The following is a 48,227-nucleotide window of genomic DNA, read 5'->3' on the forward strand; positions in this document are numbered from 1 at the left end:
TAGTTTGGCTCTCTTTTTGTTTTATAAAAATACATCTTTGGGAGGACTGATAAATGGAAGTTAATGTATTAGTAGCTATTAGTGTGGCTGGAACTTTAAGCGCTATTATATTTAGTTACATTGGCTATCGGAACGGATTAAAAAAAGAAAGTACAGATACAGGCAAGAATTCCGGAACACTTATATCCGATGTAGGTTATATAAAAGCTGGAGTTGATGATTTAAAGCGAAAGCAAGAAACATCAGAAGAACGACATTTTGCACTAGCTGAACGTGTAAAAGGTGTTGAAGAGTCTGCAAAATCAGCACATAAAAGAATAGACGGATTGGAGGCAAAAGAACATGTCGTGTAGCGTTAAATTCAAGTATCCTGATGAATGTTTTGTTTATCCCAAATTGATTGCTGCAGTTAATACCCTGTGTGTTGCCAAAAGCAAAAATTGTTTATGTACATCTGGTTACAGAAGCCTAATAAAACAGAAATTGATTAACGCTCAATCATTGGTACAGAGAAAAAGTCAAGGGGGATATCAAAAGCCGGATGGTTCAGTTTGGACAAGGAATGGCAAGTGTTGGGCAGGAGCATACGGGAAAAGTAATCACTGTTTTTGTATAGCAATGGACATATCGGATCCGTAGTTTAATAATTTGACAAATACGAAATTGATAAAATTCGGACTTATTAAGCCAATATCATACGAGCCGTGGCATGTACAATTAATCGAACATCAAGGTATAAGTCAAGCACAAAAAGAAGCAATCAGAGATAGTGTACTTAAAGGGGGAGATGGAGAAATGAATGTAAAAGGATTTCAAGCTATGGCGGGGTTGAAAGCGGACGGATTCATAGGCCCACAGACACAGGCAAAAGCAAAAGAAATATTGCAGTGCTGTCAGGAGATATTGTGGAATAATTTCAAAACAGCTAAAGAGGTTATCAAGGCAACCCAGACTAAACCTGATGACTGGCTACCAATGCTTGAAACAAAGAAGTTTTTTCCGGCATTTGTTATGAACATAGTAAACAAGTTGGGAGGTAGAGCGTAGTGAAAGACTTTTATATAAGCAACTGGTTTGTTATTTTAATTTGTCTTTGTTTTGCCTGTTACATAGGCTATTTAATCGTAAAACAGCGCTGGTCGAAGCTCCGGGAACTGGCATATAAATTATTTCGTCAGGCTGAAAAAGCTGTTACAGGAACGAAGAAAGGACAGGAAAGATTCGATATCGTCCTTAACCAACTTTACAATTTTGTACCTGCTTGGCTAAGATTATTTATACCTCGTACATATTTGGAGCAAAAGCTACAAGAGTGGTTTAACCTGATAAAAGACAGTTTGGACGATGGAGAGTTAAATAATTCGGTAAAGCCTCCAGATAAGAAGTAGATTACAGCCCTCAAGGATTTATCGCTGAGGGCTGTATATTAATTATATGAATCCATTCTGTACATTTTTCTGTAGAAATTTTAATACCGTTTTATATTAATTTGAAACATTTCCGCTAAAATATCCATAATATATAGCATGTATTACATATGTACCATCTGCATTATAAGTGGTTTCAGAACTTGATTTTGTAAAAGATCCATTTGATGTAAGTACCCCTTTGTACCCATCACTATCACTATATTCATAGTTGGAGTGAGAAGTTTGAACAGGTGATTCATATTTACCACCAAAATATCCATAAGAAGATTTTATAGTTTTATCTTTATTATATGTAACATATTGTTCTGATACAACTTTATAATTACTTATATACTTTGTAGCAGCAAAGCAATTTAGAGTTACTGACAATAACATTAATACGGTGATTGAAAATGCGGCTATTTTTTTCTTTGACACTATTTTGTTCATATAGTTTACCTCCAATTTTTTAATAGGTTAATTTATACAGAGTCGATAACATATAATACCATAAATATAACATATTGGAAATTATTGTGCAATATATATGATGCTAAAGAATTATTCACAAATCTTAAGGGTATCAATATTATTCCTTTTCCAAACCATGTTTAGATTATACTTGTAATATTCCAAAAGTCACACTTAGGGATCAATATATACTTCTTATGTTCGCAATTACCTGATATTATGATTTTTATTCCTATTTGTTAAATTATGTTATAAAATAAAAGGATTGGAAGTGATTATTTCATTCGGGGCAACACACTTTATTATTTACAATACAGTAAATAATAGTGAAATAAACCAGTATATCAAAAATATAATAATTAAAAGGGGGGATACTCAATGAAAAAAAAGATTTTAAAAAAAGGTTTAATAATGCTGATTGTTTGTATTTTATCAATCGGTAGTGCATTTTCAGCATATGCAGCCTGTGCACATACCTTCAATGGTTCATACGAAACCACTAAGGAACCGACTTGTACTGCGACTGGTACAAAGGTAGGTAAGTGTACGAAATGTGGAGTTGTTGTTACAACTGTTACAATTCCTGCTTTAGGTCATTCTTATGGTGAATGGATAAAATACACTACTGGTGGTGTTACTTATTCCATCCATGTTTGTACTAGGTGTGGTCATAGCGAGTACAAATAATTATTTTAGTAATATCTTTTAAATAAAAAATTTAATCTAAAGGAATTGCCCAAAGTAATTTTTTTATATTGTTATTTGTAGGCAGTTCTTTTTTAATACCTTTATAAAGGATGGTGAGCCTGAATGGCTAAATTAACAGCAAAACCAGAAATGTTTGCACAAGAATACCTGACAGAACAATGCCACTCTGACTCGTTGCCCGTCCTAAAATTTCATTGTTTATATATTATTTATTAATATTGTGCTGTTAATATAAGTTATAACCATTTTTTCATCTTAAATTAATTCTTAATAGCTTGTTTTAATGATTAATATTTTTAATGGTATATCCTGATTCGATGAAAGTATTTGTAATTCTGTGAAGAGGAGAATTTTCGTCATATTTAAAGGATGGATATACGTTGGGGTTTTTTGTAAGCACGATAAACTCAAATTCGATACTTGGATGAAAAAATAAGCTCGCCAGGGTGTCATTATTCAGATTCTTGATTTTGTTTATCATATTATTGGTATCCCCCTTGCCTTGCACATAACCTAGAGGAGTTGGTATATACTTGACTACCCGGTTGCCATTGTTAACCTTGGTTATATTTTTTTCAAAATAAAACATTTGATACTCGTAGATATTATCAAAATACTGTTCCATTATTTTTTTCTGAGAGGGTAGCGCAGCATAATGGGGACTTTCAAAGAATGATATTGGTATATCAAGTTTTTTGGCACAATCAATGGCAGATTCCAGTCTTTTTATAATACTTTCTTTACTTGTATTGCGGTTGCCGTTGAATTCAATTCCGTTTATACTTACTTCGTCTCCACACTGATGAGTATATCCATGAAGACCAATTAGTCCGTTTTGATCAACTAAATAGTCTAGGGTATAAATAAAATTGGCATTATGAATACTATATTTTACTGCTGGATCATTATCTATATTTTTTTGAGGATCGATATATCTTGGAACCCACCCTAAATGTATGGGGATATTTCGTGAGTAGCAATAATCAAATATTATCCTTAATTTCTCTAGACTTTCCGCAGTCGCATATCTCTGTTCCGGTGCTATGTCTTCAAATCTGATTAAAGCAGGTTTCCCATTATCTGGCTGTTTGGAAGCGGATGTATTATCCCTGTTCCAGAAAAGGCCAATACTATTATTTTTCTCGTCCCAAACTACCTTAAGATTCAGCATTTTTTTCAGATCGAATAATGACACGTAAATTGAATTGTCTGCCACTAATGCTTTTTTCTTTAAGGAAACTTTTTTATTGTTTTTGACAAAATAATTGTCCTTGGTATAAAGATCAATTTTGTTTTTATTTACATTTATATTGGCTTTTCCACTTTTAAAGGTAAGTTCTCCGTCAATATTATTTATGATTTCTGTTAAAGGTAGGTAGTACCTGTTATATTCTTCATATATAGGCAAAGATAAATCAAGTCTATTCCCCTCAAAATTGACAGTTATATTTTTTTTCTCCAGAGAAATATCTTCGGGTTTACGGTATTTAGATTCCTCTGCAATATCCATTCTGAGAGCCTTATCGCCATCATCATGCATCATAGAACAGCCTGAGCAGAGTAAAGCTGTTCCCGTAAGCTGTAAAGTGAATACTAAAGCTAGAATGAATAAAAGTAGTCTGCTGCGCATATAAATATGTCTCCTTTTTCGATTAGGCCATTATTGTTTTACATTAGTTTATGAAAAAATAGCAGAAATAATCATTTTATAAAAGGATAATAAATTTACAAACGAAACATTCTCCACTTTTGCAGTTTAAAGTACAATCTTTTCTCAATTTCAATGGACTTGCGAAGTATCAGAATGACGCAGCCTACTTATGTTAGTTCGTATAATCCCGATATTATGATTTGTATAATCCCGATATTATGATTTTCATTCCTTTTTAAAAGATTTTGGTATAAAATAAAAGGATTGGAAAGTGATTATTTCATTCGGGAGGAAAGAAAAATGAGCGAACTAATTAAATTCGAAGTTAAAAGATTGCCAAGTATAAAACTAGTGGGAAAAGAAATCCGTTATAATATGGAAGCACATATGAAAGGTGAAAATCAGATTCCCGCTTTTGGGGATAAATGTTTTACTGACGAAATTTTCTCACTACTTGAAGAACAAACCAATTTTATATATGACAGTGCATACGTAGGTGTAATGATTGACTGGGATAAAGGGGATGGAGACTTTTCATATATCGTTGGTATGTTAATGAAAGATGGAGTATCTGTTCCGGAAGGCTACTGCTATAAAGATATAGAAGAAACAGATGTTGCAATTGGATGGATAAAAGGGAAAAACACAGCTGATGTTTGCTCTTCCGCTCATTCTCTTACTGAGCAAGCCATTAAGGAAAATGGTTATAAGTGTGACAAAATGAAATGGTGCATGGAGTTATATAATTGTCCTCGATTTACTACACCTGATGAAAATGGGGATATAACCCTTGATTATTATATTCCCATTAATGATAAATAATTAGTAAAAACTTATAAAAATGCATATTCAGCAATGAGTATGCATTTTTGTTACTATTAGTTATTCTTGTCATTTATGATAGAAGTAATATCGATATTGCTTCTATCGTAGAACAGGCACAAGTTTCAGTTCCCAATATGTTTTAAATCCTTCATCCGTTATATCCCGGAAGCTACCAGTGCATTTTGGTCTATCAGGTCTGGTATATAAATAGATTTAGCTCTCGCAATCAGTGAACGCCATTCATATATCAATTCACCATGCAGACGGAATTCTTCATTGTTTTCTTCAATGCAGTATTCCAGATTATCTAGTAAATGTTGACCTATCATGGTATAGTTATCGTTAAAGCCTATTAAAATTTCGTTTATGATTTGTCTTAGCCGATCTTTTCTTTCTTTTTTTGAAGCTAAACTCTGAGAAGATATATAAGTACCTAATTCTTGGATGTATGAGTCAGTTATTATGTTTGTGTGATTGTTATCGTCTGAACTCTTAGGTATATCTAAATAAAGATTAAAGTAGTCGGCAAACTTCAGCATACCTTTCCAGTAATTTATTTTACTTTGTAAGTTAAACCTTTCGGAGTGATATTCATGGAAAACCTCTCTGGAATGATGGAGAAAAGGAATACCTATGGAAGCAGCCGTATCAAACGGAAAATAATCAGCAGAAAGCGTATTTTTCCCCGGAAGAGCGGGTATATATTCATGAAGCTTGTAAACAGCTATATTACCGCAATCAGGATAATACTCACTGTTTACAGAAGTAACAAGATTTATTTCGTCGTCAAGTTTTAACGGCTTGTCAAATTGATAAGCTTTTGTACATATATCCTTAACAGCATCCTTTGAAAATCCTAATAATTCATAAAGCTTATATATATGTTCATACGATTTTTTGGCAAAATCTTTTAAATCAAGGTTCCATTCGCCGAAATAATTACCTCCTATGACCCATATCTCTTTATTATCAATCCTTGGATCAGGTTTTGTCAGACCCAATTGTTCTTTAACGTAAGAAACAGGTTTGTTCAGGTATTTTAACTCAAACTCAATGGGATACATAGTACTGGCATGTTTGATTTCATCCGAAATCAAGCATGTGTCAGAATCTCTCCTATGAAACATGTCCGCATTAAACGAACTGGCAAAAAGAAAAAGTTTATTCATTGCAATCCCATAATTTTTTTCCCTTGATACAAATAAATTTTTTAGTTGGCGAGATTTATTTTCAAAAAGAGTTTGAAAATATTTGTTTTGGTGCTCCATGGTCATGTGAATTATTTTAACTTTAGGATACTTATGTTTTAATTCTGATATAACATTATGGTTATGTTTTACAAATGCCTCATCTGTTGTTTCTGCAATAACGATGGGAATATCAAGGCTATAGGTTTTTTGAGCAAATGCTACTTCCTTTATATAACTCCTTAGAGATTTTTCAATACTCCTGTTCGTAGGAATAAAATAAACTGAATTCATTCGTCAACTCTCCTTTGGCAGTAATTAACCGGTGTAGGACTCTTACTCATGTTTAATGCTTCTTGTATATCCCAAACAGGTGTAAGTCCGAAAATTTTCAATATTTTGCTTATTCGTTCTGTAAAACTTCCGGTAATTACATAGTATTTAATACCTGATTCTTCAACTGCTGCTCAGTAGAGTTTTGGATATTTTTTATGTGGAAATAGAGATATTTGTGGCAGCGGTTTTCTTCAGACCACAAAGTCAGCCACTTATAACTGGGTTTTAAAGTATGATACATAAAATTGTCAAACGGAATAAATGTGTACATCAAAGCAAGAGGCAAATGCTGTCCTACTGGCCCATTGATTTGTTTCGTTCTTTGGAATAATCAACCAAAAAATAATAGATATTGTCCAAATTATAAGTATAAAAAACATGTAAATACCTGTTTTTTACATAATATTAAATTAATTACAATTACAAGATTATCATATTAATATTTGAGCGTCAAGAGTTTTACTCGATTCAACTGGCATTGCAGATGGCGGGTTTCAGCATTAAGCTGCTTTGCGTTTATACACTCTCATTGCAAAAATATATGCCACAATAAGGATACCAAGACACCATGCAAGTGCAATCCAAATGTCATTGCCGACAGGCTGCTGAGCAAGCAGAGAACGTATCGCATCCACGATGGAGGTTACCGGCTGGTTTTCTGCAAAAGCACGGACAGGCCCCGGCATAGAATTGGTTGGTACAAAGGCCGAGCTTATAAAAGGAAGGAAGATAAGAGGGTAGGAAAAGGCACCTGCACCGTCCACGGATTTTGCTGATAGTCCGGCAATAGCCGCAATCCATGTCAAGGCCAGAGTAAACAGCGACAGAATACCGGCCACGGCAAGCCAAGACAATACTCCTGCAGACGAGCGGAAACCCATAATGAGAGCTACAATAATGATTACAATAACTGAAATTGCATTCGATACCAATGAGGTCAGTACATGTCCCCACAGTGCGGATGATTTCGCAATCGGCATGGAGTGGAATCTTTCAAAAATACCGCTTTTCATATCCATAAACAGGCGGTAAGCTGTGTAGGAGATGCCGCTTGCAATGGCAATCAGCAGGATACCGGGCAGTAGGTAATTTACATAATTGTTTGTCCCGGTTTCTATTGCACCGCCCAACACATAAACGAATAGCAGCATCATTGCAATTGGAGTGATTGTTACTGTAATAATGGTATCCATGCTGCGGAAAATATGGCGCATGGAACGTCCGAGCATTACGCTAATATCACTGAATGAATGTTTTTTAATAGTTTCCATTTTACTTTGCCCCCCTTTTACCAATAATTGCGAGGAATATCTCCTCCAATGACAGTTGTTTTTCCACATACTCCACCTTTGCGGGTGGGAATAGCTTTTTCAGCTCTTCAAGTGTACCGTTTGCGATAATTTTCCCTTCATGCAGAATGGCAATTCTGTCTGCGAGTTGTTCGGCTTCATCTAAGTACTGTGTAGTTAAGAATACTGTAGTACCACCATTAGCAAGTTCTTTAACAATTTTCCAGACCTCAATGCGGGCCTCAGGGTCAAGCCCAGTGGTTGGCTCGTCGAGGAAGATAATTTGCGGTTTTCCTATAAGGCTCATAGCAATATCCAACTTCCTGCGCATACCTCCCGAATAAGTAGACACCCTGCGGTCGGCGGCTTCAGTCAAACCAAAGCGCTTCAGTAAATCATCAGCTATTAGGCGCGGATTTGTCAGGTGCCGTAGCTTTGCAATCATAATAAGGTTTTCACGGCCGGTTAATATCTCGTCAACGGCGGCAAATTGCCCGGTCAGGCTGATGGACTGCCGTACATTATCGGGCTTTATTGCAACGTCAAAGCCGTTGACGGCGGCTGTCCCGCCATCCTGTTTCAGAAGTGTTGAAAGGATTTTGACAATTGTCGTTTTGCCGGCACCGTTGGAGCCCAGCAGGGCGAAAATACTGCCTTTTTCCACCTGAAAATCCACGTTCTTGAGAACATGAAGTTTTTTGTAGGACTTCTGCAGTCCTTTTACTTGAATTGCGGTTTCCATTCCGATGTCCCCCTTTTACTTTGTTTTATCCGTATCCTTTTTTATGGCCTTGTAAACTTCCTGATTAACAGATTCCTGATAAATGTCAGCATAAGTTTTTGAATCTTTGATTAGGTCGTCGCAGAAAGCCGCTACATTGCTGCCCGTCACCTCGAGTACGCCTTTCCCCAGGGCCGCGCCCTCTTCAAAAAGATCGACAATCCCCGATAGCAAGCCTGTTCCTTCGGTTAGCTCAACAGGGCCGACCTTAAAGAGATATTTTTGAATCTCTTTATAAACAATCTGATAATCTCGCGGGAGCGCTTTGACACGAGCCACGTGGGCTCGCCATTCTTTTTTACCTTCGATGATATCTTGTATTCTCATTTTTAACCTCCTATTTACCTAATTTTTTAGCGATATTGTTGTTGAGTTGTTCGCGCCACTTGTCGCGAAAAGTCTTTGCCCCTTCTTCACCGGCCAGTGCCGAGCAAAATCCTTTGATATCGTCACCCAAAACCTCTTGGACGCTCTGACCGTCCGCCGCTGTTTCTTCAAGTAAGCCAAGCACTCCGTCAAGAATTGGCATGAGATTACGTCCGGTAAAGTCTGAGTGCGGCCAAAGATTGGCCTTGATTTTTTCCCATGCCTCTTGATAATCAGGCGGTAGCTTTTTGGCTCGTGATTCAAAGATTTTCAATTCTTTAGTCATGTCACTTCCCGTAATCATTTCCCAAAAATTCATTATATTCTCTCCTTTAATTCATTAATTTTAGACGAAACAAACTCCCATTTTTCCCAAAAGCGGTTCAGTTCTTCTCGTCCTGAATCGTTGAGTAAATAGAACTTTCGCGGTGGCCCCATGTCGGAGGGCTTTTTTTCTATGTTTACGAGTTTATTCTTCTCAAGCCGTATCAAAATGGTGTAGACCGTTCCTTCTACGACATCTGAGAAGCCGAGAGCATTAAGCCGCCGCGTGATTTCGTAGCCGTAGGTTTCCCCTCGACTTATAATTTCAAGGACACAGCCCTCCAGTACTCCTTTGAGCATTTCCGTTAGGTTATCCAGCACAATCACCTCCTAATACTATTCTGTATGACTGATATTCAGTATTACTTAGTACTGGTACATAGTATCACGTAGTAGTGTGGCTGTCAAGACAAAAAAATAAACCTTTAAAAAGTAAAGGCTGTGGATGACCCTAAGAAAAACTGGAAGTTAAAATGTCGTTAACTTCGGCCTTGAAGTGATTTAAGTTTTTTGTTAATATCGTCGGCATTTTTCTGGTCGAGTTTCCAGCTTATAAAATTGACTGCGATATTAACAATAAAAACTGCAACTGCAAAGATGAGCGCATCAGAAGGAACTCTGAGTATCTCTACCTGAAAACCCACTACTATCAGTACTGCTTCAAGGACAATGACATGAAGTACCTTTCGTATGACAGTCTGACGGAAGGATAATTCCTTTTGAGAATAGGTTAAAAACGAGGGTATAATGCTGATAAATCCAAAAAGAAGCGGCGAAAAATAACTCTCATAACCAAACTTAGCAGTAGGGTCAAGGGTGAGTCCCAGAACAGCGGTTGCTGCCGTTATACAAGTGGTAATAATGAAGTATTCCAACAGGCATCTTTTCAAAAAAGTCTTAAAGTGGCTCATATGCGTTCACCTAATAATCGTTTTTTTAATTCAGGAACATATTGACGAGAAATAATAACCTCTTCACCATTGAACATGGTTGCAGAAAACCGACCATTCAAAACAGGGCGTACATTATCGATTTTCATAAGGTTTATGACAAAAGATTTAGAGCATCTAAAAAACTGTTTGTCCTCATATTGCATTGCAAATTCGTACAGCTTGCATTTTATCTCATAAACCTTTTTTAATGTGTAGGCATAGGTCTTATTATCAACCGCTTCCACAAACAAAATATCCTGCAGTGGGATTCGGTTTACTCGCTCATCTATATACCCTGCAAGTGTGGCCTCGGTGGATTCGATGAAGCGGACAATGCTTTTCACATCATCGTTTACTTCATAGCACTGGATAATTGCCTGCTCTGCACAATCAAAACTTATCTTTTCAACTGAAACTCTCAATATAATACCCTCTAATTAGCTTAATAAGGAGATCGTCAGCTAATAAACGAATAATCTCCTACTAATTATAGCATAATTATTGGCAGTGCCATTAGGTTCTGTCTAATATTCCGTTTGTAAATGGAGCTCTTGTTCATCCTTGAGAGTATGGTTGAAAAAGTCAAGTACAATTTTATTCATAGTCTCAATACAATACCGGCTGTCTACCTCGCCGGTACCCAGCATATGGGCCAGTGCAGGAGAAAAGAGAGGAAGGTCGGTAAAATTCAGATGACCTGAGTCACGAATGACTACATCATAAGCCTCTTTTGCATTAGCGCTGGCGGAAAGGTTATTATATGCTGCTCCTATTTGTTTTGCATCCTTATAGTGGTTATCATTGTATAAGTTCAACAAAGGGATAGGATAGGTCTCAGTATTCAGAACAGCATGTTCGTTTTTAAAATCAATTTCTTCTCCTATCATTGTTCCGTCGATTACTGCTACCGCATCCACATCAGAACGTTGACGCCCTAATTGTGCTGCTGCCGCACCGCCCAGGGAATGCCCCAAAAGCCCTATTTTTTCTGGATTGATGATGGTATATACGGATTCGGGTATCTCCGCATTTTTATTGTCCAGAATTTTATCCAGTACGAAATTTATGTCGGTGGTACGTAGGTTCAACCATTCATGTGTCTCGTCATAGCTGGTCTTCTCGTCGTACTTGTCATTGGTAATATTAGTAACGTCACTCAGAAATTCTGTATTAACTAATGTGGTAGTGCCGTCAGTATGCTTTGCAAAGAAAGAATGGTAGCTGTGGTCGACGCTACATACCACAAATCCGTTGCTGGCAAGGTTTTTAAAAGTGGAAAGATTGCTGCCTCGATATCCGAATGACCCGTGAGAGAATATGGTAAGTGGAAATGTGTTCGAACCTTCCGCAACAGTCGGATACCAAAACTGAACCGTAAGTTTTCTATTTTCACCTGTATTTGAAAATGGATCAATGCGAGATGTATCCACAAAGGTAACGCTTGTGGTATTCACAGCATAGTTACCTGTAGATTCGATTGGACTAAACTGTGGAAACAGAATTCCCGGCAGGATGCAGATTGTAAGCAAGATACATCCGCTTAGACAGGAGAGTACAGCTGGAAAGGCCTTATGTTCCTTCTCTGTCTTGGGCTTTTTTATAAAATATATAACACTGAAGGTTGAGAGAATGGCAAGAAGGATAAATAATCCTATCCAGCGGAAGCCCCACCAATAAAAGCCTGTAGCTAATAACAAGGCGAAAATGGCGAATGCTGCAATTCGTATAGTGTTTTTTACTTTCAACTGGCGGTTTTTAGTTACAAGTCTGTAAACAAGAAATCCTATTTGTGCACCAAGGGCGATAAGCAATGTAATTATTCCAAGCATATGTATTACTCCTTTGATTTAATTTGATATGTGTAGTATAAGAAATACTTTTTAACTGTTCAATGGATTTACAGGTAAGTTGCATTTAACCGATGTAAGTTGCATTTGAAATCAACAATCAGCAATAAACAGAGTGGTATATTTTTTTTTCAATCCGGGTGTTACAAGCCCCCAAAAATTTACTTATATTTGAGTAAACTTTTTGGGAGTGATCTAATGCAGACTAAGATACTATTAAAAAAACCTGACCAATCGTCGCACAGAAATCCTCTGAACAGCAGTAAAAAGAATAATATGCCGACTGCAAATAAAAAAAATGTAAGAACAACAGATTACAAGAAATTAGTTCAGATAATGGCCAATAATCCAAATGCCATATCCAGAGATGAATTTATATTTTTACAATCAATAATAGGATACAGGCAGGCAATAGCCATGAGAGAGGAGGCAATACTACGTAAAAAGCAAGGAAAGTTGGATGGGAGTAGTTTAAGTTCCGAAGTTATAACTAATTCAAATAGCAAGAAGCAGGCATCTTCAAATATGGGAATGCCCAATAACTTGCGGGCAGGGCTTGAAAATTTATCCGGGGTTGACCTCTCAGAACTAAAAGTTCATAAAAACTCTGATAAACCACAGCAGATTGGAGCTTTGGCGTATACAAAGGGAAGTGATATACATATTGCTCCGGGACAGGAAAAACATCTTCCTCATGAAGGCTGGCACGCTGTACAGCAAATGAAGGGGAAAGTACGCTCTACTATTCAAATGAAATCGGATTTGCTTGTGAGTCATGATAATGGGCTTGAAAAAGAAGCTGATATTATGGGAAGTAAGGCTAAAAAAGAGGGCTCTAAAAGTAATACATTTCAGTACCCTAAATCTCCAAAACCACAGTCAGGTCATAATGCTAAAGTTATTCAGGGGTTTGGATTCAACCTCGGTAAACTGGCAGGGAACATAGTTAAAAAAGTAGCTAAAGCAGGTTCATCCGGTATAAAAACAGTAGGCAAAGCAGTTAAACATGCAGCAAAAGTAGGAACAAACGGAATAAAAGCGGTTGGAAATATAGTCAAGCACGCAGCAAAGGTAGGGACAAACGGTATAAAAGAAGTAGGAAATATTGTCAAGCACGCAGCAAAGACAGGGGCAAACGGTATAAAAGCAGTTGGAAATATGGTAAAACATGCAGCAAAAGCAGGATCAAACGGAATAAAAGCAGTTGGAAATATAGTAAAACATGCAGCAAAGCAAGGAATAAAGGGTCTAAAATCTGTAGGCAGTTTAGTAAAAAAAGGTGCAAAGCTAGGGGCAAAGGGGTTAAAAACTGCATTAAATGTTGTTAAGCAAGGGGTTAAATTAGGTGCTAAGGCAGGAACAAAAGTTATAAAGAAAGCAAAGAGTGTTGCAAAACAAGCAACGGGAGCATTTTCAAATCTTAAAAAAAGATTTGGCAAATTAGTAGATTTCGCTAAAAAAGAAGTTTATCAAACAGTTAAAAAGAATCCTTTGGCTTTTGTAAATGGTGTACTAGAAACTGGGAAATCTGGAATACAATTTGGCCTAAGCCTATATGAAAATTTTAGTAAAAATGATAATATGAAATGGAACGATAAAATAATGGATGCTGCTAAAGATACTTCTCTATATAAGAGTTTTGTCAAGAAAACTCAAAGTGGAGCTTGGCAGGAGTTATTTGAGGTAGGTGGCTTTGACAGAGATAAAAATGGAGTTTATCATGCACAGCAGGATGCACTGCAGCAATACGGCGGTTACAATGACCTTTATGATATTGTTTTCTATTTAGCCACTGACATGGGTAGAAAGAAGTTTCCGTTTAAAGTTGGAGAAAAAGGAAATGAAAAAGAATATATTGTTTGGTTATGGAAAGGTGACTATCTGAATCTTGGGGCAGGAGCTGAAACAGGAATATACACCGGCGGGGAACCTCATTGGTTCTCGGATGTGGATAATGCAATGCCAATGACATTATCTTTAAGAGATAAAGACGGAAACAGTATTTTCGAGTGGGATCCACAGAAGAAAAATTGGTGGTGTACGGGATTCAATCCAAAATATCAAAATGTAAAAGCTGCAGATCTTATTTCGGTAGGGACTATAGACTTTTCGCAACATTTGGATATGTGGGAATCTTTTTATAATCAATATAAATTTAATCGTAAAGTATGGAGTTTTGATACTAGCAAACATATTGCTACATATAAATGGGAAGGCAAATAATTTTATAAGTTGTTAGTATAATTATTTAATAATAACAAGGGGAGAATGGGGCATGAAGATTAAAAAATTACTATTATTGACTACCATAGTCGGACTTTCTTTAGGGCTGTCATCGTGCGGTTCCTTCAGCTCGAGGCTTACAAGAAATGATGAAAAAACCGCCGATGCACGTTTTAAAAATATTATTAAAGCAATAGAAAAGAAAGATAAGGAGGGGCTAAAAAAAATGTTCTCTCCTAGTGCACTAAAAGAGGCAAAAGACATTGACGATGGTATTGAATACATAATGAAATTTTATAAAGGTAATTTAAAAACAGAGGATGGTACTGTAGTAACTTCCGACTTCAAAGAAGATGGCGAAACGGGAAGTGAATTACAATGTTACTACAAGGTTAAAACGGATGAAGAATCATACACAGTTTTTTTTATTGATCAAATAATTGATAGTAAAAACTCTGACAATATTGGACTTTATATGTTGCAAATTATTAAGCAAGCTGATGAAGAAAAAGAATTTGATTGGGGAGATAAAACAAGGTGCGCGGGAATTTATAGACCAATAAAATAGCAAGATATAATTAAAGGACAGTATTATGAAAAAGTTAATATTACTTATAATAGTCGGACTTTCTTTAGGGCTGTCATCGTGCGGTTCTTTTAGCTCAAGGCTTATAAGAAATGATGAAAAAACCGCCGATACACGTTTTAAAAATATTATTGAAGCAATAGAAAAGAAAGATAAGGAAGGGCTAAAAAAATGTTCTCTCCTAGTGCACTGAAAGAGGCAAAAGATATTGATGATGGAATTGAATACATAATGAAGTTCTATTAAGGTAAAATAAAATCAAGGGATGATGGCACCGTAATAACATCAGATTCAAAAAATGAAGGTGTAAAGAAGAGTGAAATAAGATGTGGATACACAGTTACAACTGATGAAGATACTTATATAGTGTTTTTTATAGACCAGATCGTAGATAGAAAAAGCACTGATAATATTGGACTTTATATGTTACAAATAATAAAAGAGTCAGATAAGAAAAAAGAATTTGATGGTGGAGGAGAAAAGACAAGGTGTGCGGGAATTTACAGACCACAAAATACTACTATGAAAGAAGAAAATAAATGAGTGATATTAGTATAAAAAACGCCCAACGCTTTTTAGGATTTGCTGATACATATGATACTGCAAGACCACAGATGCCTTTGTATCCAATTAGTGTAATTGAGAACTATTTAGGGAAAATGCCTTACCTGGTGATAGACTTAGGTTGTGGAACCGGTTTATCTACATTAGTATGGCAAAACAATTGCAATAAAATAATTGGAATAGAACCAAGCGATGACATGATTAATGTTGCAAAAACAAAACAAACGTCGGGAGTAGAATTTGTAAAAGCATACTCCCACGAAACCGGCCTGTCTGACAGCATTGCTGATGTTGTTATTTGTTCGCAATCATTTCATTGGATGGAACCAAAACAAACACTTAGGGAAGTAAACAGAATATTAGCTCCTAACGGCATTTTTGCAACAGTTGACTGTGATTGGCCACCTATAAGTCATTGGGAGGTTGAGCAATCATATAAAAAATTATTTAACAAAGTCAGTATTATTGAAAATGAAAATAAGGAACTTCAGGATAATCATTTTAAATGGGATAAAAATAAGCACTTATTAAATATCGTGAGCTGTGGTTATTTTAGATATACCCGGGAGATAGTTTAAAAATACTGAAAATTGTACGGCAATGAGACTTGTTAATATTGCTTTAAGTCAAGGTGGTTTACAGAGTATTTTAAGGAAAGTACCTGAGGCTATTACTCCTGAGATAGATAGTTATAAAGAAAAAGTCTTTCAAATATTTGGTGACAAAGAGTTCAATATTGATTTTTGCTATAGAATGCGTATTGGTATAAAATAACTCTTAGCATTATTCTTTCCACTTAATTAGTGGAACTATCAGCAAGTATGAAACCATATATATAGTAAAACCAAAAGTAATAGCTAAGGCGACATCAATTTTGTTTCTATAATCCATATAACTTGATGCTGCTATAACAAAGGCTACAAAGCAGCACATTTCAATAATAATAGACCAATAAGGGACTGAAACAGTTTTTTTACATGATTTACAGATTGCCGTCTTTCTTGGGACAAATAGTTTATTAGGTTTCAGAGATAGTTTTGTACGGAATGAAAATGTTCTTTGATTACAATGAGGGCATTTAAACATATATTTCTCCTATTGGTAATAACGAGCAATTATAATATACTTCTAAATATTAAGCAATTTGTAAAATAAATAATTTGAATTTTAAATAAGAGGGTATTTATATGGGTGTTTTGTCTGGAAGTGTACATACGGGGTTATTCGTTGAAGATATCGAAAAGATGGTGTCGTTTTATAGAGATATACTGGGCTTTGAAACAGATTGGGATGGAGGACCATTTGCAAGCTTCAAAGTAAAAGATGGCGGGTTGTTTATGTTCGATAGGAAACAATTTGCCGCTTCTATGAATCAACCTTATTACCCACCAAAAGGATTTAATCAGACAATGGAAATTGGCATAGGCGTTCCTACTAAAGATGATGTGGATAGAGAATATAAACGACTAACGGCACTTGGTGTTAAATCCTTGACAGGTGAGCCGGTTACCCAACCGTGGGGACAAAGAAATTTTTGGATAGCTGACCCTGAAGGTAATTATATTGAAATTGGTTGTTAATTTAGCTACCTGCTATATTAAGTAGAAGCTTCTTGACATTTTCAGTATAATTTGATAAATTCGAACCATAAATAATATTTTTTTATATTCCGAAATTAGATTAACATCTTTTGCAATTGTCATGTCTAAATTTCATCAATAAAAATTTAAATTTTATAGAAATTATCGGATAACCAAATAAATGGAGGCGATAATAATGAAGTACTTTAAAAAGGTATGCATTACTCTGGCTGCTTTGCTTATCAGTACCAGTTTTGCTGCCAGCATAGGGACGCAATCTGTAAAAGCAGCTTCTTCAACAACTATTCCCTGCAGACAGCTTGAACGGCTGGATCGTGGAATTGTAGCTATTAATCAGGGAAATGGGAAGATTTATGTGGGTTGGCGTCTTCTTGGAACAGAACCCGGTAATATTGCATTCAATCTTTACCGAAAAACCTCCGGAGGCACTGAAGTTAAACTCAATAGCTCACCCATTACATCCAGTACAAATTATGTTGACAACGGGGTTGACACAACAAAGGATAACACTTACATAGTAAAAACTGTTTTAGACGGAATTGAGAGTAGTGAAAGTGAACAGTACACTTTGGCTGCAAGTACTCCTGTCAGACAGTATATTCCTCTAAAATTAAAAACCCTTCCCACCGGATATTATACAATGCATATAAATGTGGGTGACCTTGATGGGGACGGAAAATATGATTATATAGTAAAGCGTATGAATGATGACAGGTCTCCTGTGCAGGTAGAGGCATATAAATCAGACGGGACATTTCTATGGCGCATTGACCTCGGGCCAAATATCGAAACATACAACACAGCTATGACTTCGCCTCTTGTTGTATCGGACTTAAATAGTGACGGAAAGGCGGAAGTTCTTATAAAAACCGGTGAAAGCACCAGGTTTGGTGACGGTACTTTAATCGGGGACACAAATAATGACGGAATAACTAACTATTGTAATACGTCTTTAACAAGCTACCAGGTTCTATCAGGCCCGGAATTTATTTCTGTAGTAGATGGAATGACAGGTAAAGAGCTGAGCAGAGCAGATTTTATTGCAAGAGGAAAAGTTACGGACTGGGGAGATGACTATGGCAACCGGGCAAGCTTTATTTTTATGACAGTCGCATATCTGGACGGTATTCACCCAAGCGTGGTAATGTCAAGAGGCCCCGGAAATGTTATGAAAGTCGAAGCATGGGATTTCAAGGACGGAAAGCTTAGTCAGCGTTGGAAATGGGATGCTAGGAATCAGGTATTGCCTTCTGGCAAGAATTTCCCTGATTTTCATGCAATCCGTGCGGTTGATGTAGATAAGGACGGAAAAGATGAAATATCCTGGGGCGGCTCAATGCTAGATGATAATGGAACTTTGCTCTATGCCACAGAATTGACACATGGAGATCGGTTTATAATAGGGGATATTGATCCTGACCGTAATGGTCTTGAATGTTACGCAATACAGCAGAACAATCCGAGTCTTCTGGGTGCAGCCTTATATGATGCAGGTAATGGTACCTTGATTAAAAAAATGTATATGAGTGCAGTCGGTGATGTAGGAAGAGGGGATTGCGCTGATATTGATCCTAATTACAAGGGGATGGAAAGTTGGTCTACACTTGAGAATTTATACAACTGCAAGGGAGAGGTTATCGGTTCTGAAAAATCTTTTCCATACTTAAGTATATGGTGGGATGGGGATTTACTCAGAGAATTTTTTATAGGTACTGACTCAAATGGTTTCAATGCGGCAATCAATAAGTGGAATTACACTACAAAAACCAGCAACCGGTTATACTCTATTTATCAGGAGGGAGTCAAGTCTACATATGCAGGAAGACCGCCTTTTTATGGTGACATTATGGGCGACTGGCGTGAAGAAGTTATTCTTGAAACCACTGATAATTCGGAGCTTTGTATTTACACTACAACTATTCCCACGAACTACAGAATATATACCCTGATGCATAACCCGGCATACAGGAATTCTGTAGATGTTAAGGGATATCTGTCTTCTGTTTACCCTGATTTTTATCTGGGCGAAGGCATGGCAACGCCACCGGCTCCCAACATTTCAACAGGGGACGGAGAATTAATAAAAGCACTGAGAGTAAATGATTCCAACAATGCAGCTGACTGGTACATACAATCAAATTTGCAGGTTGGTGATACAGTTTATGGAGACAGAACATATAAATATACAAAAATTCCTCAGAGTTTTGCAGGTTCGGAATGGATAAGGACTGCATGTGACTCTAAAAGCTATTTATCTGAGGAAGCGTATTTTACGGCAAAAAAGGATATATCGGTTTATGTTGGCTTGGATTCCAGAATGACCAGTATCCCTTCATGGCTAAACGACTGGACAAAAACAGGTGAATCCTTAAACGATGATAACACAATTATCTTCAACTTGTATAAAAAGGATTTTCCTTCTGGTTCTGTTGTGAGGCTTGGAACTAATGGGGGATCTGCTACGTTTGTAAATTATACGGTTATTGTTAAACCAAATACGGCACCTGCTTTTCTTTATGGTGATGTAAATGGAGACGGTATTGTGGATGTTCTGGATTATAGTACAATGCGAAGTTATCTTCTACAGATAACAAATTCAATGCCATCTGCATATTGGCAGATGGCTGGGGATTTAAATTCTGATGGTGCTATTGACAGTATGGATTATTTGTATCTGAAAATGTATTTATTGGGGACAATTAAATCACTTACTGTTTCGCCATAAGTTAGAATAAAATACATAAGAGTATATCAGAAAGAAGGGATTGGGAGCGAAAGACTGCCAACCCCTTCTTTTGTGCTTTTTACTAGATGCAGTAAAAGCATTACTTTGGAAAGTATAAAAATTTATGATAAATTAGTACCAAAAATAATATTTTTTTACAAATAATTTAAGAGTATAAATATATTATTAAGAAAAAGGAGGTAATATTATGTTTAAATCCAAATCTTTAAAATTAATTCTTCTGGCTGCGGTTGTCATCTTTACAACTGTATTTTCCAGTCTTGGTTCAGGAGTATTGGCTGCATCTCTGACAAATGATTTTAATCAGCTAAATCAATCACAAATTGTTTCGGAAATGGGCGCCGGATGGAACCTGGGAAATCAGATGGAGGCCAATATTGACGGTATGCCATGGGAAGATGCATGGGGTAATCCTAAAATCACACAGGCCCTTATTACGAAAATAAAATCATTGGGCTTTAAAACAATTCGTATTCCGATATCATATTTGAAAAAAATAGGTGCTGCGCCGGATTATACAATTGACGCTACTTGGCTGGCAAGAATTAAAGAAGTTGTAGATTATGCTTTCAATGAGGGTATGTATGTAATTATAAACATGCATGGAGACGGCTATAACACAATTACCGGTTCATGGCTGCTTGTAAATTCCAATGATCAGGCAACTATTAAGGCTAAATATCAAAAAGTATGGCAGCAAATTGCAAATACATTTGTAAATTACGATGAGCATTTAATTTTTGAATCTATGAACGAAGAATTTGACGGCAATTATAGCAATCCAAACCCTACATACTATGCAAATCTGAATGCCTATAACCAGATATTTGTGGACACCGTACGACAAACCGGCGGAAATAACAGTGCAAGGTGGTTGCTGATTCCCGGCTGGAATACCAATATTGATTATACAACAGGTAACTATGGATTTGTCATACCTACAGATACTTACAGGTCTGCCACAATTCCGGCTTCTGAAAAGAGGATAATGATTTCCGTTCACTATTATTCACCATGGGATTTCTGTGGAGATAACTCAGGAACAATAACACAGTGGGGAGCAACAGCTACCGACAGTTACAGAAAATCAACATGGGGTCAGGAAGACTATATGGATTCCCAGCTTAAGGCCATGTACGATAAATTCGTAACACAAGGATACCCATTTGTTGTGGGAGAATGGGGAGCAGTAGATAAAACAAGTGCAGATTCTACTAATAATAAATATCGTCAGATTTTTGCAAAAACAATCTGCTCGTACTGCAAGAAATATGGTGGTGTTCCTGTTGTCTGGGACAATAACTACAATCAAGCCTATGGATTTGGTTTGCTTGACAGGAAAACCATGACTGTAACACAACAGGGATTTATTGATGCAATAATTAGCGGAATAGGCGCAGATACTACAAATCCAGGTGTTTTGGGAGATGTTAATGGGGATAAGGTGGTAGATGCTCTGGATGTTGCATTGTTTAAGCAATATCTCTTGGGAAAGGTAACTGTGACCCCGGAGGCTTTGAAGGTAATGGATTTCAATAATGATAACAGCGTGGATGCCATTGACTTTGCTATGTTAAAAAAATTGATATTAGGACCAATTTATTGAAAGGAAAAATGACAATAGGAAAACTTTTTGAACCATACTCCAAATCGATAAGGAAAAGCAAGAGAGGCCTTGTCCCGCAAGGGATATCGCCTCTTTTGTTGATTTGTGGCGACCTTAAAAAATATATTGACAATTGACAAGTATATGATAGACTTAAACGTAAGCAGTAAGTAGTAAGTAGTAAGTAATAAGTTGTTTGTAGATTTAAAGCGAGGAGAAAACACAATGAAAAATCTATCCTTTACGCAAGAGTTTTTTCTATGTGCTCTGAAACCACAGGGCAGTACAACATTAACGAATTCAACCGAAAGTTCGACCTGTCTTCTGGCTGGTGGTCTTCTGGAATTACTGATGGATTGTTATATTTCTATCGACGATAAAAAGAAAATGTTTGTAAATAAGGAATTGTCATCTGATAAAATGTATTTGACACCTGTATACGAATTAATCAAGAACAACAAACCTATGAAAATAGAAACAATCGCTGAGAAATATGCTTTTGATTTTGAGCGGCCAGATGAACTGTTCAAATCAGTTGGCCGCTCCATTGTTGAGGATGGGTATGTTATTGAAGAAAGTAATCAAGGACTATTCAAAAACAAAGTCCGCTTTTTACCAAATGAAAGTGAAGTAACCAAAGTTGTGGAGAAACTGCGGGCCGAATTTTTAGAAGATGGAAATGTTTCTGATGAAGCGATTGTATTAGGAGCGTTGTTAAATAAAAGCGGGTTAATAAAAAAGTACTTTTCAAAATACGAGCTGCAAAAGCTAAATGACCGTTTAAAGGAAATCAAACAGAGCGAAGCTGGAACTTTAATAAAGAACATGGTGGATTATATTGATACATGGATTGCAATAATGATTGCAATAATAAGTACATCTGTAGTTTGAAGTGGGGTGAGCTGATTGTCAAGGCAAAGACCCATGGAAATGATAGAAAATGCTGAATATGTTACAATTGGGGAATTAGTTCGTTTAACGGGTGTTCGATACAGTACTCTGAAATTTTACACAGAGGAAGGTATGCTTAAGTTTGAACAGGCAGAGGAGAACCTGACAAGACGATATAGAAGATCTGAAACTTTGGAGAGAATTCATGTGATAAAAAAACTAAAGGAGGACGGATTATCAATTCCTCAAATAAAAAAAGAAATAGAATCAATTTAATCTTACTGTTAGGGAGCGGCTTCGGTCGCTCTTTTCTTTATCCAGAATTAAGATTGTATTATAACGAAGTAGACTTGTAGTACAAGATTGAGGGTGAAGAACGGCAGAGCAGGAATCATTATACTGTACCGTGAAATCATCGTCGTCGGCTTAACCTAATACCCATGGGTCATAAAATGTCCCTATGGAAATGCGCCTAAACTTAACCTCTTGTTACTTGTTAATTCTTTATGAATCAAAATAACTTTGATAGAACACAATAATGTAAAAATAATTGCACAAATAATATAACTCCTAAAGGAAGGATTATTGTGGACAAATATAAAGAATTTAAAAAAGTAGGAACACACAGCGGCAAATTTCATGCTGATGAAGTAATGGCAACGGCTATTCTGAAACAAGTATTTGAAATTGAGCTGACCAGAACCAGAGACACGGAGATACTTGATAAACAGGATTTCATATACGATATCGGTAATGGCGAGTTTGACCATCATCAACTGGAAAAAGAGTACCGGGACAATGGTACTCCATATGCTGCTTCCGGACTGATCTGGAGGAAGTTCGGAAGGCAAGCAATATTATCAAATCATCCAGAAGTATCAGAAAATGAAGTTGAAACTATTTTCAGATATGTAGATGCGGTACTGATAGAGGGAATTGATGCAGCGGATAACGGTATCAGAACAACTGAGAACATCATTCCTACTATGTGCATATCCTCTATTATTGGTGGTTATAACCCTACATGGGATTCACCGGAATCAGTGGATGCGGCTTTTAATGATGCAGTAGGATTTGCGGAAGATATTCTGGAGAACTTAATAGATCAAAAGGTTTCAACACTTAAAGCGAGAACATTTGTAATAGAAGCATACAATAATCGTAAACGGCCGGAACTGTTAATATTAGATAACTCTTATCCCTGGGAACGTACATTAAAAGAAATTGATATAAATAAAGAAGTTCTGTTTGTAATTTATCCGAAAGAAGAAGGCTTCTATATACAAACAGTTCGTGAGTACGGTGAGGTGCGCAGAGATAGAAAGAGTCTTCCGGAGGAATGGGCCGGAAAAAGGGAAGAGGAACTGGGTAGCATTATTGGTATAAAAGATGCGGTCTTTTGCCATACAGCAAGATTTATAGCAAAAGCCGGTTCTTTTGATAGTATATTGAAAATGGCGGATATTGCTATTTCAAAGCCTGAGCCAAAGATAGAAAACAGGGTTGCAGTCAGAAATGTCTTTGATATTTTACGGTTAATTTTACGAAATAAATTAGTTATTAAAATAAGAAGAAATAGATGAAGAGAGTGAAAGCCAGCGTCTTTCGGCGCTGGCGGGATTATTAAGAAAAGCTGCTTCAAGATTTGTTTATCTTTACTGCTTCAAAAACAGTTTCTTCTGAGCAAGTTGGACATTTAAGTCTTAGCTCATAGATAATGGCAGTTTTAATATTACCGGCAGTTTTTATATAATCAGAATCACAAATGCTTTTACATTTTTTGCAGCGTAAATTATATTTTTTTGTTAATGAAGTGTTCCATTTAAATATCAATAGGATGGATATTATGCCGACTAAAAGTATAATTAATCCAGATATTACTATAAAAGTCATAACGAACTCCTTTTGTTAAACTCACTTCATTAATTATTATACAATAGTTACCAAAAATTAAATAGATTGGACAGAAATAAATTATAGTATATTATTTTTTATATAACCTGAGGCTAGTTTTACCTATTGATAGTTAGTGATTTAGTTTATTTTAAGTTTGTAATATTGATGGAATATAAGTAATTTGAAATCTGAATAGTGCTGCAGTAAATTAATATCATCCACTACCCTACATTCAGTAAAGAGGTGTGGTTTTTTTTATTGCGCATAATTAGTTGATTGCGAGGTTAAGCACAATTGGCAACAGATTTACTTTTTCTTTCGAAATATAATTTTAAAAACTACATATCCTGGTGTTCCAAGAAAAAAGCAAACCATTCCAGTATTAGATTTGGCAGTTTGATAGTAGTATCCTTTATTTGTGAAGTTTATGATTATTAATATAACGTACTATAACTATAACCATTTTTTATCTTGCTAAAAATTTTCCCATGTCTTACTATGTTAAAAGTAAGTAATTTATATAAGGAGATGCGATTATGTTCAATGAACTTAAAAAATACACAACAAAACCCAAATTATATGCTCCAAGCACAAATAAATTTTGGGATGATGAACATATCTCCAAAGGTATGTTGGAAGCTCACCTAAATCCAAATTGGGATGCGGCAACTCGCAAATCTGAATTTCTCGATAAATCAGTAAACTGGATTTCAAAAATTGCACCATCGCCTCAATATAAGTTTTTACTTGATTTAGGTTGTGGACCTGGATTATATGCAGAGAGGTTTAATAGTGCTGGATATTCTGTTACTGGGGTAGATTTTTCTAAACGTTCCATTGCATATGCAAAGGAACAAGCGTTACTTAATAAAAGCAATATCCAGTACCATTATAAAAACTACTTAACAATTGATTATATAGAAAAGTTCGATGTAATAATATTGATATATTGTGATTATCCAGCATTATCAAATACAGACAGGCTCATTTTATTGAGAAAAGTATATCAAGCATTAAAGCCGAACGGAAAATTTATTTTTGATGTATTTACACCTCTTATGAGAAAACATGAAAGTCGTTCATGGTATTACTGTGAAGATGGTGGATTTTTGTGCGAGAAGCCACATATTTGCTTAGAATCCGTTTATCAATATAATGATGAAGATAATACAGAATTAAGGCAGTCTATTGTGATTACCGAAGAAAATGTAAATTGCTATAATATATGGGACCATTTTTTTACTAAGGAAGTACTGCTAACAGAAATTCAGACTGCAGGTTTCAATGCATATGAATTTTATGGCGATATTGCTGGGAAGGAATTTTCAGATACAGGAGAACTATTTGTGGTGTTTTTACAAAATAGAAGCTTCGGATAGTATTAATCAAAATACGAAGTTAAGTTGGTTCACTATTTTTACATACCAAGAAATCATTCTATTACCGTATATTCAGTAATTGAAAATGCGGTTTTTTACTTCCTATTTTAGGGCGCAGTTTTAGTCTATCACGAACTAAATTTGAACATTGATAATTGAATAGTGCGGTAAAGGAGTGAAACTTGACACAGAATTCTTACAGACGTAGTATTATTTGTAATGAATTGTTTTTAAATCAGTATTGTTATTAAATTCGAATCAAACAATAGTAAAAGTAAAAAAGTAGGAGGCATTTACATGCAAAATGTAAGAATAATCAAAATACCGCAATTAAAAGTGGTAAGCTCTGGAGCAATAACTAATACGGAGGAATTTGAGGCGTTTGATAGGTGGTGGTCAGCAATAGATGTGAGTCGTTATATTACACCTCGTGACTTTATGTGGTATAACGAGAAAGAAAAATATATGGAATGGGTTTTTGCTGTTCCTGATAATTATAAAAATTTCGGTAATTATAAGTTAGTAGATTTTCCAGGCGGTCTTTATGCTGTTGCAACGTCCATAGACACTGATGAGGATTGTAATATTGCAAAAGAACAAATTCGTAAATGGGTAATTGAAAGTGGTTGTTTTGAATTATCAACAGAAGAAAATGATACAACTATACGTTATGCAATGGCTCATGTGTTAACACCAAAAATCTTTAAAGAAAAGATGGGATATCATTTATCTGATAATTTTGTGCCAATCGTAACAATATAATTTGCAACCTTTATATATCAAGAATCATTCTATTACCGCACATTCAGTTTTTTAATGATGTGCGGTTTTTTACTACCCATTTTAGGGCGCAGTTTGAATATATTGCAAACCAAGAAAGTTGAACATTGACAACTGAATAATGCGGTATTTGTATCAATTTAAATACATTGACTCCAATTAATTTCAAATATAGTATAAATGTAATGAGTTTTTGCATATAAGGCAGAATTGTTGAAAATGGTGAAATAAGTTCTGTTATATTAAATGGAGGGAACGTTATGTATGATTTAGAAAGAACAAAGAAAACAATTATAATCATGTTTTGTCTTTCGGCAGTTTCATTAATATTAACTTTTATAGGGTTTGCGGGTGGTGGAGAAGAATTAATAAGGTATGGCTTTATGAATAACCCAGGGCATACTATTCTGATGTTTGTTAGTGCTGGAGTGTTCATCATATCCATATTAACAGGATTTGGATTTAAAGCCTTATTCAAAGATATTACCGAGGAATTAAAATATATAGATAGTAAAAAACAAAATTAGCTCTGTCTACTGCTTATGGTTCACTATATTTATATTCCATGATTTAACTTACGATAATGAACTAGAAATCTTAACAAACAACTGAATATACCATAAATCAGTACCGCATTATTCAGCAAATGAAAGTGCGGTGTTTTTTATTAAAATTTAGTTCGTAATATAGCGGGAATATGAACAAAGAAATATGATCTTTGGAAACTGAATAGTGCGGTACTTTAAAAATTTATTGACTCGTTATCATTCCAAATATAGTATGGATGTAATGGTTTCATATAAAGCAAAGTTGGTTGTTAATGTGAAGCGAATATTATTTATACTGAGGGTGGAATAAAAGATGGATGCTTATGAGCTTATGATAAAAATAAATCACTATTTAATAAAAGGTGGAAGGTTAACTGACTCACAAAAAGATAGTATGGTATTTTTGGCTTTGCCTGTCTGAACTACAATTTGAGATCGCTGAGCCTGAGATAAAAAAACATCTAGGTGAAATTATGTCCTGGCTGACAACCAAGAGTGCGGTCATGAACAGCGAACATGATAAAACGATTCACCCTGTGATTTTCTGTATGCTTCGTAACCTAATGGGCAGATATCCAGAATACGCATACATAAAAGAACGCCAACCTTACATAAGTGTCAAAGACGGAAGACTACATTTTGATATATCCCAAGCAAAATAAGCATAGTATTTAAGTTTGAAAAATCAGTACTGCATATTCAGTAAATGAAAATGCAGTTTTTTACTGCCCATTTTAGGGCGCAGTTTTAGTCTATTACGACGTAAATTTGAACTTTGAAAAATGAATAGTGCGGTGATGAGTGAAACTTGACATAGCAATTTTTCGGATGTAGTATTATTTGTAATCAATTGCTCTGAATCGGGATTGTTAAATATTATGATATATGACTTATCCGCAAAGGTTAGTTAATTAAAATTTAACGTCTAAGGAGATGTTATCTCTACTGGTAAAGCATTAATAAGACTAGAATAGCAGGGGTAAATAGTATGATAAAAGGTGAACTAATTGGAAGTGGTGCTACCGCAGATGTTTTTGATTGGACAGAGGGCACAATTATAAAAATATTTAACGATTATGAACCAGATATAGCTATAGAACAAGAAATCAATAATACAAAAGCCTTGCAAAACTGTTCTTTTAAATACCCAAAGTTTATTCAAAGACTTGAATATGAGGGGAAACGTGCTATTATATATGAAAAAATTGTTGGTACTTCTATTTTAAAACAGATGGAGGCAAACCCGATTTCTTATAAAAAGTATGCTGAAAAGCTAGCCCATCTGCATTTTGAGATTCACAAAAATCATGCAAATGGAGTTAAAGAACAAAAACGATACTTTAAGGAACGTATTTCATATGCAGATGATTTAACCGATGATAAAAAAGAGAGGTTATATAAACTAATTGACAATATGCCAGACGGTGATTGCCTATGTCATAGCGATTTTCATCCAGACAACATTCTTAGCAATGAAAATGGTGACTACATTATTGATTGGGCAGATTGCTGTAATGGAAATGCATGTGCAGACGTGGCAAGAACTCTATTGACATTAAAAATTGCGGAACTTCCTGAGAATGTTTCCTTTATCACAAAAATTATAATTACGTTTATTAGAAATAGGTTTAGTAATATATACACTAAAGAATATTTAAAGTTATCAGGAAAAACTATAAAACAAATTGCTGAATGGGAAGTTGCAGTAGCTGCATATCGCCTATGTGCTGCTAAGAAGACTGAAAAAAGTACTATTTTAAAAACTATAAATAGGTATTTAGAAGAAGTTAGAACATAATAAAATTCATAGAGAAGTTGACTAAATTATTTGATTTTCATCTTATTTTCTATGATCCTATTGTAGTCACAGTTTAGAGATAAAACTTAAAGTAAATATCATATAAATTACTACCGCACTATTTCAGAATTGAAAGTGCGGTTTTTTGCGTCTAAGTTCCGACGCAAAATGAAAAAATTGCGAGCATTCCCTAGGTTTATGCTACAGTAAACACAGCATTTCAGATAGGGCCAGTAATTTTTAAGATAGTGAGGTAAATATGTACAAGATACGCTATGCCGAAGTAAATGATGCTAAAGTACTGGGGAAAATTCATTCCGAATCGTGGAAAACAGCATACAAAGGTATAGTCCCTGATTCAGTATTGGATAACATAACTGCAGATAAAAGGGAGAGATATTTTGAAAAGGCGTTATCAGAAAACTTAGAAGAAGATACTCTTATATTTGTAAACGGTAAAGAAGTTGGATTAATGACTATTGGAAAATGTTGAGACAATGATAGAGATAATACTTTCGGGGAAATATGGGGTATATATTTGTTGCCGGAGTATTGGAATATGGGAATAGGCTCCTATTATATTAATTGGGGAATTAATGAACTGAAAAATAGAAATTATAGAAAGATTACATTATGGGTACTTGAAGATAATCTGAATTCAAGAAAATTATATGAAAGAATGGGATTTAGACATGATGGCACAGTAAAAGAAATTGATTTTGGTAAAAAATTAAATGAACTCCGTTATGAAAAGGTTATTACATAATATGAATAAAATATTTCTCACGGTGAGGATGTATGTCTATTACGAACTTAATTAATGGTCTTTGATAATTAAATAATGAGTGGTAATTAGTTGATATTTGTGGGATAAATATTTATTGTATTAAATGTATATATATGGAAGACGTGTCTAGTGAAAGGAATAATAAATGATTATATTACATTGTATGAAAGAAAATAGTTGGAAAAAAGTAAAAGAAAAACAGTCATTTGGATTAGATAGTATAGAGGCGGAAGGTTTTATTCACTGTTCATCTATAGGATACTTTTGGAGAGTAGCTCCAAATTTTAAACACATTGAAGAAGATTTAGTCTTACTCTGTATAGAAACAGATAAACTCCAATCAAAAATCAGATGGGAAGATGGAGATAACTGCGGACGATACTATCCTCATATTTACGGGCAAATAAACATTGATTCAGTAGTACATGTTCTTCCATTTTTAAAAGATATAAATGGGGATTTTATCAAAAACGAGGAGCTTCAAAAGTATAAGGATGAGTAAAGTTGTTCTTATGTAGAAAGAAATAGAGTATTGCATTCCAGAGGGTACCAAGATGAGACTATTTCATGTAAGTGAAAAAACTAACATAAAGTTTTTCGAACCGCGAACTCCAACAAGAAATGATATAGATAAAAGCGAATATTAATTTGGGCAGTAGATGAGTTATGTCTTCCAAATTTCTTAACTCCTCGAAATACCCTAGAGTTACATATCATACTAGTCAAAACACAAAAGAAGATGAAATTAGGAAATATTTCACATCCCCGGCAGCAACTTATGCGGTAGTTATAGAAAATAAGTGGCTTGAAATTGTGAGAACGACTTCTCTGTATCTATATGAGTTTGATACAAAAGAGTTTAAATTACAGGATAGCATCGCCGGGTACTATGTAGCAAAAAACAACTCAGAAGCCTATAACAATTTTCAAAACAGAAAATTTGTTTAATGAATTATTTGTATGTAGAGCTAAGAATAGTGGACAATCTTTGGAAAATTAGTGAAGAGATAAAACAAACTACATTAAATTGGTCTTTATGCAAGATGGGTTTTGCACAACCTAGATAGCGAATATGAATAAAAGATTGAAAATGGAGTGTACTTTATGAAGGTGAAAAATATAGTATTAGTGAGCGCATGTGTTGTTATTTTGTTTTCTGTCTTTTATTATTTCTCATTTAGGGAAAAAGCAATTAATATAGAACTGAATTTGAGTAATGTATTGTTTTTACATAAAAAACAAAGGAGCGATAACATGGGAATTCTTTTCGGTACCTATATCGATTCCTATGGGGTGTTGAAATGAAAAAAAACGATATTGATTTTAAGTCAATTTTATCAAAGGGTAATGTTGTTACAGATGTAGAAAGTGAAATGCTGTACATAACAACAACGAGAAGGTTATCTACAGATTTTGAAAAAGAAAACATGGCTTTAGATTCTTATGTTTACATTCCCGGAACTTTTAAATTGCCTCTACGCATTGACATATCTGCCAAAATTGATTCTCAGGGATTATACTTGCTTTTAGGTAATGGACATATAAATTTTGGAACACCTTGGTCAGATAATAGGCGGATTGACGATTTGGTTGAACCAAACTGTAAACCAAGATTTTTTCATAACATATTCCTATGAATGAATTTGTTGATATATATGTAATTTATGGTCTAACCCAAATGCAAATATTGGTAAATGGTGAAGAACGATTTTATTCAGAAAAAGAAAAATATATGAAGTCAAAACTATTGAAAGAGTTGAATAGTACAGGCTTTACGTTAAGAATATCCTGTACTAAACGTACAAATTTATTAGTTAAATCTTTAATTATTACGGAATATGATGAAGTCCCAGCAATAATACACTCGAATGCTGATTTGCCGAAACCCTTGACAAGTAATGAGGCTGTGGTGGTAGGACAGAAACCGAAGTTTGAAAGTTGCATATCTCTACTACCAAACGAAATACGTAATGAAATAATAAAAATGGATAGCTTTTTGCGCTCATTGAGTCCATTGAAATTCAAAAGGCAAATAGAAAAGTATGGTAATAAGATTACATACCTGGCCTCAGACTATGGATTTTCATATGCTTTGTACCCAAGCAACGATGTAATGCATCATTCGCTAAGTTGGTATATAATAACAAACAGTAAACCTGAGTTCTGGCACAGAAAAGCTGACATGATGGAAGAGACCTTAAAAAGACTTGATGAAACATCAACTGAGCTTGCGGAGCGAATGTTTTCAAACTTAACTGAATGTATAGCTTGCCGTCCATGCTCAGTTAAAACAATATACGAATTCAATGGTAAAAAGAAATTAGTCTGTCATGGAAAAATGGAATTTAAAATGTGTGTTTCAGATTTTAAGGATGTACGAACTTTTATTGATACTGTAAATGCAATTTGCCGATCTGCTTATAAAGACTGTGTTTATTGAATGTAAGCGAGTAGAATTTTGGGATAATGTATTATTTGTAGATAACGTTTCTAAACTGTGGTGTGTTAAGGGCCCAAAAGATATTACTCCACGAATTTATAGATTTTCTGAATTAGTTTCCTATGAGTATTACAGAACAAGTGAAGATGTAATTTCTGGGAATACCTTAAACGTTTTATTAGGCGGCAAAGCATCTGGTGAAATAGGGGCAATTGCAGCAGGTGCAGGTAGTAGAAAAATACAGAATTATACAAAAACTTTAAAACTAGTAATTTTTCTAAAGGAATTAAACAATTCACGAATAGTTATAAATTTAACGTCTAATAAGAATACCAAGAAACTATTACAATAAATATATTGACCAAGTGGTTGATAATATGAGTGACACTCTAAACTATATTAGACGTAACTCTTCAAAGATAGAAGATATTTTTGATATTTTAAATTAAAGGATATTTTTATTGCTAGACATTGTTTATTGAGGAAATTTAAAAGAAAAATTGTGTTAATGATTTTTTACAACCATGCAAACTTAAAATGTAAGTTTGAAAATAGGTAATTGGGCTCAATGAAAAAACTAACAGCCAGCATCATTCGGCGCTGACTGTTAGTTTGCTCTATTATGGTTCCTTACACTTTGTTGTCTTATCGAATTCAGGATTAAAGGCGTAATAATTTTTGGCATTTAAATTATCCTGTACTGTCCTTAATGTTTCACCGAACCTCTGGAAGTGAACTATTTCTCTTGCACGGAGGAATTTAATAGGTTCTTTAACATCGGGATCATCTGCCAACCTAAGTATATTATCATATGTCGTTCTTGCTTTTTGTTCTGCTGCAAGGTCTTCCGTTAAGTCTGTAATGGGATCGCCTTTTGATTGAAAGTATGTTGCTGTAAAAGGCATACCCGAGGCGGCAATAGGGTATATTGCTGTTGTATGATCAACAAAATAGGTATCAAAACCGCTCTTTTTAATTTCTTCAATACTTAGACCTCTAGTTAGCTGATAAACAATTGCCGATATAATTTCCATATGGGCCAGTTCTTCTGTGCCTATATATGTACCGAAAAGACGATTTGAATTAATGACTTAAAACCCTTGATATCAGGGGTTTTTATTATGTGTGCATTATATCATTAATATGAGTGGAGGTAATAGCTGTCAATATGTCACATGGGAAAAAGAAAGTGGAGGGTTGGGTGTCCACTCAGGGAATTACTTTAGTGATAACTATATTGGTGCAAAGGAGAACTTTGCTGTCAGAACCGGAATTCTGAGAAAAAGCAAGCTGTTGAGTGAGACTGAAATGATGGAGAGGACTATGTTGAGCGTTTACATGACTGTCCTGGCAGTGATGGGTCACATCATTGGACAAATTTAGGATTTTTGGAACATATTCTTGGTACATTAAAAAATGCTGATACTATGATTAAAAGATATCCATTTCTAAATAAAACAGGAATGATATTTGGAACGATTTTTCACGATATTGGAGAGGTGCTGGATTACAGATTTGATTCAAAAGCAAATGATTATATAACAACGAATCACAGAAGATTAATAGGACACTGTGGTGGGGCTATAGAAATACTTAAACCATACTTTTCAAAATATAACATATCTATGGATTTACAGGAGTACCTATTCCAAATCATTGGTTCCCATATGGGTAACGAAATGGCTTCTATATCGGAAATGTGTACGCCAGAAACAATATGTCTTAATTTTGCAGACCACATGGATGCACTTGCTGATTCCATGCAGAGAGCGAAAGATAAATATTTACAAGGTAAGACTAACAAAATCACGGTGGCAAATTCTTGTTTGTATTTCTATGAATAAGTTATTTAAAGTCTCATATGCATTTAAATTATTTCTATGACCAACGTGCAATGTAGTTCAAATTGAAGTCTACGGCTTTGGTCGGGTTTGCACTATGATATGCAAAAACTAATTTGATACAGCTTGAGTTCGATGGTTGGTAAAGCATTAAATAAGTCTATTGCGTCCTAAAACGTTGTACTTTGATAACTGAATAGTGCGGTAAGGTTGAAACTTGACATAGAATCATTCCAGATATAGTATTATTTGTAAATGCAACTTTTGAACGGTTTTGTTTTATATTGAATATATTAAAAAATGGGAGAAGTAAACATGAAGGAAAAGAAAATTGCTGGAATTAAAGCAACTGAATATATTCAAGATAATATGATATTGGGATTAGGAACTGGTTCTACAGCCTATTATATGATTGAGAAAGTTGGAGAACTTGTTAGTCAAGGATTAAATATTAAAGCTGTCGCTACCTCACAGAGTACTACAATTCTTGCTAATGAGTTTAAAATACCTTTATTATCTTTAGACAAGGTTAAAAGAATAGACTTAGTCATAGATGGTGTTGACGAAATTGATGGTCAGTTTAATGCAATTAAAGGTGGTGGAGGTGCTTTATTTAGAGAAAAAATTGTCGCAAGTATAGCTGACAATGTTATCTGGATAATGGATTCAAGTAAGATAGTTGATTCCATAGGAACTTTTCCGCTTCCTGTAGAAATACTTCCGTATGGATGTAGTCATATATTAAAAAAACTAAAATCTCTTTCTTTAAAACCTGTTTTGAGAATGAAAGAGGATGTTCCTTTCATTACAGATAACCATAATTATATTGTGGATCTACATCTTGGTAAAGACTTTGATATTAAGTATGTTCTTGAAAATTTAAAAGATATAATAGGGGTATTGGAAACAGGACTATTTTTAAATACTTGTAATAGGGTAATAATTGGAACTGGTGACAATGTAAAGGTGGTAGAAAACCCTAATAAAAGTTAGTTGATATATAACTAATAAAGAAGTTAATTACCATTTTTCTTTTGGAATGTTTATATATCAAGGATCATTATATTACCGCATATTCAGTTAGTCGGATGTGCTTTTTTATTGAACAAAGTTACATCGCAAAATGAATAAAAAGCGTCCGAATACATCTCTTTGAAAAATGAATAATGTGTGGTATAGATTGATATTCGATTTGATTCCAGATATAGTATTAGCATTAAGGCAATATGTGGACGGAAAGGGAGGGAGTTGAATTTATGCCAAAAGGAGTAATGATATTTCCGGTTATTATTATAGGATTGATTTTTACTATTGGATTATTAAATGTTATATGTCCTAAATTATTGTGGAAGACTTTTGAAAGCTGGAAGGCTACAAAAGAGCCAAGTAATGCTTATTTTATTTCACGAAGAATTGCAGGTATCATTATAATATTGATATTAGTAGCAATGTTTTTATTTCCGTATATAATGAGTAAACAATGAGATAGTATTACATATTTGTTAAATAAGCTAACTTTATTAATTACTACCGCAGTTTGAAATGAATTGAATCACGGTAATTTTTATGTCCAGATTTCCGTTGCAAAATCAATAAAATATTCCTTTATATTGAAGATATTAGTCTGTTGCGAACTAATTATGTTCGTTGACAATTGAATATTGCGGTGTCTGGGCAATTTTTATCTATTCATAATATATTGATTAGATGAATAATATTAGAATAGAGCTTTTTATAACATGGAGGAATTTGTGGGATACTATATTAATGTTGAGGCAAATGTAAAAATTTATGTAGAGGATCTTAATCCAACGGGAAAAAAAACTATTCTGTTTCTACACGGTTGGCCTGGAAGTAATAGGTTATTTGAATATCAGTTTAATCAACTTCCAAAAATGGGATATAGGTGTATTGGGATAGATACAAGAGGATTCGGTAATTCTGATAAACCATGGGGTGGGTACGATTATGATAGATTGGCTGACGATGTTCGATGTGTGGTAGAGGCTATCAGATTAAATAATATCACACTTGGAGGACATTCAACAGGCGGAGCTATAGCAATACGTTATATGACTAAACATAATGGTTTTGGGGTATCAAAACTTGCTCTTTTTGATGCAGCTGCTCCAAGTCTTATAAAGCTTCCGAATTTTCCTTATGGACTAGATAAAGAAGTAGTTCTACAAATTATTCATGGAACATATAATGATCGCCCTAAAATGCTTCGAGATTTCGGGGATACATTTTTCTATCAACATATAAGTGATGCATTATCAGATTGGTTCTTCCAATTAGGATTACAGGCAGCAGGATGGTCAACAGCTGCTATTGCAAATACTTGGATAAATGAGGTGTTATTTTCTGATTTAGCGAAAATATATGTCCCAACTTTAATTATTCATGGTATTTATGACCAAGTTGTTCCTTTTTCACTGGGTGAAATACAAAAACAAAATATTAAAAACTCAAAGCTAATTCCATTTAAACATAGTGGTCATGCTACTTTCTATGAGGAACGAGACCATTTTAACGAAGAACTGATAAAATTTATTGAGACATAAAGTTTTTAAAATAAATATCTTAATAGTATTTTGAAAACCAATAAGTCAAAAACTGCATTATTCAGAGAGTAATGCAGTTTTTTATCAAGCCTTTTTATTTCTAGCTCCTGATTAAATCGCATTGTAATTTCATCAAACATCATAATATTTACAATATATTTTCGACTATTACAAATCCATGTCTACGATAGGTACCCTTGGTAGAGTAACCATCTATTTTTAACTTACTGGAGACAACTATTTGATAATTTTATAACTATACCATCCAAATATTCAATTATTGTCATCTCAATAACCTTATCAGTGCTGACTTCTGCAGCTTTAAGCGCATTGTCAAGATAAATTCCAAGTATTTCACAAAGTTCAGATACCTTTAATCCTGGATATTCTTGCTTCCTATTCTACTGGCAAGATCTTCAAGTCCTTCATAAGTAACAAAATCACCTGTTCTTGCGTGTAAAATAGTTCTTCTTTATAACCGTTCTATGAAGTTTATATCATTAATAGGAATGAAATAGGTTTCTGAATGAATTGATAAGCGCGCACTTCAAAGGCTCGTTCAATAAAATCCAAACAACCAGTTACAAATATAATTCAAATGCACACTGACTTTTTCTAATTTGTTCAGCTATGTACATACCATTGACGTTATTCTTCAGATTAATATCAATAATACATACATTAGTTGTATTACTTTTAATTTCTTCTAAAAACTTGGTATGGATTGTTATTGCAATAATTAATTCACCATTTTCGTGTTTTCACAATAGACCATGCACTGGAATGCAGTTTCCATATGCCAGTGGTGGATGTGCTGCGAAAATGAATTAACCATTTTTTTACTTTTGAATAGAATGTATTGGGGGTTGATAGTATGACAATTAAAAATAACAGGATTGAACTTACTTCAGAAGAAAGTAGCATATTTACGCGCCAGTTTAAAATAGGAGTAATAAAGCAGCTGTATAAAGAGAAGCTGCTGACAGGTGAACAATATGATCAGGTGATTAAAGCAATTAATAGCTATTAATTTATACAAACGGCCTGCTTGAAATTATAAGTAGGCTCTTATTTTATATATAATCAGAGGTAAATGTATGAAAGTAAAAGTTGGTGCTTATTGTAGAGTTTCAACGGAAAAGGATGATCAGGTAAATTCACTGCAGAGCCAAAAAAAATATTTTGAAGAATATATAAGGAATAATCCTGACTGGGAATTTGTTGACATTTATGCTGATGAGGGAATTAGTGGGACTCAGGCCGAGAATAGAATGGAATTTCAAAGGATGATCTCTGATGCTAAAAACAAAAGGCTGGATTTGATATTGACTAAAGAGATTTCAAGATTTGCGAGAAACACAAAGATCAGTATTGATTATACGCGTATGCTTAAAGAGCTTGGAGTAGGTGTCATCTTTATTAATGATAATATTAATACTCTTGACGGAGATGGTGAATTGAGGCTTACAATTATGTCGGCCATTGCCCAGGATGAAAGTAGAAAAACATCCGAACGGGTAAAGTGGGGACAAAAAAGAAGGATGGAGCAGGGTGTTGTTTTTGGACGTGAGCTATTTGGATACAACTTGTATAAAGGCGCTTTAACTGTTAATGAGGAAGAAGCTGAAATAGTAAGATTAATTTTTCACAAGTATACCATCGAAGGAAAAGGTACTCATGTAATTGCAAGAGAGCTATATGAAGACAATATACAAACAAAAAGTTATAAAAACAGGTGGTCAAATACCGTAATTTTGAGACTTCTAAAAAATGAAAAATATGTTGGAGATCTGGCCCAAAAAAAGACCATAACTCCAAATTACTTAAATCATAAAAAGAAATACAACAGGGGAGAAGAAGAGATCGTATATATAAAAAACCATCATACACCTATCATATCAAGGGAATTATGGGATGAAACACAAGAACAGCTCAGTCAACGATCAGCATCAAAGGAGCAAAAAAGCAAATACAGCAATAAATATTGGTGCTCGGGAAAGCTGCTTTGTGGCGAATGTGGAAGTAAATTTGTGGGGAGAAGTAAAAAATTAAAAAACGGGGAAGTTTACAAGGCTTGGAGATGTAGTCACGCTAGAAGCTATGGTAGTATCAAGATTGATGTAAATGGAAATCAGGTTGGCTGCAACAATAAGAGTATTAATCACATAGTGCTGGGTAAAATAGTAAAAAGTGTTTTGTACTCAATAAATTCAAATAAGGAAAAAATAATATCCGAGCTGGTATCGGAAATCAGGAAATTGAACAAGTTGACTGATATAAAAAGTACAGATTCATTTACGAGAAAAATAGAAGACCTGAACCGTAAAAAGCAGGAAGTAATTAATCTGATGCTTGAGGGAAGTATATCTAAGGATGATATGGTTTTAATGAATAAAAGGTATGACTTTGAGATGAATAAAGTTAAAACGGATATTAAGCATATTGAAGATATCAATCTTATAAATAGCGGGAATGCAGATAAGCTGCAGATATACATAGACAGGATAAATTCTCTGGTTAACCAGATAGAAGGGAAAGATTCAGAGGAAGTATTTAAGCTGACAGTAAAAAAGGTTACCCTATTTAAAAATAATCTATTGGAATTATATTTAACATGTATGCCGGAGCCAATAAAACTAAAGTATAGAAGCAAAGGTAAAAATGGTAACTATAGTGTTGAATACAGCTTTATGGACAATTGATTTATGATGTACCCTAACCATAACCATCATAATTTCCTTAACATCAAAAAAATCTTCCGTACATATGTACAGAAGATCTTTTTTGATAGGTGATTTAATCCAATATTTCTATTTATGTAAACTAGTGTATATTTTATAAAGCATTAACGCAGTCTCAGCTTTTGGAACAGACGCTTTTAGATTCAGTTTCTTTGCATCACCTGAATAAAATCCGTTCTTTACGATAGTGGCTACACTTTCAACAGTATTCCTTGAAACCTTTGAAGCATCAGTAAACTGTTTCAGATCGTCAGCATTACCTTTAACCAAATTTTTATTTACTAATTTCAGAGCTTTAAAGGTAAATACCAACATATCCTCTCTGCTTATTGCCTTATTAGGATTGAATTTATTATGTCCGATACCGTTAGTAATACCAAGTGCTTTGGCAATACCCAGTGAATTAAAGTAGCTGTCTTTCTTATGAACATCACTGAAATTTGAACGATATTTTGCACTCAAATCTAAAGTCTTAACAAGCCACATCAAAAACTCGCCTCTTGAAATGCTCTTATTCAAGTTGATTTTTTTAACATCAGAGCTCTTGATGATACCTTTTGATACCAACATCTGAATGGCATTATTAAGTTCACTTTTGCTGTCATTTTCGAACCTGACATTATCCAGGTACATCGTACCGGCAAAGTCACTGTTACCGTCCGCAACAACGAGGGTGATATCACGGAGGACAGTATCAGCAGTAAGTACTTTTCCATCATTTATTTTATCCAAATCATATTTTACCTGGAAGTGGTACAACCCATCTTTGTTTTTTTTCATTTTGCTCAGGCTTGTTAAAGGTATATCGAAATTAACCGATGCCTGTGCCCAATAACCAAGGCTTGGTGGAGCAAAAGCCAGATTTACTGAGAGAGAGCCTTTGCTCGCCTGTGTCGGCTTAAGATACAAATCAAAAGCAAGATACTTGTTATTCCCACGGGTTGTGTTTATACCACCAAGCATGATACGTGGTGCTGAAGCCCATCCGTCTACGGGCTTGACTTCAGGGTATTTAACTTCCCAGGAAATAGCTTTTGATCCGTTCGCAGCTTTTATTGTCAAGGCACTCTGAACTCCTGAGGTAGCATCCCAGGCCCATCCCTGACGGGTTGAATCTTCAAAGTTTGAAGGAAGTGTTGCCTTTCCTACAGGAGCATGCTCAACAGGTGCTTCTACGACAGCACGGTTTCCCGATACAGTTATATTGTCAAGTGAAATAACATTTGTATCAGCACCAACAAACAGAATTATGTTAGTCATTGTACTATTTTTGCTGTCTTTTGCTATAGAATCAAAATTCGGTGAATCAGCAGGTGTTATTGTCAATACGGCTTTATATGTACCATCTGCCTGTTTTACAAAGTCAGCAGGCTTCACCGCAATGGCACGTGTAGGATTCGCCCAACCATGGGTTGAACTCTGTGGTATGGCTGCTATTGATACCGTGGCAGGAGCAGCTGCAATAACATCCATTGTAAGTTTTTCTGCACCGAGAATGTTCGGTTTATTGCTTGAACCATCAGCTGAAAGACGAACGTTTGCCCAGTAGTTTCCTTCGGAAAGATCCTTGCTGGTATTTAAGCCGGTGATTTTAAGAGCATTTTTTTCATTTGCAAGAGTGATACTGTCAGCTTTAACCGGACTGTCACCGTTTATGCCGAAACCTTGAGTCGTTCCATCATTGAAATCCCATACATTTGTAGTAAACTCTTCTTTTTCAGCACGATCAATAGGTTCATATTTTATACCTTTTATTCTGGCACGGGCATATTCGCCGGATACACTCAGCTCTTTTGGTGACCAAACCTGATCATCTCCGGGGTCCAGGCTTGTGGCATCTGATTTGCCGGATATGAAAGGTATAAACGATCCTGATGTTTCATTCTTATTTGTCAGAGACCAGTTACACCAGCTGATATTGTTTGCATTGAGGAATTCAAGCCATTCATCTGCTTCTTTCAAGTAAGGTCCGTTGTTTCCGCTTGCTTCGCTGGATCCCCATTCTGAGCAAAAAACTGCTACACCATGCTCAAGAGCGTACCTTGCATTACTCATTATATTTCCTCTGTCTGTACTGTCTGGCGAGGTTTTATGTGTACCGCTATAGAAATGAATGGTATAAATCGTATTGTTATCATTAATGGGGTTGTCTGCGGCCAAATCAGGACGCTGGCTCCAGTTTGGACTTCCAACGATCACAAGATTCTTATTACCGCTGTCACGGAGCATTTTTATTATGGGTTCTGCGTAACTCTTTACTTTTGCCCAACCTGCCGCATCGTTTGTAACACCGGGATCGTTGGGGCTGGGCTCATTAGCCAGTTCATATATTATATGCGGATCATTGGGATATTTTGCGGATATTTCCTTGAAGAAATCCATTGCACCCTTATATATGTCTGCATTTGGGTCACCCGGAGTAAGTACATGCCAATCCACCATAGCGTACATATCATTGGCAATGGCTAGATCAATTCCGTCAATTACTCTTTTCTTAATAATTTCAGGGTCTTTTGAATATCCGCCTTCAGCAACGTACATTGCCAGACGGATTACATTGCTTCCCCAGTCCTTGGAGAGTGCTGCAAAGGCATTAGTGTTAATTATTTCAGGATACCACTGAAGGCCGTGGGTACACATACCACGAAGCTGTATAGGGTTCCCGTCTTTGTTACATAATGTTTTAACTCCGTTTTTATCAAGAATTTGAAGGGCACCGGCAGTTGAAGGCTTTTCAGCCTGGCTTGTAATCAGATGAGAGCCCTCTGGTTCTGCTGCAAAAGTGATTGTTGGAATGAAAGACATTAATATTGCAACAACAATAACAAAAGCAAGAATTCTTTTATTGATGTTTCTAAACATGATAATCCTCCTTTTAGTATAAGGTTAAATAATTGGAAATCAGATGTGAACGATACCGCACACACCGGTCAAACAGAAATGAGCTTTGGTTTGCCTCCTCTCCATATGATATAGCAGTGTATAACCTTTGATTCATTTATAAATTCCGGTTATTCCTTGCATGATTTATATTTCACTGTGTGTGTCCTGGTACTCCGCACACAGAAATATGTGAAACAGGCTTAATTACTCTCCGCAGGAGTGGATTACAAATTAATATGGCATATATGAAATGACTTTACATTTTTAAGAAATATATTTATTTATTCTATTTTTTTCCGTTTCATTATATCATCGTGATACCAAGGCAATCAAGATAAATTGAATAGAATTTATCGGGGGTTGATAATATGGAAATTAATAATAGGAAAAAGTGAATTGACAAGAGAATAGATCAATGGTAAATCAAATGAATAGTATGGAGGAAGTTTATAAACTAACTGTCTATAATCATCAAAATGTACCCTACAGGTACAGATACACCTATATCTGTAAGGGTGCCTTTTGGTACATTGTATAAATGTATATTGGTATATTATGATTAAAGATAAACCTTAAAATAACCGAATTTCTGGTTATTTTTTTATTTTATATTTATTTTATAAAGGAGGAATTCCGGATGGATAAAGGTGATAATATTGCGATTTGGCAAGCCATATCCACAAAGCTGATTTACAGATTAAGAATGATGGGCTATGGTGTTACCTCAGTTAATACAAGCGGAAAGGAGGGTAATTGGGATACTGAAAAAATATGTGTAACCAAAGATGGCAGAGATTTGTGTGATATCAATTGTATTGAAGGTACGATTACATACCACCATGCTTCTGATCAGGAGGAAATCGATTCAATCCGTGATCTTATGAATAACATTCAGGAACAGGAAAGGATTTTTGCCAGAGCTGATCCAATGCAAGTTGAAGGGTTAGAGCATTATAAGGTTTTAGCTGAATACAATAACGTTATTCTTGCTGCATGTGAATCAGAAAGTATAAATACTTCCATGCACAGGGTTAATAGCTATCAATATGTCACATGGGAAAAAGATAATGGAGGATTGGGCGTTCACTCAGGAAATTATTTTAGTGATAACTATACAGGTGCAAAGGAGAATTTTGGCGTCAGGTCAGGAATTCTGAGAAAAAGCAAGCTGTTAAGTGAGACTGAAATGATGGCTATATATAGCGGAATCGTAAAGCTTGAAGATAATGAAATTAACGCTGATGGCAGCTACAAAATATATAAGCAAATTAAAGAAAAAATAGAAAACATAATTCCTGATATTGAAGCAAGGATTTACAGGAATGATCCCAGGTTTATTGAACCAGAGGTTATCGAGGAAGACTCGGAGATATATGACCAAGAGATTCAGTAAGAAAAAAGTCATTTCTTATCAGACTTCATAAATTTATATAATTAATACGGAAAGGATTTTAGGAAAATGCCTAGTTTCAAAACAATGTTTAATGAAACTATGAAGCAGATTACGAGGAATGACAGCGAGTGGAAAAAGTTTCTAGGTTTCTCAGGACAGTTATTCAAGTATGGTTTTTACGATACTGTCCTTATTTATAATCAAAGACCCGATGCAACTATTGTTGCAGACATGGATACATGGAATAAAAGAGTAGGAAGATGGATAAATCGTGGCAGCAGAGCGATTAAGGTTTTTGACTCTGATAATAAAGGTGTACGGTATTTATTTGATATTTCAGATACACACGGTAACTATACAAATAGAATCAACAGCTACACCATAAAATCAGATGCTGCTCAAAACTACGTTATGGAATATTTAGGTGTAGAAAAAGAAAGGGAGTTTGAGGGCTTTGTAGAAAGTCTTTGTACTGAGTTTTTAGAAAAACACGAGTACCCGGGAGAATACTTCAATTGCTTTGTGCAAGATAGCGTTGTTTATTCTGTATTCAGCAGGCTTAAATTTGATAACGAAGGAAAATTTCATTTTGAGGATATTTTGAAACAGCTTGACGTTGGACAAGCAACTGAGTACTCTTCGATAATATGTGAAATTAGCAAACAGGTTTTAAGACTTTTGGAAAAACCGGCACGAATATATGAAAATAAGGAGATAAGTAAAAATGCGAACCAAATACATAGAGGGAATTGGATTGGTGGAATGTCCGGGGACACCGGAGGAAATACAGGAAGCCATGAACAAAGACACGGAAACAATAAAGAAACAGGAACCGATCTCCAAAGCGGAGTACCGGGAGGGAGCAGATGGGATATTATACCCTATAATAGCACCGGACGAGAATCAGGAACTGGACAAGATACCGGAAGGAATATTCGCAGCGGAGGCAGTGAAATACTTGGTGCAAAATCATCCGAAGAGAGTGCAGGAACTGAAAATACAGGGTACCTGGTTCAGCACAATTTATCAGATAGACAATCAGGCATTGGAAATGATGGACAAGATTCAACAAGAGTTGAAGAAGGTGCATCCGGCACCTCAAACGGAGAACTTTACCGAGTTGGCCAGTTACAACAACTGGATCAGGGAAACGGCTCAGGAGATAGTGATGAAGGAAGTAGTCAGAGTTCCGAGATAAAAGAAAATAACAGCGGTAAAGATAAAGAGTCATCAGAAAATGGTGGCTCTAATTTTTTGCCCCAAAAACAGCAATCGCTTCTAGAATTGTTTGAGAATGAGGAACCTGAGAAGTTTAAGACCAACAAAGGATATAGGATAAATTACATTTTCAATTCTTCTGATGAAATAGGGATGGGTGGTCAAAAGACAAAATATAAAGCCAATGTTGAAGCAATTAAGCTACTAAAGCATATCGAAAAGGCAAACCGCCTTGCAACAAGTCAGGAACAGAGCATACTTACCCGATATACCGGGTGGGGAGGGTTATCCCAGGCATTCAATCTAGAAGCCAAAGGATGGGAAAATGAGTACAAGGAATTGAAAGAACTCCTTACAGGGGAAGAATATAGCAGTGCCAGAGCATCAACGCCCAATGCCCACTATACAGAACCCCAAGTAATCAAAGCTATATACAAAGCTCTTAAAAGGTTTGGTTTTAAAGGAGGAAACATCCTTGAGCCGTCTATGGGTACCGGCTTATTTTATTCCTTAATTCCTGAAGACATTTCTGATAAATCAAAGTTATACGGTGTAGAACTAGACGGCATATCCGGAAGAATATCAAAGCAGCTATACCAAAAGGCTGATATAAGGATTCAAGGGTTTGAAGATACAGACTATTCAGATAATTTCTTTGATATTGCAGTAGGTAATGTGCCTTTTGGAGACTATAAGCTGCATGATAAAAGATATCACAAGCTTAACCTTAACATACATGATTATTTCTTTGCAAAGACCTTGGACAAGGTTCGTCCCGGTGGAATTATTGCATATATAACCAGCAAGGGAACAATGGATAAGGCAAACGGTTCTTTCAGGAGATACCTGGCGGAACGTGCCGAACTAATAGGAGCAATAAGGCTTCCAAACAATGCCTTCAGGCAGATAGCAAATACAGATGTAACAACAGACATTATTTTTCTTCAGAAACGTGAACATGCAATTATTTTGGATCAAGAACCGGTTTGGACGGGACTTGGACAGACTGATGACGGAGTACCTGTAAATCAGTATTATTTGGATAATCCTGATATGCTTCTTGGGAAAATGATATTTGACAACAGGATGTTTGGAAGCGACGGAAAATATACAAGCCTTGTTGCAGAGGACAATTTTAATTTAGTTGAAGCTCTTGACAGAGCAGTCGAAAAACTACATGCCAGGATAGAAATTATTGATACCGGAAAAAAAAATCAGGAAGAAGAATATCTTCCTGCAGAGCCGGACGTCAAAAATTATACATATGTATTAAAGGATGAAAACATCTACTATAGAGAAAATTCCAAAATGGTTAAAGTAATACTTCCTGAAAAAACTTTTCAACGTGTCAGGGGTATGTGTGAGGTAAGAGAAATATTAAGAAAGGTTATAGAAATTCAGACAGAAGGTTGTACTCAGGAAGAGCTTAAACCGTATCAGGAGAGATTATTAAAATCATATAATACATTTACCGGGAAGTACGGAATATTAAGCAGCACGGCAAATCTAAGGGCCTTTCAAAAGGATTCGGATTTGCCTTTATTATCTTCCCTCGAAGTTACTGATGAAAAGGGTAATGTAAAGTCGCTGGCAGATATATTCTACAAACAGACAATCAGACCATACGAGATAATTACTCAAGTTAGCACTGCGACTGATTCTCTTGCAGCATCTCTTTCCGAAAAAGGAAAAGTTGATCTGGATTATATGTCGTCTATATATAAAGCTGATATAGACAAGATTATTAGTGAACTTCAAGGGCTTATATTCCTTAATCCTGAGAAAAAAAGATATGAAACAGCAGACGAATACCTGTGAGGGGATGTACGCTATAAGTTAAAAACCGCTTTATATTATGCCAAGGATAATCCGGATTATCAGATAAATGTTAAAGCACTTGAGTGCGTTCAGCCTGTAGATTTGGATGCGTCTGAAATAGATGTGAAGCTCGGAACTACCTGGATTAAAACAGGGGATATAGACCAATTCATTTATGAGTTATTAAAGGTTCCCGAATTCCACAAAAAGAATGAGAGTAAACCCGACTTTGGAATATATACAACTTACAATTCCTTTTCAAGTTCTTGGACAATACATAATAAATCTCTCCAATGGAATAGCATGAAGGCAACACAGGAATATGGAACCAAAAGGGTCGATGCCTACAGCATTATAGAAGACACTCTTAATTTGAGAAGTGTTGTAGTTAAGGACAGGGTAGAAGATATAGATGGAAAAGTAAAATATGTTGTAAACAAAAATGAAACAATAGCAGCCAGGGCAAAGCAGGATGCTATAAAAGAAGAATTCAAAGACTGGATATTTAAAGACCCGGACAGAAGGAACAAATACGTTGACTTCTACAATACCAACTTTAACAACATCAGGTTAAGGGAATACGATGGTTCACACCTGAAATTCCCCGGCATGAGTCCTTACATAAAACTTCGAGAACATCAAAAAAATGCCGTAGCCCGAATACTATACGGAGGTAATACTCTCCTGGCACATGTTGTGGGAGCAGGCAAGACGTTCACCATGCAAGCTGCCTGCATGGAAATGAAAAGGCTTAATATAATCAAAAAAGCTATGTTTGTGCTGCCTAACCATTTGACAGAACAGCAAGGAGCAGACTTCTTAAAACTATATCCGGCTGCCAACATTTTGGTAGCCACTGAAAAGGATTTTGAAACGGCAAATAGAAAAAGATTTCTGGCAAGAATAGCAACAGGTGATTATGATGCAATAATCATAGGCCAGAGCCAGTTTGAGAGAATACCGGTGTCGGTGGAACTGCAAAGCCAGATTATAGAGAACACCATAGAAGAAATAGTTGATTTTGTCTCTGAATGTAAGCAACAAAACGGCGACAAATGGACAATAAAGCAGATGGAGAAAATGAAGTTTAACCTTGAAGCTAAGTTGGAACAGTTGGCAGATGCCCCCAAGGATGATGTATTAACCTTTGAACAGCTTGGGGTTGACTGCTTGTTTGTTGATGAAGCCCACCATTATAAAAATGGCGGTGTATTTACCAAGATGAGAAACGTTGCCGGGATATCAGGAAACTCCGCAAAAAAGGTACTGGATATGCAAATGAAATGCGACTATATAATTTCAGAAAACAACGGACGAAATGTTATCTTCGCAACAGGGACACCGGTAAGCAATTCGATGACCGAAATGTTCATAATGCAGCAGTTCCTACAGAAAAATAAACTTGTCAGCCTGGGGATTCCGGAAGATGAAATATGCATAATACATGATGCCAAAACAAAGAAGCAGAAAGAATCCATGTTCTCTGCAATGCATACAGGAGAGAAAAGAATAATCCTGGGTTCAACCTCAAAAATGGGAACCGAGACAAACATACAAAACAAGCTTGTTGCACTTCATCACCTGGATTGTCCCTGGAGGCCTGCAGATATAGAACAGCGTGATGGAAGAATACTAAGGCAGGGAAATGAAAACGAGGAAGTAGAGATATTCAGATACGTTACAAAGGATACGTTTGATGGGTACCTCTGGCAAATAGTTGAACAGAAGCAGAGGTTTATCTCACAGGTAATGACAAGCAAATCTGTTAGCCGCAGTTGTGAGGATATAGATGAAGTAG

General features: G+C 35.4%; 48 protein-coding genes and 4 pseudogenes. 38 read left to right on the plus strand and 14 right to left on the minus strand.

The features are described 5' to 3' along the window. Positions 1–53: 53 nt before the first annotated feature. The 3 genes and pseudogenes from L323_RS32485 (at position 54) to L323_RS32495 (ending at position 1,388) form a co-directional block, all read left to right on the plus strand. The gene (locus L323_RS32485) at positions 54–353 is read left to right on the plus strand and encodes a hypothetical protein (RefSeq protein WP_020815838.1); all 300 of its coding nucleotides are present in this window, start codon (positions 54–56) and stop codon (positions 351–353) included. After that, positions 343–1,047 (plus strand): annotated as a pseudogene (locus L323_RS32490) (peptidoglycan-binding protein). The gene L323_RS32485 and the pseudogene L323_RS32490 overlap by 11 nt, the downstream one beginning before the upstream one ends. Continuing rightward, a complete protein-coding gene (locus L323_RS32495) occupies positions 1,047–1,388 on the plus strand; it encodes a hypothetical protein (protein ID WP_020815839.1) in 342 nt (113 codons plus the stop codon). Before L323_RS32490 ends, L323_RS32495 begins: the two are co-directional and overlap by 1 nt. A 96-nt stretch (positions 1,389–1,484) precedes the next feature. Here the strand turns inward: L323_RS32495 and L323_RS32500 are convergent, their stop codons facing one another. Further along, on the minus strand, positions 1,485–1,859 hold the full coding sequence (locus tag L323_RS32500) for a hypothetical protein (RefSeq protein WP_020815840.1): 375 nt from the start codon (positions 1,857–1,859) through the stop codon (positions 1,485–1,487). Positions 1,860–2,258: 399 nt separating this feature from the next. On the opposite strand from L323_RS32500, the gene L323_RS32505 reads away from it, so the two are divergent. Next, the gene (locus L323_RS32505; RefSeq protein WP_020815841.1) at positions 2,259–2,567 is read left to right on the plus strand and encodes a hypothetical protein; all 309 of its coding nucleotides are present in this window, start codon (positions 2,259–2,261) and stop codon (positions 2,565–2,567) included. Between the two features lie 301 nt (positions 2,568–2,868). Here L323_RS32505 and L323_RS32510 read toward each other — a convergent pair whose 3' ends face one another. Beyond that, positions 2,869–4,218 (minus strand): DUF2334 domain-containing protein, encoded by a 1,350-nt coding sequence (locus tag L323_RS32510; protein ID WP_020815842.1) that lies wholly within the window; start codon positions 4,216–4,218, stop codon positions 2,869–2,871. A gap of 321 nt (positions 4,219–4,539) precedes the next feature. Between L323_RS32510 and L323_RS32515 the strand changes: the two genes are divergently transcribed. Then, positions 4,540–5,061, plus strand: a complete 522-nt coding sequence (locus tag L323_RS32515) for a GyrI-like domain-containing protein (protein ID WP_020815843.1) — start codon at positions 4,540–4,542, stop codon at positions 5,059–5,061. 158 nt (positions 5,062–5,219) lie between these two features. Here L323_RS32515 and L323_RS32520 read toward each other — a convergent pair whose 3' ends face one another. The 9 genes from L323_RS32520 to L323_RS32560 all read right to left on the minus strand — a co-directional run bounded on the left by L323_RS32520 (position 5,220) and on the right by L323_RS32560 (position 12,108). Beyond that, complete coding sequence (locus L323_RS32520) at positions 5,220–6,545, minus strand: DUF6271 family protein (protein WP_020815844.1); 1,326 nt, start codon at positions 6,543–6,545, stop codon at positions 5,220–5,222. Between the two features lie 542 nt (positions 6,546–7,087). Further along, complete coding sequence (locus L323_RS32525) at positions 7,088–7,858, minus strand: ABC transporter permease (RefSeq protein WP_020815845.1); 771 nt, start codon at positions 7,856–7,858, stop codon at positions 7,088–7,090. Between the two features lies 1 nt (position 7,859). Continuing rightward, a complete protein-coding gene (locus L323_RS32530; RefSeq protein WP_020815846.1) occupies positions 7,860–8,618 on the minus strand; it encodes an ABC transporter ATP-binding protein in 759 nt (252 codons plus the stop codon). 15 nt (positions 8,619–8,633) lie between these two features. After that, positions 8,634–8,984, minus strand: a complete 351-nt coding sequence (locus L323_RS32535) for a DUF1048 domain-containing protein (protein WP_020815847.1) — start codon at positions 8,982–8,984, stop codon at positions 8,634–8,636. Between the two features lie 10 nt (positions 8,985–8,994). Next, complete coding sequence (locus L323_RS32540) at positions 8,995–9,342, minus strand: DUF1048 domain-containing protein (protein ID WP_020815848.1); 348 nt, start codon at positions 9,340–9,342, stop codon at positions 8,995–8,997. Beyond that, on the minus strand, positions 9,342–9,668 hold the full coding sequence (locus L323_RS32545; RefSeq protein ID WP_020815849.1) for a PadR family transcriptional regulator: 327 nt from the start codon (positions 9,666–9,668) through the stop codon (positions 9,342–9,344). The genes L323_RS32540 and L323_RS32545 overlap by 1 nt, the downstream gene beginning before the upstream one ends. Positions 9,669–9,826: 158 nt before the next feature. After that, a complete protein-coding gene (locus tag L323_RS32550; RefSeq protein WP_020815850.1) occupies positions 9,827–10,258 on the minus strand; it encodes a DUF3021 family protein in 432 nt (143 codons plus the stop codon). Next, entirely contained in the window at positions 10,255–10,701 is a 447-nt protein-coding gene (locus tag L323_RS32555; RefSeq protein WP_020815851.1) for a LytTR family DNA-binding domain-containing protein, read from the minus strand. The genes L323_RS32550 and L323_RS32555 overlap by 4 nt, the downstream gene beginning before the upstream one ends. Before the next feature lie 102 nt (positions 10,702–10,803). Further along, complete coding sequence (locus L323_RS32560; protein WP_020815852.1) at positions 10,804–12,108, minus strand: alpha/beta hydrolase family protein; 1,305 nt, start codon at positions 12,106–12,108, stop codon at positions 10,804–10,806. A gap of 216 nt (positions 12,109–12,324) precedes the next feature. Between L323_RS32560 and L323_RS32565 the strand changes: the two genes are divergently transcribed. The 22 genes and pseudogenes from L323_RS32565 to L323_RS32665 all read left to right on the plus strand — a co-directional run bounded on the left by L323_RS32565 (position 12,325) and on the right by L323_RS32665 (position 31,971). Then, on the plus strand, positions 12,325–14,349 hold the full coding sequence (locus L323_RS32565) for a DUF4474 domain-containing protein (RefSeq protein WP_020815853.1): 2,025 nt from the start codon (positions 12,325–12,327) through the stop codon (positions 14,347–14,349). A gap of 52 nt (positions 14,350–14,401) precedes the next feature. After that, positions 14,402–14,917 (plus strand): DUF5104 domain-containing protein, encoded by a 516-nt coding sequence (locus L323_RS32570; protein ID WP_020815854.1) that lies wholly within the window; start codon positions 14,402–14,404, stop codon positions 14,915–14,917. A 25-nt stretch (positions 14,918–14,942) separates the two neighbouring features. Beyond that, entirely contained in the window at positions 14,943–15,128 is a 186-nt protein-coding gene (locus tag L323_RS41675) for a hypothetical protein (RefSeq protein WP_020815855.1), read from the plus strand. Positions 15,129–15,214: 86 nt separating this feature from the next. After that, a complete protein-coding gene (locus L323_RS41680) occupies positions 15,215–15,478 on the plus strand; it encodes a DUF5104 domain-containing protein (RefSeq protein ID WP_347498791.1) in 264 nt (87 codons plus the stop codon). Then, positions 15,475–16,077, plus strand: a complete 603-nt coding sequence (locus tag L323_RS32580) for a class I SAM-dependent methyltransferase (protein WP_242835288.1) — start codon at positions 15,475–15,477, stop codon at positions 16,075–16,077. The genes L323_RS41680 and L323_RS32580 overlap by 4 nt, the downstream gene beginning before the upstream one ends. Before the next feature lie 609 nt (positions 16,078–16,686). Beyond that, entirely contained in the window at positions 16,687–17,079 is a 393-nt protein-coding gene (locus L323_RS32590) for a VOC family protein (RefSeq protein ID WP_020815858.1), read from the plus strand. A 196-nt stretch (positions 17,080–17,275) separates the two neighbouring features. Further along, positions 17,276–19,825 carry a dockerin type I domain-containing protein gene (locus L323_RS32595; protein WP_020815859.1) on the plus strand — a complete coding sequence of 850 codons (2,550 nt, stop codon included), beginning with the start codon at positions 17,276–17,278 and terminating at the stop codon, positions 19,823–19,825. Between the two features lie 208 nt (positions 19,826–20,033). After that, positions 20,034–21,452, plus strand: coding sequence for a cellulase family glycosylhydrolase (locus tag L323_RS32600; RefSeq protein ID WP_020815860.1), 1,419 nt, complete (start codon positions 20,034–20,036; stop codon positions 21,450–21,452). 225 nt (positions 21,453–21,677) lie between these two features. After that, entirely contained in the window at positions 21,678–22,343 is a 666-nt protein-coding gene (locus L323_RS32605; protein ID WP_020815861.1) for a GPP34 family phosphoprotein, read from the plus strand. A 15-nt stretch (positions 22,344–22,358) separates the two neighbouring features. After that, positions 22,359–22,619 (plus strand): helix-turn-helix domain-containing protein, encoded by a 261-nt coding sequence (locus tag L323_RS32610; protein WP_020815862.1) that lies wholly within the window; start codon positions 22,359–22,361, stop codon positions 22,617–22,619. Between the two features lie 311 nt (positions 22,620–22,930). Continuing rightward, positions 22,931–23,926 (plus strand): MYG1 family protein, encoded by a 996-nt coding sequence (locus L323_RS32615; RefSeq protein ID WP_020815863.1) that lies wholly within the window; start codon positions 22,931–22,933, stop codon positions 23,924–23,926. A gap of 849 nt (positions 23,927–24,775) precedes the next feature. Further along, entirely contained in the window at positions 24,776–25,618 is an 843-nt protein-coding gene (locus L323_RS32625) for a class I SAM-dependent methyltransferase (protein ID WP_020815865.1), read from the plus strand. Positions 25,619–25,915: 297 nt separating this feature from the next. Beyond that, on the plus strand, positions 25,916–26,380 hold the full coding sequence (locus L323_RS32630; RefSeq protein ID WP_020815866.1) for a transcriptional regulator: 465 nt from the start codon (positions 25,916–25,918) through the stop codon (positions 26,378–26,380). Positions 26,381–26,658: 278 nt separating this feature from the next. Further along, positions 26,659–26,925: a hypothetical protein gene (locus L323_RS32635; RefSeq protein ID WP_020815867.1), complete on the plus strand. Its 267-nt coding sequence runs from the start codon at positions 26,659–26,661 to the stop codon at positions 26,923–26,925. Positions 26,926–27,419: 494 nt separating this feature from the next. After that, positions 27,420–27,608 carry a hypothetical protein gene (locus tag L323_RS41190; protein WP_131451050.1) on the plus strand — a complete coding sequence of 63 codons (189 nt, stop codon included), beginning with the start codon at positions 27,420–27,422 and terminating at the stop codon, positions 27,606–27,608. 326 nt (positions 27,609–27,934) lie between these two features. After that, positions 27,935–28,744, plus strand: a complete 810-nt coding sequence (locus L323_RS32640; RefSeq protein WP_020815869.1) for an aminoglycoside phosphotransferase family protein — start codon at positions 27,935–27,937, stop codon at positions 28,742–28,744. A 259-nt stretch (positions 28,745–29,003) separates the two neighbouring features. Beyond that, the gene (locus tag L323_RS41685; protein WP_020815870.1) at positions 29,004–29,237 is read left to right on the plus strand and encodes a hypothetical protein; all 234 of its coding nucleotides are present in this window, start codon (positions 29,004–29,006) and stop codon (positions 29,235–29,237) included. A 24-nt stretch (positions 29,238–29,261) separates the two neighbouring features. Beyond that, positions 29,262–29,510, plus strand: a pseudogene (locus tag L323_RS41690) (GNAT family N-acetyltransferase); the annotation flags it as partial. Positions 29,511–29,676: 166 nt separating this feature from the next. After that, entirely contained in the window at positions 29,677–30,033 is a 357-nt protein-coding gene (locus L323_RS32650; protein ID WP_020815872.1) for a DUF952 domain-containing protein, read from the plus strand. Positions 30,034–30,197: 164 nt separating this feature from the next. Then, entirely contained in the window at positions 30,198–30,479 is a 282-nt protein-coding gene (locus L323_RS41695; protein WP_242835289.1) for a DUF6886 family protein, read from the plus strand. A 353-nt stretch (positions 30,480–30,832) separates the two neighbouring features. Beyond that, positions 30,833–31,168, plus strand: a complete 336-nt coding sequence (locus L323_RS41700) for a hypothetical protein (protein WP_242835290.1) — start codon at positions 30,833–30,835, stop codon at positions 31,166–31,168. Between the two features lie 41 nt (positions 31,169–31,209). Continuing rightward, on the plus strand, positions 31,210–31,971 hold the full coding sequence (locus L323_RS32665) for a hypothetical protein (protein WP_242835291.1): 762 nt from the start codon (positions 31,210–31,212) through the stop codon (positions 31,969–31,971). 620 nt (positions 31,972–32,591) lie between these two features. Here the strand turns inward: L323_RS32665 and L323_RS32675 are convergent. Next, a pseudogene (locus tag L323_RS32675) lies at positions 32,592–33,035 on the minus strand (manganese catalase family protein); the annotation flags it as partial. Positions 33,036–33,096: 61 nt separating this feature from the next. Here L323_RS32675 and L323_RS32680 point away from each other — a divergent pair. The 5 genes from L323_RS32680 (at position 33,097) to L323_RS32700 (ending at position 36,376) form a co-directional block, all read left to right on the plus strand. Further along, positions 33,097–33,354 (plus strand): hypothetical protein, encoded by a 258-nt coding sequence (locus tag L323_RS32680; RefSeq protein ID WP_020815876.1) that lies wholly within the window; start codon positions 33,097–33,099, stop codon positions 33,352–33,354. A 5-nt stretch (positions 33,355–33,359) separates the two neighbouring features. Beyond that, positions 33,360–33,815 (plus strand): HD domain-containing protein, encoded by a 456-nt coding sequence (locus L323_RS32685; RefSeq protein ID WP_020815877.1) that lies wholly within the window; start codon positions 33,360–33,362, stop codon positions 33,813–33,815. A gap of 312 nt (positions 33,816–34,127) precedes the next feature. Continuing rightward, the gene (gene rpiA / locus L323_RS32690) at positions 34,128–34,805 is read left to right on the plus strand and encodes a ribose-5-phosphate isomerase RpiA (RefSeq protein WP_020815878.1); all 678 of its coding nucleotides are present in this window, start codon (positions 34,128–34,130) and stop codon (positions 34,803–34,805) included. A 263-nt stretch (positions 34,806–35,068) separates the two neighbouring features. Further along, entirely contained in the window at positions 35,069–35,296 is a 228-nt protein-coding gene (locus L323_RS32695) for a DUF6199 family natural product biosynthesis protein (RefSeq protein WP_020815879.1), read from the plus strand. Positions 35,297–35,563: 267 nt separating this feature from the next. After that, the gene (locus tag L323_RS32700) at positions 35,564–36,376 is read left to right on the plus strand and encodes an alpha/beta fold hydrolase (protein ID WP_020815880.1); all 813 of its coding nucleotides are present in this window, start codon (positions 35,564–35,566) and stop codon (positions 36,374–36,376) included. Between the two features lie 224 nt (positions 36,377–36,600). Here the strand turns inward: L323_RS32700 and L323_RS42075 are convergent. Continuing rightward, positions 36,601–36,738: pseudogene (locus L323_RS42075) on the minus strand (GHKL domain-containing protein); the annotation flags it as partial. Between the two features lie 512 nt (positions 36,739–37,250). Here L323_RS42075 and L323_RS41395 point away from each other — a divergent pair. After that, the gene (locus tag L323_RS41395; protein ID WP_020815881.1) at positions 37,251–37,406 is read left to right on the plus strand and encodes a hypothetical protein; all 156 of its coding nucleotides are present in this window, start codon (positions 37,251–37,253) and stop codon (positions 37,404–37,406) included. Between the two features lie 67 nt (positions 37,407–37,473). Further along, on the plus strand, positions 37,474–39,078 hold the full coding sequence (locus L323_RS32705; protein WP_020815882.1) for a recombinase family protein: 1,605 nt from the start codon (positions 37,474–37,476) through the stop codon (positions 39,076–39,078). Positions 39,079–39,186: 108 nt separating this feature from the next. Here L323_RS32705 and L323_RS32710 read toward each other — a convergent pair whose 3' ends face one another. Further along, the gene (locus L323_RS32710; protein ID WP_020815883.1) at positions 39,187–41,979 is read right to left on the minus strand and encodes a carbohydrate-binding domain-containing protein; all 2,793 of its coding nucleotides are present in this window, start codon (positions 41,977–41,979) and stop codon (positions 39,187–39,189) included. 658 nt (positions 41,980–42,637) lie between these two features. Here L323_RS32710 and L323_RS32715 point away from each other — a divergent pair. From L323_RS32715 to L323_RS41710, 4 genes are all read left to right on the plus strand, one after another. After that, positions 42,638–43,393, plus strand: coding sequence for a hypothetical protein (locus tag L323_RS32715; RefSeq protein ID WP_020815884.1), 756 nt, complete (start codon positions 42,638–42,640; stop codon positions 43,391–43,393). 796 nt (positions 43,394–44,189) lie between these two features. Continuing rightward, the gene (locus tag L323_RS42080; RefSeq protein WP_431602530.1) at positions 44,190–44,591 is read left to right on the plus strand and encodes a TnpV protein; all 402 of its coding nucleotides are present in this window, start codon (positions 44,190–44,192) and stop codon (positions 44,589–44,591) included. 506 nt (positions 44,592–45,097) lie between these two features. Continuing rightward, positions 45,098–46,429: an Eco57I restriction-modification methylase domain-containing protein gene (locus tag L323_RS42085; RefSeq protein WP_431602531.1), complete on the plus strand. Its 1,332-nt coding sequence runs from the start codon at positions 45,098–45,100 to the stop codon at positions 46,427–46,429. A gap of 123 nt (positions 46,430–46,552) precedes the next feature. Beyond that, the coding region (locus L323_RS41710) for a DEAD/DEAH box helicase family protein (RefSeq protein ID WP_242835293.1) at positions 46,553–48,227 on the plus strand (1,675 nt) is incomplete at its 3' end.

Source organism: Ruminiclostridium papyrosolvens C7 (assembly GCF_000421965.1).
Lineage (GTDB): Bacteria > Bacillota > Clostridia > Acetivibrionales > DSM-1351 > Ruminiclostridium > Ruminiclostridium papyrosolvens_A.

Coding starts and splice junctions, on each gene's coding strand:
- L323_RS32485 (WP_020815838.1), top strand. CDS start 54: ATGGAAGTTAATGTATTAGTAGCTATTAGTGTGGCTGGAACTTTAAGC.
- L323_RS32500 (WP_020815840.1), bottom strand. CDS start 1,859: ATGAACAAAATAGTGTCAAAGAAAAAAATAGCCGCATTTTCAATCACC.
- L323_RS32505 (WP_020815841.1), top strand. CDS start 2,259: ATGAAAAAAAAGATTTTAAAAAAAGGTTTAATAATGCTGATTGTTTGT.
- L323_RS32510 (WP_020815842.1), bottom strand. CDS start 4,218: ATGCGCAGCAGACTACTTTTATTCATTCTAGCTTTAGTATTCACTTTA.
- L323_RS32515 (WP_020815843.1), top strand. CDS start 4,540: ATGAGCGAACTAATTAAATTCGAAGTTAAAAGATTGCCAAGTATAAAA.
- L323_RS32520 (WP_020815844.1), bottom strand. CDS start 6,545: ATGAATTCAGTTTATTTTATTCCTACGAACAGGAGTATTGAAAAATCT.
- L323_RS32525 (WP_020815845.1), bottom strand. CDS start 7,858: ATGGAAACTATTAAAAAACATTCATTCAGTGATATTAGCGTAATGCTC.
- L323_RS32530 (WP_020815846.1), bottom strand. CDS start 8,618: ATGGAAACCGCAATTCAAGTAAAAGGACTGCAGAAGTCCTACAAAAAA.
- L323_RS32535 (WP_020815847.1), bottom strand. CDS start 8,984: ATGAGAATACAAGATATCATCGAAGGTAAAAAAGAATGGCGAGCCCAC.
- L323_RS32540 (WP_020815848.1), bottom strand. CDS start 9,342: ATGAATTTTTGGGAAATGATTACGGGAAGTGACATGACTAAAGAATTG.
- L323_RS32550 (WP_020815850.1), bottom strand. CDS start 10,258: ATGAGCCACTTTAAGACTTTTTTGAAAAGATGCCTGTTGGAATACTTC.
- L323_RS32560 (WP_020815852.1), bottom strand. CDS start 12,108: ATGCTTGGAATAATTACATTGCTTATCGCCCTTGGTGCACAAATAGGA.
- L323_RS32565 (WP_020815853.1), top strand. CDS start 12,325: ATGCAGACTAAGATACTATTAAAAAAACCTGACCAATCGTCGCACAGA.
- L323_RS32570 (WP_020815854.1), top strand. CDS start 14,402: ATGAAGATTAAAAAATTACTATTATTGACTACCATAGTCGGACTTTCT.
- L323_RS41675 (WP_020815855.1), top strand. CDS start 14,943: ATGAAAAAGTTAATATTACTTATAATAGTCGGACTTTCTTTAGGGCTG.
- L323_RS32580 (WP_242835288.1), top strand. CDS start 15,475: ATGAGTGATATTAGTATAAAAAACGCCCAACGCTTTTTAGGATTTGCT.
- L323_RS32590 (WP_020815858.1), top strand. CDS start 16,687: ATGGGTGTTTTGTCTGGAAGTGTACATACGGGGTTATTCGTTGAAGAT.
- L323_RS32595 (WP_020815859.1), top strand. CDS start 17,276: ATGAAGTACTTTAAAAAGGTATGCATTACTCTGGCTGCTTTGCTTATC.
- L323_RS32600 (WP_020815860.1), top strand. CDS start 20,034: ATGTTTAAATCCAAATCTTTAAAATTAATTCTTCTGGCTGCGGTTGTC.
- L323_RS32605 (WP_020815861.1), top strand. CDS start 21,678: ATGAAAAATCTATCCTTTACGCAAGAGTTTTTTCTATGTGCTCTGAAA.
- L323_RS32625 (WP_020815865.1), top strand. CDS start 24,776: ATGTTCAATGAACTTAAAAAATACACAACAAAACCCAAATTATATGCT.
- L323_RS32630 (WP_020815866.1), top strand. CDS start 25,916: ATGCAAAATGTAAGAATAATCAAAATACCGCAATTAAAAGTGGTAAGC.
- L323_RS32635 (WP_020815867.1), top strand. CDS start 26,659: ATGTATGATTTAGAAAGAACAAAGAAAACAATTATAATCATGTTTTGT.
- L323_RS41190 (WP_131451050.1), top strand. CDS start 27,420: ATGTCCTGGCTGACAACCAAGAGTGCGGTCATGAACAGCGAACATGAT.
- L323_RS32640 (WP_020815869.1), top strand. CDS start 27,935: ATGATAAAAGGTGAACTAATTGGAAGTGGTGCTACCGCAGATGTTTTT.
- L323_RS41685 (WP_020815870.1), top strand. CDS start 29,004: ATGTACAAGATACGCTATGCCGAAGTAAATGATGCTAAAGTACTGGGG.
- L323_RS32650 (WP_020815872.1), top strand. CDS start 29,677: ATGATTATATTACATTGTATGAAAGAAAATAGTTGGAAAAAAGTAAAA.
- L323_RS41695 (WP_242835289.1), top strand. CDS start 30,198: ATGTCTTCCAAATTTCTTAACTCCTCGAAATACCCTAGAGTTACATAT.
- L323_RS41700 (WP_242835290.1), top strand. CDS start 30,833: ATGAAAAAAAACGATATTGATTTTAAGTCAATTTTATCAAAGGGTAAT.
- L323_RS32665 (WP_242835291.1), top strand. CDS start 31,210: ATGCAAATATTGGTAAATGGTGAAGAACGATTTTATTCAGAAAAAGAA.
- rpiA (WP_020815878.1), top strand. CDS start 34,128: ATGAAGGAAAAGAAAATTGCTGGAATTAAAGCAACTGAATATATTCAA.
- L323_RS32695 (WP_020815879.1), top strand. CDS start 35,069: ATGCCAAAAGGAGTAATGATATTTCCGGTTATTATTATAGGATTGATT.
- L323_RS41395 (WP_020815881.1), top strand. CDS start 37,251: ATGACAATTAAAAATAACAGGATTGAACTTACTTCAGAAGAAAGTAGC.
- L323_RS32705 (WP_020815882.1), top strand. CDS start 37,474: ATGAAAGTAAAAGTTGGTGCTTATTGTAGAGTTTCAACGGAAAAGGAT.
- L323_RS32710 (WP_020815883.1), bottom strand. CDS start 41,979: ATGTTTAGAAACATCAATAAAAGAATTCTTGCTTTTGTTATTGTTGTT.
- L323_RS32715 (WP_020815884.1), top strand. CDS start 42,638: ATGGATAAAGGTGATAATATTGCGATTTGGCAAGCCATATCCACAAAG.
- L323_RS42080 (WP_431602530.1), top strand. CDS start 44,190: ATGAACAAAGACACGGAAACAATAAAGAAACAGGAACCGATCTCCAAA.
- L323_RS42085 (WP_431602531.1), top strand. CDS start 45,098: ATGGGTACCGGCTTATTTTATTCCTTAATTCCTGAAGACATTTCTGAT.